The following is a 56,123-nucleotide window of genomic DNA, read 5'->3' as shown; positions in this document are numbered from 1 at the left end:
GTGGTCGTGGCCGCGGCTCTCAACGACTATCGGATCGAAATACCGATTTCGGATTTCGAGCGCTTTGATGTCATTGGCGCACTGTCGATGGATGGTGCCGCCCTCAGCCCACGGGACAAGGGGCCTGTCTGGATCGTTTATCCAAGAGACGACCATCCGGAATTGCAGGACATCCGCTATGACACCCGCTGGGTGTGGCAACTGACATCGCTGCATGTTCAATGATGCGAACCGCGGCATCCCGGCGCGGCTCAGGTTGGGCGCTATATGCGCCTTTTCTGCCGGTGATGATTGTGTTTCTGGGGTCGCTGGCCTTCGCCTTGGCAAAATCCTCGGCCCTTGAACGCGACATGCGGATTGCGGTCACTCAGAATATGCTTTGGGTGGTCAGCCAGACCCAGATGGAGATTCTCCGCAGGCACGGTATCTGGAGGACATCGGGCACCTGCAAGCCGTGGAGGAGATGGTGGCGGCATTGCTGGCACTGGACCCGCAGCTTCATGGGCATGATGACGGGCAGCATGAGGCTATGTTGGGGCTGACAGAGAGGCTGCATCCGCAGATCAACCGCATTGCAAATGACGTGATGATCACCGACTGGTACAGGGCCGCCGCCCGGCTGGATGCGTATCGCAACACACAGCAACTGGTCATTTTTGCCGTCGTGGCGGCCTTCGTGGCAGCGCTGGCCATTTCGTGGTTGTTGCTGCGCAAGCAGCGCCAACTGCATGTCGCCGACGTCCAGAACCTGAATTCCAACAAGCTGTTGGAGCAGGAAAGGAACATCGCCCTGATGTATCGCGATTTCGCCGCGATTGTCTCGCACCAGCTTCGCACCCCGCTCAGCCTGATCGACAGCGCACTCCACCGGCTTGCGCGCAAGGGCGATGCGGTCACGGCGCAGGATGTCACCGAGCGGCGCGAGGTTGTGACCGATGCCATTGGCCGCCTCACGCGCCTGAGCGATACCGTGCTTTTGCTGGCGCGGCTCGACAATGAACAGCTTCAGGCGGATTTTTCGGTTCTTGACATGACGGGCGTCGTGCAACTGATCGTGACCGAGGCCCAAGGCCGTCATCCGCACCGCGAGGTATATGCATCCTGCGCCGAGGGGCCTCTGAGGGCGCGCGGGGATCAGCACCTTGTGGGCCATGTCATTGAAAATCTGCTCTCGAACGCCCTCAAATTCAGTGAGGCCGATCGACCGGTCGAAGTGCGGGTGTTTCGGCAGGGCAATGAGATCGCCTGCGCGGTTGCGGATCAGGGCGATGGTATTGAGGCCAGCTTTCAGCCCCATCTGTTTGATCGCTACTTTCGCGGCAATACACGCAAGGATGGCGCGGGCCTTGGGCTGGCCCTGGCGCAGGCGCTTGCCCGGCTACAAAACGGGCGCATCAGCTTCGAGACATGGCCGGGTAAGGGATCGGTTTTCACCTTCTGGCTACCTGTGGCGTAATAAGGATGACGGATTGCAATGGCTGAACACCCCCTGATCCTGTGCTGTGAGGATGAGCCGCAGCTCTTGCGCGATATCTCGGATGAATTGCAGGCGGCGGGCTACCGCGTGCAAGAGGCGCGCAACGGGGCCGAGCTGCTTGCCTGCCTTGAAAACTGCGTGCCCGATCTGTTGCTGTGTGACATCATGATGCCCGATGTGGACGGCTACGGCGTGCTGGCGCGCTTGCGCCGCGATCACCCGCATCTGGCGCATGTGCCGCTGGTCTTCCTGTCCGCGCTGTCCATGACGGATGCCGTCATCCGGGGAAAGCGGGCCGGGGCAGATGACTACCTGACAAAGCCGATCAATTACGACCTGCTCTTGTCCACCATCGAGGCGCGTCTGCGTCAAAGCGCGGCGGCAAGGGCCGGCATCAGCCACGCGGCGGGGCTCGGCCAGCATCTGTTTGATACCCTGACTGTCGGCGTCCTGATCTTTACGCCCGAAGGCAGACTGCTCCGGGCCAATGAAATCGCAGACAGTATCCTTGCCAAGAGTGGCGCGAAGTCACGGGATATGCTGGCCGAACCGGTGCGCGCGATGGGGGCGCATGAGCGCTCCGGGCGCGAGGAGGGGCAATCGCTCTTGCTGGATGACAGCACGGCGTGCATCGCGCAGCTTCATGCCTGCCCGCCTGATCCCGTTTCCGGCACACCCGCCATGGTCATGGCCTTTCTGACAACGCAGGATGCACAAGTGCCCCTGTCTGCTGCGGCCCTGTCCGACATGTTCGATCTGACCCCGACCGAAGCCCGTGTCGCGCGCCATCTGGCATCGGGTTTGCGGCCGGATGAAATCGCGCTTGAACTGGGGGTGGCCGCAACCACCGTCGCGTTCCATTTGCGCAATGTCTTTGCCAAGACAGGGATGCACAGACAGGCGGATCTTGTGGCGCTTTTGCTGTCACTGCCCTTGCGCCAGCCGGTCTGATCCCCCCTGTTCAGACGGGGCGGGACGCTGGATTTGCTTTTAGTGTGCCGCGAGGCGTGCCTTGTCTGCCGCCCGTCACAATGTAACAGGAAATTGGAATGACTCGTCACATCTTGGCAAAAACGGCCGTTGTTTCGCTGGCTCTATCTGTTCTGCTTGGGCTTGGCCCAAGGGACACGCATGCGCAAACCCTTGCAAAAAAGGCAAATCCTGATCTCAGGATTGCTCAGAGCGATGGGGTCGCAGGCAAGAAAGCGATGAAGGGCAAAAAGGAAGTGCCCGGAGTTGGAAAGACCTTTTTCCCCGGCGATCACTTTTCGCGCGCGTTTCCGGGAGATCATTTTTCGCCCAAGCAGACACGCACCCTTGAGTCGCAGGGGATCAAGACGCTTGCAGACTTTATGATGGGCGATGCGGCTGTCATCGGGCGCCTTGTCGGGGAAAACCCGCGCGCTGTCAGGCAATGGCAGCAAGAGATCAAGGGCCGTCTGCGCTGATGCTGGCCTTTGCCCCTTTTCCTCTGACCTGAAACGAAGGACATGCACAATGTGGGATTTTTCCTTTCGCCTCGGCATCGGTCTGATGCTTCAAACGCTTCCATTCGTCCTGCTGCGCATGGCGGTCTATTTTGGCGCTGCACTGGCTTACGTTCTGGTGACCGGAACCGGCGCAGGCATCGGCTGGGGCGTCGGTGCGCTTGGTGACGATGGGTTTCGCGCCTCGGCTACCTTCTTCGGTGGGCTGGCGGGCTTTGGCATCGTTGTGATCGTGATGTATTGGCTGCGCGAATACATTCTCTACATGGTCAAGGCAGGCCATATCGCGGTCATGGTGGAGCTGATCGACAATCGCCCCATGCCGGACGGACGCAGCCAGATCGGCCATGCACAGGCAATGGTGCGCGAACGCTTTGGCGAAGTCAGCGTGCTGTTCGCCATCGACCAGCTGGTCAAGGGCGTATTGCGCGCGATTACCGGGCTGATCCGCGGGGTGTTTACAGTGTTGCCCATTCCCGGGGTGCGCCAGCTTGTCACCATCCTGCGCGCTTTTCTGCGTGTGGCGGTGGGGTTCATTGACGAGGTGATCCTTGCCCATGGTATTCGAACGCGTGCGGCAGACCCATGGGCCTCGGCGCGCTCGGCGCTGGTGCTCTATGCGCAGAACTACCGTCCCATGCTGAAGAATGCGGCTTGGATCACGTTGTTCGTCTATGGGCTCGGGGCGATCGTGTTCTTCGTCATGCTGGCCCCCGCCGCACTTATCAGCAATCTCTATCCCGGCGGGATGTCAGCCATGGGCATCGTGATCGCCTTTATTCTGGCGTGGTCGGTCAAACAGGCCCTGTTGGAGCCTTTGGCCGTGGCCTGCCTGTTGCAGGCCTACTTCCGCACCATGGAAGGACAGGTTCCAAACCCTGAATGGGACGCCAAGCTGGAAGGCATGTCGGCCAAGTTTCAAAAGCTGAAATCGCGCGCTGCGCCGGAACGTGCGGACCCTGCGGAACCCGCGGAGGCGACCGGATGATCTGGCGTGTCCTTGCCTTGCTTGTCTGTTTTTGGGGGGCACCGGCCGTTGCCACGCCGTTCACCCATGACCAGATCATCGGGTTTTCCGAGGACGGTCGGTATTTTGCCTTCAAGACCTACGGTTTGCAGCGGGGATCGGGACTGCCCCATGCCACTGTCTTTGTGGTCGATCTGGCGCAGAATGCCTGGGTTTCAGGCTCGCCCTTTCGTGCTGGCCGGGACGAAACGGCAATGGCAGAGGTCGAGGCAGCCCCATTTGCCGCGTTGGAGCGCGTGCGGCGTGATGCAATGGATACCGCGCGTCCCATGTTGCAGGATTTGCGCATCCGCCGCCCGGCGACCGTGCTTTATGCGGCCGGGGTCGGGCAGGCGCATCTGGCGCGCGAGGTCACACGCGTTGCCATTCCGAACCCAGACAACCCAACGGCACAGCCCAACGCCGAGTTGTCCCTGAGGCTTTCGGACGTTCCGGTGCCTGCGACGGTCGATTATTGCCCGCAGCCCGATGCGCTGCGCGGCTACCGGCTGGAACTGCTGGGGCCCGATGGCGCGGCGCAGGTTCTGCATGAGGACCAGCGCATTCCGGCCTCGCGCGGATGTGCCGAAACCTACCGGATAGACGCTGTCGTCTCTGCCGGATATCCGCAGCCCGAGACGGCGATTGTCGCGCTGATTTCCGTCTGGCAGCAGGGGTTCGAGGGGTTGGAGCGGCATGTGATCGCGGCCTCAATTCCGCCGCGCGCGAACATGCAGGCCACCCAGGAACCTTAGATGTCACAGACAGACCTGAGGCAGGGGAGCGGCCCGGTCCTGATACCAGCTGATACCTACCGGCCCGCCGCTGCGTTCAGGGACGCTTTTGCCCGTCCCCAAACACCAGATATTTGAAGCTGGTGAGCTGCTCGGCGCCGACCGGGCCGCGTGCGTGCATCTTGCCCGTGGCGATACCGATTTCGGCGCCCATGCCAAACTCGCCGCCATCCGAAAACTGCGTTGAGGCATTGTGCATCACGACCGCGGAATCCACTGCTGTCATGAAGGGTGTCACCACATCCATATCCTCGGCCACGATGGCGTCCGTATGCCCGGACGAATGCGCCTGAACAAAGCTGATCGCCTCTTGCAGGCCCGAGACGACCTTAACCGACAGGATGTTGCTGAGGTATTCGGTGCCCCAATCGTCGTCCGTCGCGGGCGTCATGCCGGGCACAATCTCGCGCGCCTCGGCATCGCCGCGCAACTCGCAATCCCCCAGCGCCTCGGCGAGGCGGGGCAGAAAATCGCCCGCGATCTCGCGGTCGACCACGGCGCATTCCGTCGCGCCGCAGATCCCGGTCCGGCGCATCTTGGCGTTCTGCACGAGGCCGACGGCCTTTTCGAGGTCGGCGCTGGCATGCACATAGGTATGGTTGTTGCCATCAAGATGCAGAAGCGTCGGCACGCGCGCCTCCTTTTGCACCAGCGAAACAAGGCCCCGCCCGCCGCGCGGGATGACCAGATCGACCAGATCGGTGCTGTGCAAGAGCAGCTTGACCGCCTCGCGGTCGCGTGTGTCGACCAGTTGCACCGCGTCATCGGGCAGGCCAGCGGCGCGCAGCCCCTCGGCGAGGCACGACACGATGACGCGCGAGGAATGCAGGCTCTCGGAGCCGCCGCGCAAGATCACCGCGTTGCCGGATTTGACGCAGAGCGCGCCCGCGTCCGACCCGACATTCGGCCGCGACTCGTAGATCATCGCGATCACGCCGATCGGCACGCTGACCCGGTTGATCTTGAGCCCGTTGGGCCGATCAAAGGTGGCCAGCACCCGGCCCAGAGGATCGTCCTGCGCCGCGATGGCGTCGATCGCATCGGCCATCCCGGCCACGCGCTCTTCGGTGAGGGTCAGGCGGTCGATGAACGCGGCGTCCTTGCCGGCATCCTTCACGCTGTCGCAATCCTTGGCATTCGCTTCGAGAATTTCAGGCGCGCGGGCGCGCACGGCCTTGGCCGCCTCGGTCAGCGCATTGTTGCGCTGCTCGGCGGTGGTGCCTGCCAGATCCTGCGCCGCCGCCTTGGCCCGCTGGCCAAGATCCGCAACCAGTGCTGCAATGTCTGCCTTGGCCTTTGGCGTATCGGTGCTCATGTCGTTCATTCTCTTGTCTCCTCTCGTCGGCCTAAGGGGCCGTTTTCATGCTGGGCTGCGCGTGGTGACGCCGCGCGCCCGTTACCTGATGAGGTGGGATTGCGCGGCGTCCATCGCAAGGCAGCCACCGGACTGCGTGCATTGGTTTGGACAGGGCATACCGTAAACGGATGCCGCTGACAGCAAGTTTCATGTCGTTTTTGGGATAATTATTGGCCAGATCATCACAGAACATGTTTTGCGCGCGCTCTGAGCCGCGGTTCAGGCTGCGCCGTGGACGGCCGGGGCGGGCGTCCGGGCCGGGCTGGCCAGAAAGCGCCGCAGCGGTGCGCTGCTGTCGGGGTCGCGCTTTGCCTCCAGCTCGAGAAAGGCGATGGCGACCACCTCATGCTCGGTCATCCGCTTGAGAATGGGCAGGTCCTGCGGCGGTGCCATCCGTTCGAGCCGCTCGAAATCAGCGATGTATCCGGGAAAGATCCTGCGCATGTCGGCGATCATTCCGTCCCAATCCTGCGGGCCGGTGGCGACCGTCGCTGTCCCTTCGGCGTGAAGGATCTCCACGCCACGCGGGGTGAGGCCATGGCGTTCCAGCAGCGGCGCGACGATATCGGCGGTGTGCGCCTCGACCTCGGCCAGAAGAGCCATCTTGGCCTTGTGATCGGGGTCGTCGCACAGATCCGCCAGCGCTTTGAAATAGGCGATGCCGCCGATTTCCTCCTCATAGTAGGCGAGCAACGTCTTCAGGTATCCCGGCTCGGCCTTCTCCGATCGCTCGGACGGAATGGGGCGGGGCGCGCTATCGGCCACATCCATGCGGTCGAACCTGAGGGGCAGATCGGCGTCCTGCGTGGTGTCCAGCTCGGCTGCAAAGCGGTGCCCGGCATGGACGGCGGCGGCGACGATGGACGGCGCCTCGCAATCCCCGATCCGGCTCAGACTGAAGGGCAGGCGCGCGGCATCGCCGTCCACCGTGGCGAGGATCTGGTGATAGAGGTCGTCATTCGGGCGGCGCTGCGTGGCCAGCACGGCTGCCGCGGCCTGGAGGCGGCGCGCCCTGCCTGTGTAGGCGCATTCCAGCAAAGCCTGCGCACCGTCGAAGGCAGTCAGCGTATGCGCGGTGACGATCTCGATCCCTTTTTCCATCATTTGCGTGCGGATGCGCCAACGCTCGGAGGTATTTCCGGCCCAAGCGGAAACGCTGTCCTCGGCAGTGACATAGGTGACGTGGGTGCCGGCATCCGCCAGCGCCTCGGCGATGAGGCCGCCCATGTAGTAATTGTCGCCGTCAAAGACCACGCATGGCCCGTCGGGCAGGGTGCCATCCATGATGTCGTCGGGCGTCAGAACCGCAGCGCCAGCGGTTGCGACGGGCACATAGGACTTGCCGTCGAAACGGTCACGCCGCCATGTCGCGCCAGTCGCGATGGCGACATGATCGGCCTCCACGGCAAGGACATCCTCCGCGCTCAGCCGGCTCTCGCGAAAGACTTCGACATTGGGCAGTTTGGCCAACTGGCCCTCGCGGTAGTCGCGCACGCGGATGTATTCGCCCATGCCCGGCAGAGCCGCCTCGCGGGGCACGCGCCCGCCCAGGACGCGCGTTGCCTCGGCCAGCATCACATCATAACCGCGCATCCCGGTGGCGCGCGCCGCCTCAAGGCCCGCAGGCCCTGCGCCGACGATCAGCACGCGGGCGTCCGCCCCTTTGGCCTCCATCCGCTCGGGGTGCCAGCCGCGCCGCCATTCCTCGCCCATGGTGGGGTTTTGCGTGCAACGGATCGGCACGCCAAGGCTGTCGCCCGAGTAGCAGATGTTGCAGCCGATGCACTCGCGGATGTCTTCGGGGCGGCCCTCGGCGATCTTGTTGGGGATGAAGGGATCGGCAATCGAAGGCCGCGCCGCGCCGATGAAGTCGGTGATGCCGCGCTTGATCTGGCTGGCCATCGTGTCGGGCGAGGTAAAGCGTCCGACAGTGACGACAGGCACGTTCGTTACGGATTTGACCCATGACATATAGGGCTCCAGCGCGCCCTCGCAGGCAAAGCGCGACATGCCCATTTCCAGCGAATAATCGGCGATGTTGATGTCCCAAAGGTCGGGCATATGCGCCAGCCGCTCGAACATCTCGCGCCGGTCGCCGTATTCGGGCACGCCGTCCGCGCCGATGGTCTCATCTGCCTTGAACCGCACAGCGACGGCGCAGCGATCGCCCACGGCCTCCTTGGTCTCTTCGATCAGCTCGCGGGTCAGGCGCAGGCGGTTGTCGAGGCTGCCGCCGTATTCGTCGCTGCGGGTGTTCATCACCGGGTCAAGGAAGTTGGCCAAGAGGTAGCCATGCGTGGCGTAGACATAGACCACGTCAAACCCTGCGTCGCGCGCCCTCAGTGCGGCCTTGCGGTGCCAGCGGCGCAGGTTGCGAATGTCGGTCTTGTCCATGGCGCGCGTCTGGAACGGGTGGCCTGCCAGATTGGGCAGGCTGGCCACATCCATCGCGGGCAAGCGCGAGAAGAGGTTCGGTGAGCGCGCCCCACCATACCACAGCTCGGCCCCTGCCAGCGCGCCATGTTCATGCACCGCATCCGTCATCAGGCGATTGGCGCGAATATCGCTGTCATCCCAGAGCGTTGCATGCACCCCCGGCGCATCGTCCGATGTGGGATGGATCGAGTTATACTCGGTGCAGACCACGCCCCAGCCGCCCTCGGCCTTGATCCCGCGCATCGCGGCAAGCGTGCGCGGGCGCAGATATCCCATGCCGGTGCAATGAGGCACCTGGAAAAAGCGGTTGGGCGCAGTGACCGGCCCGATCCTGACCGGCTCGAAGAGGATGTCGTATCTGGGATCACGGGTCATGGCGGCACCTTGGGGGGATTCAATCGGTGGCGAGTTGTGGCAGTTCGCGGCGGAACGGGGCGGCATCACTGGGGGGCGCGCCCAGCTCGCGCGCATACCGGTGCCCGCCATAGACCGCAGCGGCAATGGTGCCGGGGCCAAGACAGTCGCCGATGCGCGCAAGGCTGGGGGCCTCATCGCGCCCGGCCAACAGGGCCGAAACCTCATGATAGAGCGCATCATTGACGTCCCGCATTGTGACGGGAAGAAACGTCTCGCAGGCGATCTCATGGGTGCGGTCCGTGTAGATGCACGACAGCGCGACCTTGCTGCGCCCGACGCGGGCGACGTTGTGCAAGGGGGTGATCTGCACGCCCATCTCGATCAGGCGCTTCTGGATGCGAGTCTGCTCCAGCGTGTTATGCGTCCAGGTCGAGACATCGCCCGCAGGCGTGACCAGCGTCACCTCGTGGCCCTGATCGCGGAGCAGCTCAGCCAGAATGCCGCCCATGTAATAGTGATCGTCGTCAAAGATGACGACCGGGCCGGTGGCCGCCGCGCCGCGCATCACCGCGTCGACGGTCAGGATGTTGGCGCCCTCATCACGCGGGATCGCCGCGTCATTGGCCCGGCCCACGCCGCTGCCAGACCATGTAGCGCCGGTTGCGATCACCACGTGATCGGCGCCGAATTCCAGCACCTCTTCGGCGCTGAGGCGGCTGTCGAGATAGGTTTCCACATTGGCCATCTGGCTGATCTGGTATTCCCGGTAGTCCGCGACACGCTTCCACGCAGAAAGTCCGGGCAGCGCTGATTCCAGCGTCACGCGCCCGCCAAGCGCGGTCCCGGCCTCGGCCAGTGTCACGTCATAGCCGCGCTGCCCCAGTGCGCGCGCGGCCTCCATCCCAGAGGGACCGGCGCCGACGATCAGCACGTTTTCCGCTGCGTGACGTTCGGCAATCCGTTCGGGATGCCAGCCCTTGCGCCACTCCTCGCCCATGGTGGGGTTCTGCGTGCAGCGAAGCGGCACGCCCATGAAATCGCTGCTGACGCAGATATTGCAGCCGATGCATTCGCGAATGTCCTCGATCCGGCCTTCCTCGATTTTTTTCGGCAAGAAGGGATCGGCAATCGAGGGGCGGGCGGCCCCGATCATGTCGAGCATGCCCGAGCGGATCAGCTTGACCATATTGTCGGGTGATGTGTAGCGCCCTACGCCGACGACGGGCTTTTGGGTGACCTTCTTCACAAAGGCGATATGGCTGTCCTGAAACCCCTCATCGGCAAACCGCGAGGTCATGCTGTCATTGTCCCAATCGCTGAGATTGACGTCCCAGAGGTCGGGGATATCGGCCAGCATCTCGACCACATCGCGCCCTTCGCCGGTGGAAGTGAGGCCGGCGGCGCCCATCATCTCCTCCACGCCAAAGCGGATGGCGACGGCGCAGGTATCGCCCACGGCCTCCTTGGTCTCGCTCAGCACCTCGCGAAGCAGGCGGGTGCGGTTCTCGAGGCTGCCGCCGTATTCGTCGGTCCGGTCATTGGCCCGGCGCGACAGAAACTTGGACAACGCGCTGAGGTTATGCGCGGCATAGACGTAGATGATGTCAAAGCCCGCGCGCTTTGCCCGTTTTGCGGCCTCGACATACCAGCGGCGCATGTTGCGGATGTCGGTCTTGTCCATCGCGCGGACCTGCACCGGGTCCATGTATTCGACAGGGCGCGCCGAGGGGCCCATCGGGATCTCTCGGCTATACCGGTTGGGCGAGGAGATGCCGTCATAGCACGGCTCGATCCCCGCGAGCCCGCCATGCTCGTGAATCTTGTCGGTCATGCGTTGCAGCACGGGCAGATCGGCATCGTCCCAGAGCCGCCCCTCGATTGCGGGGCTCAGCTCGGACGAGTGGTGGATCTCGACCTGCTCGGTGCAGACCACACCCCATCCGCCCTCGGCCTTGACCCCGCGCATTTCGGCCATCGACGAAGGGTATTGATGCCCCATGCCGTTGCAATGCGGCACTTGGTAGAAGCGATTGGGCGCGGTGACCGGCCCGATCCTGACCGGCTCGAAGAGGATGTCATAGCGCGGATCGCGGGCGCCGGGGCGGATGATGGAATCTTGTCTGGTCATTGTCGGGCCTTTCCGAGGTTCTGTTTGCGTGCGCTGCATGAGGTGCATCCCTGCGCGCCGCCAAGTGTTTCGATTGCGGCGCGCGCAACGCTTTCGCCGCTCAGGTGGGCGCCCGACATCAGAGCAATGTAGGGGCCAGCCACCGCCTCGCCGGCAAAGAACACCCTCTCGCCCAAGGGCTGCGCCAGCACCTTGCGCGCGGCGGCGCGGCCCGGCCTTGCGGCCGAATAGGCGCCCAGTGTCAGCGGGTTTTGCGCCCAGCCGCTCATATGTCCCTTGACGAAATGCTTGTCGACACCGCTGCCCATCATGCGGGTGAATGCGCCCAAGGCGAAATTCACTGCCGCAGCTTCGCCCGCGCGTGCCAGATCCCAGCCGAATTGCCCGCCGACAAAGCCGACGGTGATGTCGTGTCCGGTGGGAAACGCCAGAAAGAAGCAGGCCTCGGCAGGCAGGTCGCCGGGCACCGCATAGGTGAGAAAATCATTCTCGGACAGTCCAAAGCGCGCGCCGTCGAATTGCAGCGCGATGCGCGTCAAAAGGCCCATGGGCACGTCGGAAATCGCCTGTTGCTTGGCGCTGGGCAGGGCCGGGGTGAATCGGATCGCCCCCGAGGCAAGCACCCCCGTCGAGACGGTGACGATGGCCGCGCGGGCGTTGATGGTGCCGCGCGTTGTCTCGACGCGCACGCCATCGCCGCTCCAGTCGATGCCGGTGGCGGCGGTGCCAAGGCTGACCGGCAGGGCACGGCCCAGATACGCCACCAGTGTGCCCAGTCCCTCATGCACAAGATAATTGACGTCAAACGCGGGATAGGCGTTGAAGTCGGCGGTCGAGAGCGCGCCCATGTCGACGCCGAAATCCATTGGTCCGGTCCAGGTTTGCGCTGTGGCATCCATCGGACCGCCGAGCGGGGCAAGGCTGGACGCGGCCACGTCGCTGCCTGTGTCCAGCGCGGCATAGAGCCGGGCAAAGGCGCGGCCGTAAGCAGTGCGCTCGGCATGGTCCGCGCGCCTGCCTTCGGCGTAAAGCACGTCGCGCGCCGCGCCGTGATCGACCAGTTTCACCCCCAGATCGCGCGCAGCCTGCAAATGCGGCAGGTCGCCGGGCCCCTGAAGCCATGCGCAGCCGTGATCGTAGGGCACCCCGAACGTGTCGCTTTCGGTATAGGCGCGCCCGCCGATGCGGTCTGCGGCCTCGATCACCTGCACTGTCATCCCGCTGGCGATGACGCGGCGCGCGGCCGCGATGCCGGCGGCCCCTGCGCCGATCACGACGATGTCGGGGTTGGATGTCTGCGCGACCAGACCGCGCGGCCACGCCAGTGCCGCCGCCATACCGGCGATCCCGGCCAGCGCGTTGCGGCGGGTGGGCGCGGCGGCCCTCATGTCGCGCCTTCTGCCTGCGTCCCTGCGCCTGTCTGTGCCCCGGATAGCTGGAAATGCATCGGGAAATGCCGCGCGAGGACATCCATGACGCGGCACTTGGCAACGGCGGGCGTCATCCAGTCGGGATAGAGGATCATGCTCAGCCACAGACCGTCGCACAGACACTCTACCGTGGCGGCCAGCGTCTTGGGGCAGATGTCCTTGTAGCCGCCTTCGTGAATGATCTGCGCGCAGAGCGTCTCGATCGCGTCGATACGCTCTTCGTCGAAATCCGTGACCATGTCGCGATAGATCTGGCGATAGCGCGCTTCGCCAAAGAACGCGAACCAAGCCCTCATCTTGGTGGGTGAGGACGTGCTGGCATCGAAACTGGCGGCGACGACGCTGCTCAATCGCTTGGCCGGGGAAAGGGTGCTGTCCTTGTGGCTATGGGCCCAAGCGTCACGGATCTCTTCGGCGAGGCTGCGCAGCGTTGCGGTCAGCAGATTGTCCTTGGATTGAAAATGCAGGCTGACAATCCCCATGGAAAGGCCCGCACGCCGGGTCACCTCCGCCATGGTCGTCCCCGAGACGCCTTTTTGGGCCAGCGCGTCCAGCGTCGCTTCGATCAGCTGCTGGCGGCGCACTTCGGGTGGGGCGTACCGTTGGCTTCTGGGGGCGGTCTGCGTCGGCAATTGCATCTCCTATGCGTCGTTGAGAGGGATGAGGGCCCCATCCGCCCAAGTCAACCAGACCGGGCGCTGCCCGGTGCCGGGCGCGCCGACTTCGATGGTGCTGTTCTGCGACGAGACCGACAGGGGCTGATCCAGGCCGGGCACTCGGATGCGATGGTGGCTGCGCTCGCCCAGATATGTCGTCATCTCAAGGGTGCCCTCGACGCCGGGCGCGCGGCCCTCGGGCCGGGCGGTATGCACGCGCAGCTTTTCGGGACGAATGGCGACGCAGGTGCGGTCGCCCGCGCTGAGCGTGGTGCCCTTGGCCGAAATCTCGATCTTGCCCAGCCCGTCGATCTCGACCGCCGCAGTTCCGGCCTCCCGCGACAGTACACGCGCATTCATGAAGTTCATGTTGCCGATGAAGCTGGCGATCTGGCGGTTGCGCGGCCGTTCATACAGGCCGCTGGGCGTATCGACCTGAAGCACGTCGCCCCCCGACATGACGGCGATGCGGTCAGACAGGGTCAGTGCCTCTTCCTGATCGTGGGTAACAAACACAAAGGTGATGCCCAGTGTTTGTTGCAGGCGCCTGAGTTCCAGTTGCATCTGCTCGCGCAACTGTTTGTCCAGCGCGCCCAAGGGCTCGTCCAGCAAGAGCACCTTGGGCCTCATGATCAATGCGCGCGCCAGTGCGATACGCTGGCGTTGGCCGCCCGACAGCTGGTTGGCGCGGCGCTCGCCATAGCCCTCCAGCATGACCAGCGACAGCATCTCGTCGATCATCTCGTTGCGCCTCGCGCGGGGCAGGCGCTGCTTGCGCAGCCCATAGCCGATGTTGTCGGCGACGTTCAGATGCGGAAAGATCGCGTAGCTCTGGAACACCATGTTCACCGGGCGGCGAAAGGGCGGCACCCCCGACATGGGCGCGCCGTCGATCAGGATCTCGCCGTCCGTGACATCCTCGAGGCCCGCAAGCATCCTGAGCAGGGTGGTCTTGCCGCAGCCCGACGCCCCGAGCAACGAGAAGAATTCGCCATGCTTGATCTCCAGCGAGATATTCTCGATCGCGCGAAAGGCCCCGTAGGATTTGCCGACCTGCTGCACGCTGATGATGGGTTGGGAATTGGCCACTGGACTTGTGCCTCTTATTGGGACGCGCTGTCGTCATCCACCACGCCCATCCGGTTGATCCAGAGCGCGACAAAGACCAGCGCGAAGGACACCGTGAGGACAAGTGACGACAGGGCGAGGATCGTGGGAAACTCGCGGGGAAAGCGCAGCTGCGACCAGATGTACATCGGCAGGGTCGTATCCGTGCTGGACAGGAAAAACGCCATGATGAACTCATCGAAGGACACGGTGAAGGTCAGAAGCAGGCTGGCGATGATACCCGGCAGGACGACCGGAAAGGTCACGCGCCAGAAGGTCCACCAACCGTTTTCGCCAAGGTCCGCTGACGCCTCTTCCATCGAGCGGTCCATCCCCTCGAAGCGCGGCAAGAGCGTGGCGACCGAAAAGGGCAGGCACACGATGAGATGGCCCAGCGCAACCGTATAGAGTGACAGGGGCACGCCCATCCTGCTGAGCAGCACCAAAAGCGCAACGCCAAAGATGATGCCTGGAATGACCAGCGGCAGCATGACGAACCCGATGATGGCATTTTGCCCCAGCATCCTGTGGCGCGTGATGGCGCGCGCGGCCAGCACGCCAAGGATCGTCGCGATGACCGACACGCTGAGGCCGACCCGGACCGAGTTCCACATCGCCTTCCACACCGTGTCGCGGCTCATCAGGTCGACATACCAATCGGTGGTGAATCCGCTAAGCGGGAAGCGCACGTAGATCGAGGCGTTGAAGCTGAAGAGAGGGATGAACAGGACCGGCGTGTAGAGCACCACCAGAAAGATGCACGCATAGATCTGCAAGGTGCGGTTCGGCCGCGAGATATAGCTGCCCTTGCTCATGTCGCGGCCTGCTGTGCGCGGCGTGCGACAAACAGAAACACCAGGCCAATGGCTGCGATCCACAGCATGAGGATGATCGACAGCGCCGCCCCCATGGGCCAGTTGTTGACTGCCCCGAATTGCAACTGGATGAGGTTGCCGATCATCGCGCCGTCCGGGCCGCCCAGCAGGGCAGGGGTAATGTAGTCGCCCGTTGTAGGGATAAAGATCAGGAATGATGCGGCGATGACGCCGGGCATCGACAGGGGCAGGGTAATGCGCAGGAATCGCATGGCTGGCCCGTCGCCGAGGTCAGCCGCCGCCTCGAGCAGCGCGCGGTCAATTTTCTCCAGCGAGACATACATCGGCAATATGGCAAAGGCCGCCCAGGCATGAGCCAGCGTGATGATCACCGCCGTCTGGCTATAGAGCAGGAATTCCATCGGGGCATCGATCAGGCCCGTGCCCATGAGGGACGCATTGATGACGCCCTCATAGCCCAGGATCACCTTCCACGCGAAAACGCGCAGCAGGTAACTGGTCCAGAACGGAAGGGTCATGAGGACGATCCACAGCATTTTCCTTTGGTGCACGTGGAAGGCGACATAATAGGCCATGGGATAGCACAGCAGGAGGGTCGCGACCGTCGCAATGCCCGAGATCCAGAACGAGCGTGCGAGGAATGCGCCATAGATCGGCTCGTCCCAAGCGCGCGTGTAATTGGCCGTTGTCAGAGTGGTGTCGAAATCAAATCCCTGCCGCGTCCAGAAGCTCATTGCCAGAAGGATGAGAAACGGAATGACCACGCCGACGATGAGCACCAGAAGCGTCGGAGACAAGAGGCCATAGCTTTGTGCCGATTTGCTGCGCCGCAGGCGGGCCAGAATACCGGGCCTTGCGGCCGGTCGGGCGCGGTTTGCAGCGGATGGGGCGGCAGCATCGCTCATGATGGGCGCGGCCCGGATGCGGCCGAGGCCCCGCAGGCTGCGGGCGGAGGCGGAATTGGCGCTGCAGACTCCGCCCGCATCCGATCAGAACCCCGCCTTGATCATCTCGAAGGTTTCGTTCATCCGCGTTTCCCATTCTTGGGTCTGGGGCACCTGGAAATGTCCCGCTGAAAGGATATCGCTGGGTTTTTTGCTCAGGCCCAGCGATGTCAGCGTTTCGTCGTCGAAGGCGTCGAACGATCGGGCATTGGAATGCCCATAGCCATAGTCGTTGATCATGAACTCGCCCGACTCAACGCTGAGAAGGGCGTCGATGATCTCGTAGGCTTTCTCGGGGTTGGGTGCGTCCTTGAGGATCATCAGGCCGCAGACCCATGTGAGTGCGCCTTCCTTTGGCTGGGCAAAGCGCACGGGAACATCCTCGGACGCCAGCGTCACGGCAGAGCTGTTCCACGTCATCGCTGCCGCGATCTCGCCCGCGGCAAGCGCCTGTTCCAGCGTGGTGGTGTCGTCGGTATAGACGCGGATCAGTGGGCGCTGCTCGCGCATGGCTGCCGCGATCTTCTCGAAGGCTTCGTCTGTTGCGATGTCGGCGAAATCCACCCCGGCCTTGATCGCGCCGCACCACCATGCATCTCCGCCCGAGGCGAGTGATCCGAGCTGTCCCGCATAGCGCTCATCCCAGAGCATGGACCAGCTTTCCTCGCCCTCAACCTCGAACAGATCGGTGCGATAGGTGATGGAGGTGCTGCCCCAGTCGAAGGGCGCCAGCCATGGCTGGCCGTCGCCTGCATCGTTGCCCTCCAGTGCGACCAATTCGGGCATGATGTCGCCCCAGTTGGACAGGCGCGACGTGTCGAGCGGCGCGAACATCCCCGAATCGACCCAGCGCGTCAGCCCCGCATTGCACGGATGCGCAACGTCAGGGTTAAAGCCGCCCCGTATCTTGGTCAGCGCCTCCTCGGTGCCGCCGAAAATCGAGAAATTGGGCAGCGCTCCGTTGGCAGCCTCGTAGGGAGTGTAAAGCTCGGGGATGTCATAGCCGCCCCAAGTGAAAATGGTGCCCTGCTCGTCCGATTGAGCCATTGCGCGCCGGCCGGTCAGCGGCGTGGCCAGCATTCCGACGCCTGCGCCCAGAAGCGCCCGATTAAACGCCCTGCGCGACAGTTTCCCGCGTCGGACCGCATTGAGGTGATCAACAACATCCATAGAAAGCACTTCCCTTACCCGTGTGAGGCGCATGGCGCAGACATAGGCCCGCAGATGCGCAGGAACCGATCTCCGTCGTCGCAAGGCGTGCAGAACACGAAAATCGACTGAACGGTCGTTCATTCAGATTGTGCGCAGCGGCGTTGCACGTCAAGCTTCATTGCAATCACCATCGGTTTGCGCGCGGGTGTTCAGATGCACCTAAATCGGCCAAGATGCAGAAAGACTTACCTAAACCCGAGGCCGGAGCGCCTTTTTCGAGTGCCTGAAGAAGCAAGGAAAATCCCGCGATGTCAGAGAAAACCAACGTAAAACGAATCATTCCAGACGGCGCTGGGGCCGCCAAGCTGGAGGCGTGGCCAGAGATGGATCCTGCGGCTCTGGTCTCGGGCACGCCGGTTCAATCCGGCTGTTTTCATGATGAGGTGGAGGCCGAGGATTACTCGGTCGGCATTTGGGAATGCACCGCCTTCGTCGATCAACCCGGCCCCTATCCAGTGGATGAATTCATGCTGCTGCTGGAGGGGAGTGTCGAAATGGCGATGCCGGACGGCACCGCCTTCGCCGTCGGGCCCGGCGAGGCATTCATCATTCCGAAGGGCCTTGAGTGCCAATGGAAGATGCCTGGCACCGTGCGCAAAATCTTCATGATTCTGGACGGATCAACGCCCACCTCGGGCGCGGCAGCCGCCAGCAACGACAGCCTGCACCGGATCACCGTCCCCGCGCTTGCCGCAAGGCCCGTGCCGGAGGGCGCTGTGGTGGAGCGGACGACATGTTTCGTGAACCACGATGGCCGAATGCGCGTGCATATCGACAACTATCCCGCGCCGTTGATCGAACCCGTGCCGTGCGCGGGGCGTCATCTGGTTCATGTGCTGGAAGGCGCGGTGAAGCTGGGGGATGCACCTGATATGGCGTTCGGCAAGGGCGACAGCTTCTATCTCATGCCCGGCTCTGCCGCGGCGTGGCGGATCGAGGCGGGCACACGCCTGCTGACGGCAACCTGCGATCTCGATCAGCACTGAGAGCGGGGAGGGGAGGCGACCATGGCCGCTGACACATGCCAAACGCCCCAGATCCAGACCAACCCGGATGTCGTCATCATCGTCGCCGCAGGGCTTGGAACGGCGCGCAAGCTGATGAAATCGGGCCTTTCGGTGCAAGTTGTCGAGGCGGCGCGGCGCCGGGACACTGCCCGATGCGCCGCAGTTGCCATTCCCTGTGGGCGGCACCAAGATGGGCGCAAACTGTGATGCGGGAGGCAGATGATGGATAAGGTTGCGCTGATATCGGGTGGCAGTCGCGGTATAGGGGCCGAGGTGGCGGGCCTTCTGGCGGATGCGGGCTGGCGCCTGTCGCTGGGCCTGCGCCGCCCCGAAGAGGCGGATGCGCGCTGGCGCGATCACCATGTCGCCCCCTTCGATGCATTCGAGGCGAACGAGGCGGCATGGGCCGAGGCTGCGCTGGCGCATTACGGGCGCATCGATGCCGTCATCTGCTGTGCGGGCATCATCGAGGTGCAGGACGTCATCTCGGTCAGTGACGACGCGCTGGATGCCATGCTCGAGGTCAATGTCAAATCCCCCCGCCGTCTTGTGCGCGCCTCATGGGACGCGCTGGGGATGTCCGGCACGGGCCGGGTCGTCATGCTTGCGTCGCTTTCGGGCAAGCGCGTCGCCTCGGCGGCCAGCGGCGCCTATTCCATGACGAAGTTTTCTGCCGTGGCCCTGACCCACGGCATCCGGCAGGCGGGCTGGGACAAGGGTGTCCGTGCCACCGCGATTTGCCCCAGCTACGTCAATACCGACATGGCCGAGGCGATCACCGATTTCCCGGCGGGCGAGATGACCCAGCCGGGCGATGTTGCCCGCATGGTCAAACTGGCGCTGGATCTGCCCAATACGGCGTCGGTGGCCGAGATGGCCGTGACCTGCCAGAGAGAGGCCAGCTACTGAAGCGTCACGGCTTTGGCCTAGGCCAGCGCCTTGCAGAACGCCTCGATGCGGTCCATCGCCTGTGTCAGTTCGGCCTCCGAGGCGGCATAGCTGACGCGGAAATATGGGCTTTGGCCGAAGGCCGCGCCATGCACGCAGGCGACGCCGCCCTCCTCCAGCAGGGCCATGACAAAGTCCTCATCGGTGTCTATGCGGCGGCCGCCCGGCGTGGTCTTGCCCAGATAGGCCGCGCAGGAGGGAAAGACGTAGAACGCGCCCGGCGGTGTGGGGCAGTCCATACCCTCAATCGCATTGAGGCGTGCGACGACCAGATCGCGGCGGCGCTCAAACGCCTTCCGCTGGCTGTGGATCGCATCCTGCGGCCCGGTCAGTGCCGCATGCGCCGCCCATTGGCAGGGCCGCGCGGCGCCGCTGGTCAGCTGGCCTTGAACCAGCGCCATGGCATCGATCAAGGGCTGCGGCCCGGCGGCATAGCCGATGCGCCAGCCCGTCATCGCATAGGCCTTGCTCACGCCGTTCATCGTCAGCGTGCGGTCCTTCATTGCAGGGGCGGCGGCGGCCATCGTGGCAAATGGCGTGACGCCATACACCAGATGTTCATACATATCATCCGACAATACCCAGACGTGTGGATGACGTTCCAGAACTTCGGCCAAGGCGCGCAGATCCTGCGCGCCATAAACGGCCCCCGAGGGGTTGGAGGGCGAATTGAGGATCAGCCAGCGGGTCTTGGACGTAATTGCCGCCTCGAACGCGGCGGGCGTCATGAGAAAGCCATCCTCGGCGCGGGTGGGCACCACCACGGGCACCGCGCCCGTCATTTCGACCTGCTGGGTGTAGCTGACCCAATAGGGCGCGGGCACAACTACCTCGTCGCCGGGGTCGAGCGTGGCCAGCATCGCGTTGGCGATCACCTGCTTGCCCCCGGTGCAGACGATGGTCTGCGAGGGCGCGTAATCCAACGCGTTTTCCCGTGCGAATTTCTGCGCGATGGCCTCGCGCAGCTGGGGGATACCGGGAATGGGAGTATATTTCGTCTCGCCCCGCGCCACTGCCTCGGCGGCGGCGGTCTTGACGTGCTCCGGCGTGTCGAAATCCGGCTCGCCGATCGAGAGCGAGATGATATCGTGGCCCTCGGCCCGCAGATCGCGCGCCTTTTGCGTGATGGCGATGGTCGCGGCGGGCTGAATGCGCGAGAGCGCGGTTGATTTGCGAAACTGGGTCATGGTGCGGGCCTCTTGCAATGCGCGTGCGACCATCGGGCAGTGGCGCCCAAGACGCAAGGTGATGACGCCGGGTGATGATGCGGGGCAGTTCAGGCGCCGAAGACGGACCAGCCTGTGAAATTTGCAAGCCGGTGCGCGGCAAGCGTGCCGACCTTGGAATTGCCGTAGTAGTTCAGCCCCGGTGACCAGACCGCAATCGACGCCTTACCGGGCGCGATCAAAAGGATACCGCCCCCGACCCCGCTCTTGCCCGGCAGGCCAACGCGAAAGGCGAAATCGCCCGAGCCGTCGTAATGCCCGCAGGTCATCATCAGCGCGTTGATCCTGCGCGCGCGGTTGGGCGAGATGAGGCGCGGCGCCCCTTCCAGCCCTGCCAGCATCCGGCCCGACTGCGCCAATTGGTCCGTGGTCATGGCGATGGCGCATTGGTGCATATAGGTGCCCAGCGTCATGTCCGGTTCGTTCGTCAGGTTGCCAAAGGAATAAAGGTAGTGCGCCAGCGCCGCGTTGCGGTGGCCCGTCGCCTCCTCGGAGGCGGCCACATGCTGGTCGATGTAGATATCGTCATCCTCGGCGGCCAAGCGGATAAATTGCAAGAGTTCGGCCAGCGCCTCGCGCGGCTTGCGCTTGTCCAGAAGGGCATCGGTGGTCACGATGGCGCCCGCGTTGATGAAGGGATTTCGCGGCCGGCCCTTTTCCTGCTCCAACAGCGCGATGGAGTTGAAGGCCGTGCCCGAAGGCTCGCGCCCGACACGGCCCCAGAGCGTATCACCGATCCGGCCAAGCGCGGCGGCGAGCGTGAAAACCTTGCTCACGCTCTGGATCGAAAAGGTTGTGTCATGTGCCCCGGCCGAGATCGTGCGCCCGTCGGCCATCGCAACCGAGATGGCGAACTGGGCGGGATCGACAGCGGCCAGCTCGGGAATGTAATCGGCCGGCGCGCCCCAATCGGCGTCGGCGTGCATGTCGTCTGCGAGTGTCCAGAGAAAATCCTGAAGGCCCTCGGGGAAGGTGTCGCTCATGGTGCCACCTCGGACGCGCTGGTGGGTCCGGCACGGCGCGCATGGATCGGGTCTGCGGTCATCCGGCTCTCCTTCCGGCGCGCGCCTTCAGGTGTTGAAGAGGAAGTGCAGCACGTCGCCATCCTTGACGATATACGATTTGCCTTCGGCGCGCATCTTGCCCGCTTCCTTGGCGGGCTGCTCGCCGCCCAGCGTGACGAAATCATCATAGGCGATGGTCTCGGCGCGGATGAAGCCGCGCTCGAAATCGCCGTGGATGACGCCGGCTGCCTTGGGGGCCGAGGTGCCCGTGCGGATCGTCCAGGCGCGGGCCTCCTTTGGACCCACCGTGAAATAGGTCTCAAGGTGCAAGAGCTCATAGCCCGCCTTGATGAGGCGGCTCAGCCCTGCCTCGTCGAGGCCCATCTCGGTCAGGAACATCTCGGCCTCATCCGCGTCGAGCTGGCTGATTTCTTCCTCGATCTGGGCGCTGATGACCACGGCGGAGTTGCCTTGGGCCGCGGCCATCTCGGCCACCTTGGCCGACATCGCATTGCCTTCGGCTGCATCAGCCTCGCCGACGTTGCAGACGTAGAGCACCGGCTTGGTCGTCAAGAGTTGCAGCAGCTTCCACGCGCGCTTGTCCTCGTCATCGACCTCGACCGTGCGCGCGGGCTTGCCATCCTCCAGCGCGGCGAGGGCGGATTTCAGCAGGCGTTCCTGCTGGACCGCCTCCTTGTCGCCGCCGCGCACCTTGCGGGTGATGTTTTGCATCCGCTTTACGATGCTGTCGATATCGGCCAGCATCAGCTCGGTCTCGATGGTCTCGGCGTCGGCCACCGGATCGATCCGATTCTCGACATGGGTGACGTCGCCATCCTCAAAGCAGCGCAGCACATGCGCGATGGCGTCAACCTCGCGGATATTGGCGAGGAACTGGTTACCAAGGCCCTCGCCTTTGCTCGCGCCTTTCACGAGGCCCGCGATATCGACAAAGGTCATGCGCGTGGGAATGATCTGCTTGCTGCCCGCAATGCGCGCCAGCGTGTCGAGGCGCGCGTCCGGCACGGCTACATCGCCGACATTCGGCTCGATCGTGCAAAAGGGGAAATTCGCGGCCTGCGCGGCAGCGGTGCGCGTCAGCGCATTGAAGAGCGTCGACTTGCCCACGTTGGGCAGTCCGACGATACCCATTTTGAAACCCATGACGCCGCTCCTGATCCAAAAGTCACGGCATCTAGGGCAGAGGGGTATGCGGCGTCAAGCAGACCATTGATTTCCCCGCCCGCTTGGGCCAAACCCGACGGCATCAATCAGAGGGACCGCCATGAGCCGTATCGACGCAAAATTCGCCGAGTTGAAAGCCGCCGGGAAAAAGGCATTCGTGGCCTATGTCATGGCGGGCGACCCCGATTTCGACACCTCGCTGGAGGTGGTCAAGGGTCTGCCGGGTGCGGGCGTCGACATCATCGAGCTGGGCCTGCCCTTCACCGACCCGATGGCCGATGGCGAGACGATCCAGCTGGCCGGGCAGCGCGCGCTCAAGGGTGGCATGACGCTGAAGCGGACGCTTCAGATGGCGCGCGAGTTTCGCAAGGGCGACGACACGACGCCCATCGTGATGATGGGTTACTACAATCCGATCTACAATCACGGGGTGGACCAGTTCCTGATCGACGCGCGCGAGGCGGGTATCGACGGGCTGATCGTGGTCGACCTGCCCCCCGAAGAGGACGAGGAGCTGTGCATCCCCGCGCAGGCGGCGGGCCTCAACTTCATCCGTCTCGCGACGCCCACCACGGATGACAAGCGTTTGCCCAAGGTGCTGCAAAATACATCGGGGTTCGTCTATTACGTGTCGATCACCGGCATCACCGGCGCGGCGGCGGCCGAGGCGGGCGATGTCGCGCCCGAGGTCGCGCGCATCAAGAAGCAGACGGACCTGCCGATCATCGTCGGCTTTGGCATCCGCACGCCCGAGACATCCCGCGCCATCGCGGGCGTCGCCGATGGGGCGGTCGTCGGATCGGCCATCGTCAGCCGCATGGCGGCGGGCGACAGCCCGGCGGATGTGCTGGCCTTCGTCAAGGGGCTGGCCGACGGCGCCCATTCCGCCTGACCGAGGGCCGGGACGGTGCCAAGCGCCTCGCTGACCACGCCCCTCGGCGCGCTTTGCGTCACCGAAGAGCATGGGGCGATCACGTCGCTTGCCTGGCACGATGCGTTCTTGCCGGACGACACACCCCTCTTGCGCCGCGCGCTTGAGCAGCTGAGCGCGTATTTCGCAGGCGATCTGACCGCGTTCGACCTGCCCACCCGCGTTGGCGGTTCGGACTTTCAGCGACAGGTCTGCGCCGCCATCGCCGCAATCCCGCACGGGCAGACACGCACCTATGGCGAGCTGTCAAAGGCTTTGAAAGCCCCCGCGCAGGCCATTGGGACAGGGTGCGGCGGCAACCCGATCCCGATCATCATTCCCTGCCACCGCGTGCTGGGCACCAGCGGCCTCGGCGGATTTTCCGGCAAGGGCGGGGTCGAGACGAAGGTCTGGCTGCTCCGGCACGAGGGAGCGGGTGGGTTGTTGATTTAGAGGGGGAGCGCTGCGAAGCCCTCGGGTTTGTAGCGAACCATCGCATTCGGCCCGGGGTCGTCGAGCTCATAGAGCTCGGATCGCTTGGACAGGTAGCCGCGCCAATTGCCTTCGGTGGTCGCGCTGATCTTGGTTCCATGCGCCTGCGCATCTGACCTTGGCTAATGCGCCATTGGGGCAGGAGTTTGGCGAAAGGTTGGGAAGTCAAGAGACCGGGATTGTCAGCCCTTCTTCTCCGGCACGATCTGCTGCACGATGCCTGCGCCCAAGAGGTAGATCGAGCTGATGACCAGACCCCAGTGCGCCCAGCTTTCGGGGTGGAAATCGACCCAGGCGGCCCAGCCGGCAAAGAACGTCCAGATGAAGATCATCGGCAGCGATATGCTGCGCCAGCGCTTGGTGCGCACGGGGTGCACGAACTTCAGCGGCAGGAACATGGCCACAGCCAGCACCGTCACGAGGCCCAGCGTGAACCAGAAGGGCGGCGAGGTGGCGAAGAGGACCAGCACCAGCATGTTCCAGCAGCCCGGAAAGCCCTTGAACGATTTGTCCTTGGTCTTCATCCCGCGGTCGCAGAAATACATCGCACTGGCAAAGGTGATGACGATGATCGCGGCCCAGCCCGTCCAGCCTGGCAGCAGCCCCGATTGAAAGAGGGCGAAGGCCGGGATGAAGGCGTAGGTGATGAAGTCGATGATCATGTCCAGCAGCATACCGTCAAAGCGGGGCGCGTATTTGTCGACCTCGTATTTGCGGGCGAGCGGCCCGTCCGCGCCGTCGACGGCAAAGGCGACGACCAGCCAGACGAACATCATGCCCCACTGCTCGTTCGCCGCCGACAGCATGGCCAGCATCGCAAAGACAATGCCTGTGGCGGTGAAAAGGTGGACGGAGAGGGCTTTGATTTCGCGTGTCATGGCGTCCCTATAGGCGCAAAGAGGATGGCGGGCAATCCGGCTTTGTTCATGCCTTGGAGCGTGCCTTGGGGTGCGCGCGGGAATAGACCTCCATCAGGCGGGCGGTATCGATGCCCGTGTAGGCCTGTGTGGTGGAGAGGGACGCATGACCCAAAAGCTCCTGAATGCTGCGCAGATCGCCGCCCGCATTCAACAGGTGCGTGGCAAAGCTGTGGCGCATCGCGTGGGGTGTGGCCGTCGCGGGCAGGCCCAGCTGTGCGCGCACCTGCGCCATTACGCCCTGAATCGCGCGGGGGGACAGCGCGCCGCCCCGTGCGCCCATGAAAAGAGGGCCATCCGCCGTAATGGTGTGCGGGCAGGCGCGGGTATACTCGGCAACTGCGGTCTGCGCGGCGGGCAGGACAGGCACCAACCGCTCCTTGCCGCCCTTGCCGGTGATGCGCAGGCTGCCGGGCAGCGGGGCGTCGGCGCCGGTCAGCGACAGCGCCTCGGAAATGCGCAGGCCGCAGCCGTAAAGAAGCGTGATAACCGCGCGGTCGCGCGCCGCGATCCAGGGCGTCAGCGATTGGAACTCCGCCGTCTCGATCACGCTCTTTGCGGCGTCGACACTCAGCGGGCGGGGTAGTTTGCGCTGGAACTTGGGGCTGCGGGTGGCCAGCACGGCCGTCGGCTCGAAGCCCTCGCGCTCGGCCAGCCAGCGGTAGAAGGATTTGACCGCCGACAATTTGCGCGCCAGCGACCTTGCCCCCACATCATGGCCCCGCGCGTGGGCCATCCACGCGCGCATGTCGGCGGTGGTGATGACGCTGAGCGCACCGAGGCCTTGGGGCGCGCCCTTGTGCTGGGTGATGAAGGTGAGGAATTCGGTGACATCGCCAGTATAGGCGGTGACCGTGTTGTTCGCCGCGCCGCGCAGCGCGCGCTGGTGGTCCAGCCACAGCGCGAGCGCGTCCCGCGCAGCGGGCGAGATCATGACAGCCAGCGCCGCATCGCGCGCTCGAAAACGCCCGCAAAGAAGGCCAGAAGGTCTGTGCCCTGCTGCGGCGTGAATTGATGCGGATCCTCGGCGCCCAGCACCAGCATGCCGGGCAGGCGACCCGACCCGAAATCGAGGCGCAGGCACGCCTCGGACCGGATGTGCGCCGCCGCTGCGCCATGTAGGGCGCCCTCACCGCCAGAGAGCTGGCGCAAGGTGACGGGGCGCTCGCCGCTGCGCCCGTTTTCAATATAGCGGGCAACGAATCCCGGCTCGGCCACTGACAGGACGTCGCCCAGCCTTTGCACCGCAGGATCGTTTTCGTCCTGCACCGACTCGAGAATCAGACGCACGGAGGACACACGCAGGATGTCGGCCACCTCGCCCCCCAGATCACGCAGGAAAACCTCGAACTCGGTCGGGTCCAGCATCCGCAGAATGGCGCGATGCACCTGGTTCGTGCCGGCAAGATTGTCGTAGGCGGCGGCGATCACGCTGCGATGCGTGTCCTCAAGCCGGTCCAGACGTGCCTCCAGCCGGTCCATCGCAATGCCGCGCAGATCGACAATATTCCCGCCCATCGCGCGCTCGTTCGCGGCGATGAGGGCGTGCATAAGGTCTTGATCCTCAAGGATTACGTCGGGCTGACTGATGATCCGCTCACGCAGGTGGTCGTCCATCTTGGGTTTACTGCTCATGCTCACGCTCGTTTTTTTGGTTTTGATCGTTTTAGCATGAGGTTGCGCGGAAATCTTCATCTGATTTGTGGCAAGGGGTCAGAAAGTTGGCCGTGTGGCGGGCCAAGGCATGATGGCGGCAGACTTCTGCGCAGGGTCGCATGCGGTGCCCCGGCCTTCTGGCCCCAGACCGAGGCCAAGGGCGGTCCGGCGCATTTGGCGCTTACGCCTTCAGGTAGGCCCAGTAGCAAAACATGATGATCAGAACGATGACGATCTGAGCCACCATCGCCTTGATGAGGAATTTGGACCGCTTCAGATCATCTTTGACGTCGATTTTCTTCATGGGATGTCCTTTGGTCTACTGTCACTCATTGGCAGAGCTTGAATGTCATGAGGTGCCCTTGACATAATCACGCACCAGCGATTTGTCCAACCCGGCCCAGAGGCGAGCCCCTTGAACGCAAAACGCCCGGCGCAGAGATCCGCCGGGCGTTCGCGCACAATGAATTCTCTGCTCAGACGATCTTTTGACCCGTCTTCGCCCAGTCCTTCATGAATTGGTCGAGGCCCGCATCGGTTAGCGGGTGATCGGCCATCTTCTTGATCACGGCGGGTGGTGCGGTCATCACATCCGCGCCAATCATGGCCGCCTGATAGGCGTGGTTCACGGTACGGATCGAGGCGGCAAGGATCTGCGTCTCGTAGCCGTAGTTGTCATAGATCTGACGGATGTCCGAAATCAGCTCCATCCCATCAAGGTTGATGTCGTCCAGCCGTCCGATGAAGGGGCTGATGAATGTCGCACCCGCCTTGGCGGCCAGCAGCGCCTGATTGGACGAGAAACACAGCGTGACGTTGACCATGTTGCCCTCGTCCGACAGCACCTTGCACGCCTTGAGGCCCGCCCATGTCAGCGGCACCTTGACGGCGATGTTGCCCGCGATCTGTGCCAGCTTGCGGCCTTCGGCGATCATCTCGTCGGCCTCAAGGGCGACGACCTCGGCGCTGACGGGCCCATCGACCATGCCCGCGATTTCCTTGGTCACTTCCAGGATGTCGCGGCCTGATTTCAGGATGAGCGAGGGGTTTGTGGTGACCCCGTCGACCATCCCGAGGTCATTCAACTCGGCGATTTGATCGACTTCGGCGGTATCGACGAAAAATTTCATGATGGCGGCCCTAACTGGTGGATTGGAGTTTGCTGGCCCATCGTTTATCCCATGGGCGACCCCCGTGAAACCCTGAAAGGTCCGGATAGGAATATGCGCGCGTGACCGCCGGCCCCCAGTTCTTTGACGCAGGCGCATTGGTCGGCGTGCTGACGGCGCAGCCGCTGGACCGCACGCTGGATTACCGCGCGCCCGAGGGGGGCTGTCATGTGGGCGCTTTCGTCGAAGTGCCGCTGGGCCCGCGCAAGGTGCTGGGCGCGGTCATGGGGCCGGGCGAGGGCGGCTATGATCTGGCCAAGGTGCGCAGCATCATCCGCGTGCTGGACGTAGCGCCCATGGCCGATGAGATGCAGGCATTCCTGCAAAAGGCAGCCGATTACACCCTGACGCCGATGTCCGCGATGCTGCGCCTTGCCACGCGCGCGCCGGGGCTGTGCGATCCGCCATCGATGCGCAAGGTCTACCGACTGGGCTACAGCGAGCCGAGCCGCGTGACGGATGCGCGCCAGCGCGTCCTGGACGTGCTGGAGGGGCAGGGCGATCAGGCGTTCACCCTCAAGGAGCTTTCGGATGAGGCGGGCGTGACGTCTTCTGTCGTCAAGGGGCTGGTCAAGCAGGGCGCGGTGGACGAGGTCGAGACCCCCCGAGACACGCCCTATCGCCGCCTTGATCCGGCCTTTGCGTCCAAGGCGCTGACCGAGGATCAAAGCGCCTGCGCCGCCAGCCTCGACACCGCCATTCGCAGCGGTGCCTATGGCACGACCCTGCTGCGCGGTGTGACCGGATCGGGCAAGACCGAGGTATACTTGGAGGCGGTGGCCAGCACGCTGCGGCTGGGTCGTCAGGCGCTGGTCCTTCTGCCCGAAATCGCGCTGACCGCCGAATTCCTGACCCGCGTGCAGGAGCGTTTCGGCGCCAAGCCTGCCGAGTGGCATTCGGGGGTTACCATGACCGAACGGCGGCGCTGCTGGAAAATGGTCGGCGAGGGCGGCGCGCAATTGGTCGTCGGCGCGCGGTCTGCGCTCTTCCTGCCCTTCCGCGATCTGGGCCTCATCGTTGTCGATGAGGAACATGACACCTCCTACAAGCAGGAGGACGGGGTGCTTTATAACGCGCGTGACATGGCCGTGCTGCGGGCCTCATTGTGCGGCGCGCAAGTCGTGCTGGCCTCGGCCACCCCCAGCCTCGAGACATGGGTGAATGCCGAGGCGGGCAAATACACGCGGCTCGACCTCAAGGCGCGCTTTGGCGTGGCCGTGATGCCCGAGCTACGCGCGATCGACATGCGCAGCGAGGATCTGCCCGGCAATCGCTGGATTTCGCCCACGATGCAGTCCGCCATCAAGCAGCGCATCGAGCGGGGCGAGCAATCGCTTCTTTTCATCAACCGGCGCGGGTATGCTCCCGTCACCATCTGCCGGGCGTGCGGGCATCAGGTGGGCTGCGATCATTGCGACGCGCGCATGGTCGAGCACCGGTTTCAGAAGCGCCTGATGTGCCACCAATGCGGCGAGACCAAGCCGATGCCCGAAAAATGCCCCGCCTGCGAGGTCGAGGGCAAGATGGCGCCCGTCGGCCCCGGTGTCGAGCGTCTCGGCGAGGAGGCGGCGGCGCTCTTCCCCGAGGCGCGGGTGGCCACGCTCAGCTCGGATATGTTCGCCAGCTCGCGCGCGCTCAAGGAGCAGATCCGCGCCATTGCGGCGGGCGAGGCAGATATCATCATCGGCACGCAGCTGGTGGCAAAGGGGCATAACTTCCCACTGCTGACGCTGGTCGGCGTCATCGATGCGGATCTGGGCCTGCAAGGGTCGGATCTGCGCGCCGCTGAGCGGACGTTTCAACTGATGCGGCAAGTGGCGGGCCGTGCGGGGCGCGCCGACAAGCCGGGCACGGCGATGCTTCAGACGTTCCAGCCCGAGCATCCGGTCATCCGCGCGATCCTGTCGGGCGACGAGGAGGGGTTCTGGCGCGCCGAGGCCGAAGAGCGCCGCCACGCAGGCATGCCGCCCTTCGGGCGCATGGCGGGCATCATCCTCAGCTCGCCCAACATGCAAGAGGCGTTCGACGTGGGTACGCATCTTGCGCGCACCGACGCACCTTTGCGCAACATTGGCGCGCAGGTCTACGGCCCTGCGCCCGCGCCCATCGCACGGGTGAGGGGCCGCCACCGCGTGCGCCTTCTGGTCAAGGCGCCCAAAGGTGCCGCGCTTCAGCCTGCTTTGGCCGAATGGACGGGCGCGCTGCGCCTGCCCAATTCGCTGCGCCTCAGCGTCGATATCGACCCGCAGAGTTTCTACTGAGGCATGGTGATGGACCCATCATGCATATGAATATCTGGGCGGGCAGGCCTGCAAATGTTCTTGGTAGCCTGTGGATGATCGCGGCCATGGCGTTCTTTGCCGTCGAGGATGCGGCGATCAAGGCCGCCTCGCTCAGCTTGCCCGTGGGCCAGATCCTCATCCTCTTTGGCCTCGGCGGCGCTTCGGTCTTTGCCGCCGTTCTGGTCCTGCGGGGCAAGCCGCTCTTTCAACGCGAGGTGGTGTCGCGGCCCATGCGGATTCGCGTCTGCTTCGAGGTGATGGGGCGGCTCTTTTACGTGCTGGCGCTGGCGCTGACGCCGCTTTCCTCGGCCACGGTGATCTTGCAGGCGACGCCTTTGGTGGTCGTCGCGGGCGCGGCGCTTGTCTTTGGTGAGCGTGTGGGCTGGCGCCGCTGGACCGCGATCGGCATCGGCATGGCCGGTGTCGTGGTCATCATCCAGCCGGGAACCGACAGCTTTTCGGTGCTGTCGATCCTTGCGCTCATCGGCATGGTCGGCTTTGCCGGGCGTGATCTGGCCAGCCGCGCGGCCCCTGCGGCGATCAGCACGGCGATCCTCGGCCTCTACGGCTTTTTCGCGATGGCGCTGGCGGGCCTCATCTACGCGGTCTGGAGCGGTGATGCCTTTGTGCGCCCCGGCGCCGGGGCGGCGCTGGCGTTGCTGGGCACTATCGCGGCGGGCACCATCGCCTACGCCTGCCTGATGAAGGCCATGCGCATCGGCGATGTATCCGCCGTCACGCCCTTTCGCTACTCAAGGCTGCTATTCGGGATACTTCTGGGTGTGACGCTTTTCGGTGAGGAGATCACCCTGCCAATGCTGATCGGCTCGGGCCTGATTGTGGCCTCTGGCATCTTTATCCTGTGGCGCAGTGGAAGGGTGCCAGTGGCCTGAGGGGGCGACATTCCTCTCGCCAAGCCCCCATCACGGGCGTAAAGCAGATCCCATGACACGCCTCGTTCGCCTTGCCGATGCCCGCACCCTGCCATTCTGGCGCAGGCCCATCACGCTGCTGTTCCTCATGGCCGCAGCGATGCCCATCGCCTTTGCCACATGGTCGGCCCTGCTGAATAACTTCGTGATCGAAGTGGCGGGGTTCGACGGGCAGGATATCGGCTGGCTGCATACGGTGCGCGAGATACCGGGCTTTCTGGCCATCGGGGTCATCGCCATCATCATCTTCATGCGCGAGCAGGTGCTGGGCCTCGTGTCGCTGATCCTTCTTGGCGTCGCGACCGCCATCACGGCGCAATTTCCCAGCATGGGCGGCATCCTGACCGTCACGATGCTCAGCTCGATCGGGTTTCACTATTACGAGACGGTGAACCAATCACTGCAACTGCAATGGATCGACCGCGCCCGCGCGCCTCAGATGCTGGGCTGGCTGCTGGCCGCCGGGTCGGGCGCGACGCTGATCTGCTATGGCCTGATCGTCGCCCTGTGGGAGCCTTTGGGCCTGACCTACAACATCGTCTATATCCTGTCGGGCGGGCTGACGGCGGCCATCGCGCTCTTTGCCCTATTCGCCTATCCGCAGTTCGAGGCGCCCAATCCGCAGATCAAGAAGATGATCCTCAGGCGGCGCTACTGGCTGTATTACCTGCTGCAATTCATGTCGGGCGCGCGGCGGCAGATATTTGTCGTCTTTGCAGGCTTCATGATGGTCGAAAAGTTCGGCTTTGCGGTGCATGAGGTCACGGCGCTTTTCCTGATCAACCTCTTGGCCAACATGATCTTCGCCCCGCTGATGGGCGGCGCGGTCGCGCGCTATGGCGAGCGGCGCACGCTGATCTTTGAATATGCCGGGCTGATGATCGTGTTCCTTGCCTATGGCGGGATCTACATGTTCGGCTGGGGCGTGGTGCTGGCCGCCGTGCTCTATGTGGTCGACCATCTGCTCTTTGCGCTGGCGCTCGCGCTCAAGACATATTTCCAGAAGATCGCTGACCCCGGCGATATTGCCCCCACGGCCGCTGTCGCCTTTACGATCAATCATATCGCGGCGGTGTTCCTGCCCGCGCTTCTCGGGTTCTTGTGGCTGATCTCGCCCGGCGCGGTTTTCATCGTGGCCGCTGGCATGGCGGGTGTATCGCTGTTACTTGCAATGCTGATCCCCCGGCATCCCGAGCCGGGGCACGAGACAATCCTGACCCGCGTCATTGCTGCGCCGGCGGAATAACCCCTCTGAGAGGTCGCACCGATGCCCACCTATACTGCCCTCACCACCCTTCAGGGTCAGGCCAGCGCCGAGGCCCTGGCCGACGCGCTGGACGATCTCACGCCCGAGCCGATGGGCGTCGGCACATTCGAGATCGAGGACGGCAGCGGCACGTGGGAGGTTGGCGGCTACTTCGAGGACGAGCCCGATACCATCGGCCTTGCCCTCTTGGCCCAGGTGCATGGCGCGCGCCCCTTCGCGATTTCGCAAGTGCCTGAAACCGACTGGGTCGCCCACGTCAAACGCGAGCTGACGCCGGTGTCGGCGGGGCGGTTCTTCGTCTATGGCAGCCATGATGCCGACAAGGTGCCTGCGGATGCCGAGCCGCTCCTGATCGAGGCGGCCATGGCGTTTGGCACCGGCCATCATGGCACGACCCAAGGGTGCCTGCGCGCGCTCGACCGGCTGGCAACTGCGGGCGCGCCGCATGCCTCTGTCGCCGATATCGGCTGCGGAACAGCGGTGCTGGCGATGGGGGCCGCGCGCGTGTGGCCGGGTGTCATGCTGGCCAGCGATATAGATCCGGTCGCGGTGGACGTGGCAAAGGTGAACGTGGCGGCCAATGATCTGGAGGGCCGCGTGCAATGCATCGTTGCCACCGGCCTCGATCATCCAGACCTTGTGGCCGCCGCGCCCTTTGATCTGATCTTTGCCAATATCCTGAAAGGGCCCCTGATCGACCTCGCGCCGGGCATGACCGCTGCGCTCCGCGCGGGCGGCCATGCGATTCTCTCCGGTCTATTGAACGAGCAGGCAGATGAGGTCATCGATGTTTATACACGCGCCGGAAACAGTCTGGTCAATGCAGAGGTTATTGGTGACTGGACCACGCTGACTTTGCAGAAATCTGTTTGAAAAATTGCCTGAAAACAGTGGGCTTGGGGTGCTTGCCTCATAATTGACACATTTCAGACCTAGTTTTTCCATGTGATCTGGCGGGGGCCGGAAAACTTGGATGCTGCCTATGTCTACGTCATCGCAATTCAATTCGCAGGATGGGTTCAATGCCCGTCTGAAGAAAGTGCGCCGTTCTCATGACCGGCTGGCGCGTGGATACAAAGCCAAGGTCGGACGCGATGGCCTGATCGTGTTTCAGCCCAAACGCCGCCGTGCAGGGCTGCCCGTGCACGGCATCCTTCTGACGGTGGTCGCCTTCTTTTCGTTCAAGGCGCTGGTGCTGTTGCATCTGGGCGATGTCGCCTACTCCGAGCGCGCCGATGCGCTGGCGGCGGGCACCGTGGCCGAGCAGGTCGGCGCATGGGTCATGCAGATCGATCCCGTGACGCATACCATCGCAACCCAGATCGCCCCTTTGCTCTGATCGCCGCAGGTCGAGCGGCAGCCTCTTTGCCGCGCCCTGCATGTTTTGGCGTTCAGATGGTAACGAGTATTATTTTATTCCTATAACAGCAAAGCCCTCCTGCCCGGTCACGGCTGGGGGGTTTTGGCGTCGCGGCCCTTGCCTGCGCGGGATAGATAAGGGGCTGAAACGCAAAACGCGCGCCCTTGGCAGAAAGGCGCGCGTTTCAGAATGTGGCAAGCGTGGTCGAGCGGCCCTTACCCATCAACGGATGCTGAAGTTGGCGATGTCGGCGCGGGTCAGGCCGATGTCTTCCAGTTCGCGGTCCGACAGAACCGACAGAGCCTTGCGTGTGGCGCGTACATCGTTCCATGCGTGGAAAGCTGCGACAAAGCGGGCAAAGCCAAAGCCAATCGGTGCGGCTTGAAGTTGGGTGTTGCGGGTCGTGTTGAGAGCGGTCATTTTAACTATCCTGAATTTGCATGACGTCCTCGTCATGACGGTTGGTTGGCAGAGAGTATTCTCTGGTGCTGCACTGCAGATAGATGCGGCCCCCTGATCTGGCAACACTGCCCTTTTGCATAGTCATCATGCGCCCGGTGCATAGGTCCGCAGGGGCGTCTTAGGGCTTTTAATTAACGCTTTTGTGACCGCAGAGTGATCGTCTTGTGATGCTGGTTGCGGAATTGCTGCAATGCAGCAATTTGGGCGCGGCGGCACTGGCGATGAAACGGACGCGCCAAACCGCTTGGACCGCGTTCCCCTTTCGTGCTAAGCAATTCCCAAGCCGCGCAAAAGCGGAGACGAGGCGCCGCCAGACAGGCGGCAGGGCAGGGGCGATACATCATGCGTGTTCTTGGGATCGATCCGGGATTGCGAAATCTTGGCTGGGGCGTGATCGACGTCGATGGCAGTCGCCTTAGCCATGTGGCCAACGGCACATTGCACTCGATCGGGGATGAGATGCCGCAGCGGCTTCTGTCGCTCTTCCAACAGCTGGGCGCGATCCTGATCCAATACGCCCCGCACACGGCGGCGGTCGAGCAGACCTTCGTGAACAAGGACGGCGCAGGCACGCTGAAGCTGGGCCAAGCGCGCGGCATCGCGGTGCTGGCGCCAGCGCAATATGGGATCCATGTGGGCGAATACGCCCCCAACAAGGTGAAAAAGACAGTGGTCGGCGTCGGCCACGCCACCAAGGAGCAGATCGCGCATATGGTAAAGATGCAGTTGCCCGGCGCGGTTCTGACCGGGCCCGACGCCGCCGACGCGCTGGCGATCGCCATCTGCCATGCGCATCACTTCGCCAGTCGCGCGCGCATCGAAAGGTCGCTGGCATGATCGGGCGTATCGCCGGCCGCATCGACTATCGCGCCACCGATCACGTCCTGATTGACGTGCGCGGCGTTGGCTACCTCGTCTTTTGTTCGGAGCGCACGATGCAGGGGCTGCCCCGCGCCGGCGAACATGCGGCGCTTTATACGGATCTGCTGGTGCGCGAGGATATCCTGCAACTCTTCGGCTTTCCGACACTGGTCGAAAAGGAATGGCATCGCCTGCTGATGAGCGTTCAGGGCGTGGGCGCCAAGGCGAGCCTCGCCATCCTCGGCGCGCTTGGCCCCGACGGTATCGGGCGCGCCATCGCGCTGGGCGACTGGAATTCGGTCAAGGCGGCGCGAGGGATTGGCCCCAAGACGGCGCAGCGTGTCGTGAATGAGCTGAAGGACAAGGCGCCCGAAATCATGGCGATGGGCGCAGGGCCCGCGCCGACGCCGCCCACCATCGACGGCGATAGCGCGGTGATCGAGACGGCGCCGCCCGCCGCACCGCCCGTGGCTGCCGCCGGTCCCGGCCCGCAGGCCGAGGCGCTGTCGGCGCTCACCAACCTCGGCTATGCCCCCGGCGAGGCCGCAGGCGCCGTGGCGCAGGCGGCGGGGGATGCCGAAGGGGCTGGCACCGCTGATCTCATTCGCGGCGCGCTGAAACTCCTGGCACCGAAGGGCTGATAGGGATGAGCGACGCCCCCGATCCGACCCTGCGCCCTGAGAAACTGGCCGAGGACGAAGGGCGCAGCCTGCGCCCTCAGCACTTGGGCGAATTCATCGGCCAGGCCGAGGCACGCGCCAACCTGCGCGTTTTCATCGCATCGGCCCGCCAGCGCGGCGAGGCAATGGATCATACGCTCTTTCATGGCCCGCCCGGCCTGGGCAAGACGACGCTGGCGCAGATCATGGCGCGGGAGCTCGGCGTCGGATTTCGCATGACCTCGGGGCCGGTGCTGGCCAAGGCGGGCGATCTGGCGGCGATCCTCACCAATCTCGAGGCGCGCGACGTCCTTTTCATCGACGAAATCCACCGCCTCAATCCGGCGGTCGAGGAGGTGCTCTATCCCGCGCTCGAGGATTTCGAGTTGGACCTCGTCATTGGCGAAGGGCCCGCCGCGCGCACCGTGCGGATAGAACTGCAGCCCTTCACCCTCGTTGGGGCGACCACGCGGCTGGGTCTGCTGACAACGCCGCTGCGCGACCGCTTCGGCATTCCGACCCGGCTGCAATTTTATACCGTGGACGAGTTGCACGAGATCGTCGCCCGCAACGCCAAACTGCTGAACATACCCTGCGCCGTCGAAGGGGCGCACGAGATCGCGCGACGCGCTCGCGGCACACCCCGTATCGCGGGCCGCCTTTTGCGCCGCGTGGTGGATTTTGCGCTGATCGACGGCGACGGCACGATCACGCGGGAGCTGGCCGACAGCGCGCTGACGCGCCTTGGCGTCGATCACCTTGGCCTCGACAGTGCCGACCGGCGCTACCTCACGCTGATCGCCGAAGCCTACCAAGGCGGCCCCGTCGGTATCGAGACGCTCAGCGCCGCCCTGTCGGAATCGCGTGACGCGCTGGAGGAGGTGATTGAACCCTACCTGCTGCAACGCGGTCTGATCCAGCGCACGCCGCGTGGGCGCATGCTGACCCAAGGGGCATGGAGCCATATGGGGCTTGCCCCACCGAAACCTGCCGGGCAGGGCGACCTGTTTTGAGTGCACCACGTGGTGCAGCGAAGAATGAGTATTTGAAGAACAATGAAAGAGTGAGGGGAGCTTGCGCGCCTTCCGTGCTTTTCTTGGCAAGAATACCCAAATCCTTGAGTGGCTTGGGGGCACATGCCCTTCCTCCGGGCGCGAACCTGCGTTAGGCATGTGCCGCTCACCATTCTGGAGGCGGCAATGACACCCGAAGAGATCGAAACATATTTCACCCGCTCGGATGGCAGCTACCTGTGCGCCCGCTGGGGGCGGCCCATCGCGCCCGTCGTGTTCGGGGTCGACGATGCCACGCTGGCGGTGGTCAAGGGCGCGATCGAGGCGGTGGCGCAGCTGGCTGGGCACGAGATGGTCGAGACCGATCCCGAACTCGGCGCAAACTTGATGATTTTCTTCTTTCGGGAGTGGGACGAGCTGCTGGAGCTGCCCGATCTGGGCCGCATGATCCCGGATCTGGACCCTCTGGTTACCCGCTTGAAGGAGGCCGATGCGAACCAGTATCGCATCTTTCGTTTCGAGTCGGACGGAGCGATCAAGGCCGCCTTCGTGTTCCTGCGCATGGACGAGCACCTGAGCGCTGTTCCTGCTGAGACGCTGGCGCTGAGCCAGGCGGTGCAGACGATCCTGCTGTGGTCCGATACGGCTTTTCAGGACCGCTCTGCGCTCGCTCTCCTGCCGGGGCAGGAGGGTGCGGTGCTGCGACCTGACATCGGTCAGTTGATCCGCGCGGCGTATGATCCCATCTTGCCGCGCGCCGCTCAGGATGCGGCCCATGCGCTGAGGCTGGGCGCACGTCTGGCCGCGCGCGACAGCTGAGCGCCGCGCCGGGATCGCGGCGCGGCATATGGCCAAACATGGGACGTTGCTCCGACAGACCAGAGTGCCTATCGTCGGTCTGTGCGCAGCCATGTTCCACAGCCACATGCCAAGGAGACACGCCATGCCCCCGATGCGAATGGATCCCGGAGCCCGGATGAGCCAGGCGGTCGTGCATGGGGGTATCGTTTGGCTGTCGGGCCAGATCGGCGCGCCTCAGGATGATCTGGCGGGGCAGACGCGGGACTGCCTGGCCAAGGTCGAGGCGCTGCTGGACAAGACGGGGTCGGCCAAATCGCATATCATCAAGATGGAGATCTGGCTGGCCGACCTGAGTGATTTTGACGAGATGAACAGGATCTACGAGGCATGGCTCGATCCTGAAAACCCGCCTGCGCGTGCGACATGCGAGGCGCGTGTGCGCGCAGACGGCACGTTGATCGAGATCGTGGCGACGGCTGCGCTGCTCTGAAGTCCAGTTACAAACAGGGTTGACGGTTTGTGATCTCTGCGGGCAATCTGACAGGCGAGGATGGAGCGCGGCCGGGGGCCGCGATTGGCCCGTCCTCCAACAGGGAGATCAAGATGAAAAACATATCAAACATCATCAAGGGCGTTGGCGTCGCCGGGGCCGTGACGCTTGCCCCGCTCGCGGCCAGCGCAGAGACCACTTTTATCGCCAACTCGTTCTATGGAACCGAGACGCCCTTCACCAAATGGGGCTATGTGGACTGGGCCGAGAACGTCAAGGAAATGTCCGGCGGCGAACTGCTGCCCGAAGTCTATACAGGCTCCGTCCTTCTGGCGCCGCGCGCCAACTTGCAGGGCATCCGCGACAACGTCGTGCAGGTGGCGCATCACGCCGCTGTCTATACCCCGTCCGAGCTGCCCGTTGCCAACGCGGTGCAGGAGCTTGGCTTCAACTATTCAGATCCGCTGGTGGCAATCTTTGCGGTTGCCGACTTCAGCATGAATAACCAGACGCAGCTCGACGAGTGGAAAGACAAGGGGGTTGTCTATCTGGGCGCCTATGCGACGCCCCCCTACCTGCTCTTTTGCCGCGAGCCGATTCGCAATCTTGAGGAGTTGAAGGGCAAGCGCATCCGCACCGCCGGATCGACCGTGTCGCTCTGGGTCGAGGCGGCAGGCGGGATTCCCGTCAATGTGCCCTCCTCCGAGATGTATACCGGCCTTGAGCGCGGCACGCTTGATTGCGCGTCTAACGCGGGCAACGACCTGATGGACCGCTCACTCTGGGAAGTGGCTGAGCATACGACACTGCTGCCCACCGGCATGTATTGGTCGGGACCGCAATGGGGCGTCAACCCGGACTTCTGGGCTTCGCTCACCACCGAACAGCGCAAGGTGATGATGGACGCCTCGGCGACCGGCATGGCGCGGATGAACGTGAACTATATCCAGCGCGCCGAGGATGCGTTGACCGAAGCGCAGGAGAAGGGCCATACCGTCCACGAGCCCGAGGATGACCTGATGCAGTCGATCCTGGATTACCGGGAAAAGGCACTCTCAGACGTCTATCAGACCGCCGAAGAGAAATACGGTCTGACCAACGCCGAGGAAGTCATCGACGACTTCCGCGCGACATGGGACAAATGGGAAGACCTGCTGGCCGATGTCGACCGCAGCGACCCAGATGCACTGGCTGAAATCGCTATGGAGGAGATCTATGCCGATCTCGATCCGGCGACTTATGGCCTCGAATGAAGGATATGAACGGCGCCGCCTCGGGCGGCGCCGGACGTTCCTCGGCTGAGCCTGCCGTCCCGCCGCGTCGCCGCACGCAGGCCGAGCGGTCGCGCACGACACAGCAACGGCTGCTGACCGTGACGACCGAGTTGGTGTTGGCCAAGGGTTTGCGCGACACCTCGACCGTCGATGTGGCGCAGGCGGCTGGCGTCTCGCGCGGTGCGCTCTTGCACCATTATCCCAGCCGCGAGGTGTTGATGCAGGAGGCCCTGCGCCATCTGCTGAACGGTGAGATTAACGAGATCAAGGTGATTGCCGCTGCGATCCGCGCCGGCGACATGGATGTTGACGGATTTCTGAGCGAGATGTGGCGCCGCTTTTCCGGCCCGCTCTTCATGATCACGATGGAATTTCTGACCGCTGCGCGCACGGATCCGGCCATACGAGAGGCGCTGATCCCTGTCGCGCTGGACTACAATCGCCAGCTTGATGAAATCTGGGAAACGTTGATGCCTGAGATGGACGGCATAGAGGGCACGAGGCGCATCGCGCTGAACGCGACGCTTTGCCTCTTGCGCGGCATGGGCGCGCAGTCGATCTGGCGCGACGATCCGCAGCTGTTCGCGGATATGCTGGCGTTCTGGAAAACATCGCTGGGCAACATGCTGCCCGGCCTGTCCAACGAGGAGGCGCACCCATGACGAATGGCGTATCAGACCCGGAGGACCCGCAAGGCGGCGCGCCCGAGGAGACGGGCCTGCTGTATAGCGCGATCCGCTACGTCAACCTCGCGCTACTGGCGCTGGGCTGTCTCTTTCTTCTGTTGATGATGGTGCACATCACCGTCGACGTCTTTGTGCGCTACGTCTTCAACGGGTCGATGGTGGGCACGCTTGAGACGGTTTCGTTCTACTATGTCGTCCTCGCTGTGTTTCTTCCGCTGGGATACGTCGAGTTGCAGAACGAGCATATCCGCGTCGATCTCTTTGCGCAGTTGATGCCGAACTGGGCGCAACTGGTGCTCTATATTCTGGCCTGTGTCGCGGGTCTGGTCTTCTTTGGAATGCTCGCGTGGCAAAGCGGGATCGATGCGATCCGGTCGACCAGCCGGTCCGAGACGATCATGTCGAATTTCCTGTTCTATATCTGGCCCAGCCGTTGGGCGCTGCCTGTCGGTTTTGTGGGCATGTGCCTTGCTATCCTGTCGAATCTGCTGCGCGCGATCCAGCGCCGCCAAGCCCTTTGAAGGACGCGAATCCATGAGCAATCTCGATATCGGCATCATCGGCACGCTGGCGGCCTTGGCCATGATCGCGCTGCGGGTGCCTATTGGCCTGACGCTGGGCCTTGTTTCGATCGTTGGCATCACTGCGATGATCTCGATGAATGTCGCATGGGGCATGATCAGCGCCACGCCCTTCGATTTCGTCGGCCAGTGGGAGCTGACGGCGGCGCCGATGTTCCTGCTGATGGGGTATATCTGCACCACCACCGATATGACCAAGAGTCTGTTCGTCTCGCTCAAGATCGTGCTGGTACGCCTGCCCGGCGGGCTGGCGGTGGCAAGCGTCGCGGCCTGCGCCTTCTTTGCCGCGGCCTCGGGGTCGAGCGTGGCGACGGCGGCCGCAATGTCGCGCATTGCGGTGCCCGAGATGGTCAAGGCCAAGTACGACAAGGGTCTGGCGACGGGCACCATCGCGGCCTCAGGCACCTTGGGGTCATTGATCCCGCCCTCGGTCCTGCTGATCCTTTATGGCGTTTATGCGCAGGTGTCGGTCGGCCAGCTCTTTCTTGCCGGGTTCATCCCCGGCCTCGTTTCGGCGCTGATCTACATGGCGATGATCGTCACGCGGGTCAAACTGAAGCCGTCGCTGGCCGGCGTGGTGCAGGACGAGATCAGCCGCGAGGACAAGATCGCGGCGGTCAAGGACATCTGGCCCCTGCCACTGCTGATCTTTTCGGTGCTGGGCGGTATCTTTGCGGGGGTCTTTTCTCCGACCGAGGCGGGCGCCATCGGCGCCGCAGTTGCCGCGCTCATCTCGTTTTTGCGAGGCTCGTTCACGTGGGTTGCGATCCGCGATGCGGTGATCCAGACGGCGATCAGCACGACGGGCATCTTCATCATCCTGATCGGCTCGGTCTTCTTCACGCGGTTCCTGGCGCTGTCGGGCCTGCCGCAGGCCTTTGCCGACGTGATCCTCAGCGTCAGCGACAATGTCTGGTGGATCCTCTTTGCCGTCGCGCTTCTCTACATCATCCTTGGAATGCTGATCGATTCCATCGGCCTCTTGCTCTTGACGCTGCCCCTGGTGCTGCCGCTGGTGCAGGGGGCTGGCTTGGATCTGGTATGGTTCGGCATCATCGTGATCAAGCTTCTGGAGGTCGGCCTCGTCACCCCGCCCATCGGCCTGAATGTCTATGTGATCAAGGGGGCGCTGGGCAACCTCGTGACCTTGCCGCAGGTGTTCAAGGGCGTTGCGTGGTTCATCGCGATGGATATCGTGACGCTGTTCCTGATCATCATGATCCCGGCGATGTCACTCTGGCTGCCCTCGCTGGCGTTCCGATAAGAGAATAAAGGAGACACCATTGACCGATTTCACCAATGCCGACTACGAAACCCGGAGTTATGGAACCATCGAGGTCGGACGCGGCCGGCGGCCCGGCATCGTGGTGATCGACTATCAAAAGGCCTTCACCGAAGACAAATACGCGCTCGGCGGCGCGCCGATGGTGATGCGGGGCCTCGAGAATACCGCGCGCCTTCTGAAGGTTGCGCGCGCCCACAACATTCCCGTTGCCAACTGCTACACCGCCTACAAGGACGAGGGGGACATGCCCCACTGGAAGGTCGACGTGGTGCGCCGGGAGTTCATCCACGGCCATCCCAGCACCGAGCTGGATCCGCGCATCTATGAGGAGGGCTATGACGTCAAGATCTGCAAGACAGGCCCCTCGATCTTCTTTCAGACGCCTGTCGTGCCGTTCTTTACCAAGCACAGCGTCGACACGGTGATCGTCACCGGCTGCATCACCAGCGGCTGCATCCGCGCCTCGTCGATCGACAGTTTCCAATGGGGCTACCGCACCATCGTGCCCGAGGATTGCGTGGGCGACCATGACGAGCAGCCGCATAAGGACAACTTGCGTGATCTGGGCCGCCGCTATGCCGACATTTCGACCTGCGACGAGATGATCGCCTATATCGAGGAGGTGGGGCGGCTGAATTCTTGAGGGGTATCCGGACGGACATCCCTTGCCCCCTTGGCCCGGCTCAGTCCGTCAGGTGGAGCGCCGGTCGCGCAATCTGTTTTTAGAAAGTCGCAAAACTCCATCTCGACCATTTTTCTTGAAGGCCACCTGAGGTTGCACCGCCACTTTAGAAGGCGGGTTTGAACTTTGATTCGAGCTTCCCTGACTTGAATTTACGTGCGCGTCACTTCGGACTTCGCATCGCGCGGGTCGCAATCAATCGCAAAATTACAAGTGGTGTGCTGAGATCATGCCGGTGTTAGCCCTCTTGGGGACAGGGGCCGGAACACGATTTGGGTCCAAGGTTTCGTGTTGGTGTTCAAACCGCATCGCGAGACAATAACCTAAGCTAGGAGAACAACAATGAATATTCCAGAAGCTACGAAACCTGTACTCTGGGGTGCAGTCGGCGGTGCAATCGCGGCGATGGTCATCGGTTTTTCCTGGGGCGGATGGATGACCGGCGGCGCGGCGGTCGAGATGACAGAGGCTGGCGCGGAGTCGGCGGTCGTTCAGGCATTTACCCCGCTCTGTGTAGCCAAGGCCGAACAACAGCCTGAACAGATTGCGTTGCTGAAAGAGGAATCAAGCTATCAGCGCGACGACTTCGTGATCGAGGCTGGCTGGGTCAGCAACGTGAGCGAGAAGTATCAGTCCGAGGTGGCCGATTCCTGCGCGGACTTGATTGTTGAAGGTATGGAGTAGGATCAGATTTAGATCGCCAGCTCCGGACCCGAAATGAACATTCCTTGACATCGATAGAAATGCGGCAGATCGATCTGCCGCATTTTCTTTGCTTGTTACCCAGGGCAATGATGCCCCCTGTTCACTGAGCTAAAGCGTGTCGCGAAAAACCTGAGTCGCAGAGTTTCGCGAAACGCAGAGCCACATATAGGGGTTTCACGCATCCGACCCTCTGTGGCGGCATTCCTTCTGCTTTGCGGATCATCAGGCAGCATCTGCGCGTTTTTGAGTGCCAGCAAAACCCGCCCAGAGGACGAAACGCTACTAACCTTGCCCGCGAGCGGCGGGCCGAAGCCCGCCCGTCTCCCTCACAGGCCCGCTGCCTTTTTCTTGGCCACGCCGCCTTGTAGGATCAGCGGCATATGTGCGCCCTGTTCGGTCAGCAGGTTCAGATCCTCCAGCGGGTTGCCATCCACGACGATCAGATCGGCATGCGCGCCCGGTGCGATTACGCCCAGCTCGCCCTCCATGCGCAGCACGCGCGCGGCATCGACGGTGGCCGAGCGGATGACGGCGTCGGCGGGGATGTACCGCCCGCGCAGGGGGAATTCGCCCGATTGGTGCGGCTGCATCCCGCCCAGCAGATCCGAGCCGTAGCCGACCGTTACGCCCGCCTCGTGCATCTTGACGAGACGCTCCAGCCCGGCCTCGCGCACATCGGCGATCTTGGCGACACTTTCCTCGGGCAGGCCGTAGTCGGCGCCGGTCTTGGCGAGGCGATCATAGGTGATGTTGGTCGGCACGACGCATTGGCCCTCGCGGGCGACGCGCTTGATCGTGTCATCCCCGATCAGGTTGCCATGCTCGATGCATTCGATGCCGCAATCGAGCGCGCGGACAATGGCGGTATCGTCATAAAGGTGGCCCGACACATAAGTGCCAAATCCCTTGGCGATCTCGACGATGGCTTTCAACTCATCCACCGAGAACACCAGATACCCGACGGGATCCGAGGGCGAGGATACCCCCCCGTCGGCCATGACCTTGATGAACTGCGCGCCGCCCTTCAACTCTTCGCGCGCGGCGGCGCGCACCGCGTCCACCCCGTCGCAGACCCGGCCAAGAGCGCCCAGTTTTTCGGCGTAATAGCTGACATCGCGGCTGTGATGGGGGCCGCGATAGTCGGTGTGCCCGCCGGTCTGCGACAGCGCCTTGCCACAGATGACGAGGCGGGGCGCATCCATCAGGCTATCCGTTTGGGCCTTTTGCAGGCCCTGGTCCGCGCCGCCGAGGTCGCGCACGGTGGTAAAGCCGCGCATCAGCATCGCCTTCATCAATTCGGCAGACTTCAGCGCGACCCATGAATTGGGCAGCTCGGCGTTGAGGCCGAGGTTGGCGGTGGTTGCGATGACATGCACGTGGCAGTCGATCAGGCCCGGCATGACGATCTGTCCCTTGAGGTCCAGCGTTTCCTGCGCGTCGAATTTTATGTCCGTACCCACCTCGACAAAGCGGCCATCCTCGATCGCGATATCCACCGGATCATTGGGCCGGTCCGCGGTTCCGTCCACGATGCGGGCATTTTTAAGCAGCAATGATGTCATGACGATAAATCCTCTCAGGCGGGTTGGCATGTTGGCAGGTCGCGAAGCGCACTGAGGGTGCGGTGACACTTGCCGACACACCTGCCTGTAAGTTTGGATAACAGCACACAAGCGGTCAGGGGTAAAGCCTGCCCCGCACCGCGGGCCATTGGACGCCTGACACAAAGATGCTTTACCGTGCGTCGACACGCCCACGCATTCAACAAGAAAGGCCCCGGGATCATGGTCCAGGACATCGAACAGTCACCCGGCCGCCCGCCGCACCGTTTCGACGTTCGCGTCTACTACGAGGACACGGACATGGGCGGCATCGTCTATCATGCCAATTACCTCAAGTTCACCGAGCGCGCGCGCAGCGATTGGGTGGCGGGCATGGGTATCGATCAGCGGCGCATGAAGGAGGACGAGGGCCTCGTCTTTGCGGTGCGGCGCATCGAATGCGACTACCTGATGGCCGCGCGCTTTGACGACCGTCTGACCGTCCTGACCGACGTGCAGTCCGTCAGCGGCGCACGGATGGTGTTGCGCCAGCAGGTGATGCGCGGGGGCGAGGCAATCTTTGCGGCGCTGGTCACCATCGTCTGCCTCACTGATACGGGCCACCCGGCGCGCCTCCCGGCGAATATCCGCCTGATTTTGCACTGACGACCCGATTTCGTGCAGGTCGCGGCGATGTCATTGGCTTTTGGCTGGATGATCGGCTAGTTTCGCGTCAAATATCGCGGCCCTCATGAGGCTGCGCAAAAAAAGAGCAGGCAGTATGGAAGCAGAAACACTCGCAGTTGCGCACCAGATTGATTTTTCGATTTGGGGCATGTTCGCGCAGGCCACATTCATCGTGAAGCTGGTGATGCTGATGCTGATCTTTGCGTCCTTCTGGGCGTGGGCGATCATCATCCAGAAGATCATCCTCTTTCGCAAGGCACGTGCCGAGGCCGAGGCCTTTGATCGTCAGTTCTGGTCGGGCGAGCCTCTGGACGAGCTGTTCGAGCAGATCGGCACGGATCCCGGCGGCCAGTCGGAGCGCATCTTTGCCTCTGGCATGATGGAATGGCGCCGCAGCCACCGCACCGACGGGGGCATGATCGCCGGTGCCACCGCGCGGATCGACCGCAGCATGGACGTGGCCATCGCCAAGGAGTCCGAGGCGCTGCAATCCAATCTGACAGTGCTGGCGACCGTTGGTTCGATCGCGCCGTTCGTTGGCCTTTTCGGCACCGTATGGGGCATCATGCAGGCGTTCGTCGGCATTGCCGCATCGCAGAACACCAGCCTCGCGGTCGTGGCCCCCGGCATCGCTGAGGCGCTTCTGGCGACCGCGCTGGGCCTCCTGGCGGCAATTCCGGCCGTGATTTTTTATAACAAGCTGAGCGCGGACAGCGATCGCATCGTCGCGGGCTACGAGGCCTTTGCCGATGAGTTCGCCACCATCCTCAGCCGCCAGTTGGACAGCTAGGCCATGGGTGCGGGCGTCGTCCAGAATTCAGGCGGAGGGGGCGGCAACCGCCGCAGGCGCGGGCGCAGCCGGGTGCGGCCCATGTCCGAGATCAACGTGACGCCGTTCGTGGATGTCATGCTGGTGCTGCTCATCATCTTCATGGTCGCGGCCCCGCTGATGACCGTGGGGGTGCCTGTCGAGTTGCCGAAAACCGCGGCCAATTCGCTGCCGGGCGAGCAGGAAGAGCCGCTGACCATCACCATTACCGCCGAGGGCGTCGTATCGATCCAGACCTCGGAGGTGGCCCGCGACGAGCTGATCGGGCGCCTGCGCGCCATCGCCGCCGAGCGCGAAAGCAACCGCGTTTTTCTGCGCGCGGACGGCGCGGTGCCCTATTCGGACGTGGTTCAGATCATGGGCGCGCTTAATCGCGGCGGCTTTGATAATATCGGTCTGGTAACGGATGTAGGTGGTCCGGCGCTGGACGCGCCGGAAAACTGAGGCGGCGGCCCGCGTGGATACAGGTCAGATCATATCGGGTGCAGGCCATATCGGCCTGATTGGCTGGATCCTGTTCGGCGGCATGCTGCCCGACCGGGATCTGGATTTTGACGTGACGCAGGTGACTGCCGTCAGCTCCGAAGAGTATGCGGATATCATCTCGCGCAGCACCGCACCAGAAGAGACCACCGAGATCGCGCCGCCTGCCGCGCCCGAAGTGCCGCAGGACGACCCCGATCTCAGCAGTGCAGTCGATACGTCCCCCGAGGCCCCGCAGCCAGCGCCCGCGCCAGAGGCAGAGCCCGATCCCACGCCGTCGCCGCCCCCCGCCGCACCGCAGGCCGAGGTGTCCGATGAGGCCCCCGAGATCGAGCAACCATCGCAGGATATGGCCGCCCTCGTGCCCGAAACATCCGCCCGCCCTCAACAGCGTCCGGCCGAGCGCGTGGCCCCGCAGCAGGTTGACCCGCCTGATCCCGACACCACCGTCGATGATGTGGTGCGCGAGGAGGCCGTGCCTGACGAGGCCGCCGAGACCCCCCGCGAGGAATCCGAGGCAACAGCGCCCGAGGCCGCGGCGACCGAGATCGTCACCGAGGCCGAAGAGGCCGAGACCGCAGCGCCGCTGGACTCCGTGCGCCCGCGCACCCGGCCCCAGGATCTGCGCGCCGAGCCCGAGCCTGAGGCGCAGCCCGAGCCCGAGCCCGAGACGCAAACAGCCACCGCCGACCCTGATCCGGCCCCGACGCCGGACCCCGAGCCCGAGCCCGAGCCTGAGCCATCGACCGACAGCTCCAGCGTAGAGGATGCGCTTGCCGCCGCATTGGGCGGCGCTGCCGAGACACCTGACCAGACGCCTGCGCCCTCGGTCAACGCGGGCCCGCCGCTGACGGCCGGCGAAAAGGAGGGGCTGCGCGTGGCCGTGCAAAACTGCTGGAACACCGGCTCGCTCAGCAGTGATGCGCTGAACACCACGGTGACCGTCAGCTTCGAGATGTCCGAGGATGCCAAACCCATCGACGGTAGCCTGCGCATGCTCGACAGCTCGGGTGGCACCGCAGGTTCGGCCCAGCAGGCGTATGAGGCGGCGCGCCGTGCGATCCTGCGCTGCGGCGCGCGCGGCTTTGGCCTTCCGGCCGAGAAATACGCGTCCTGGCGCAACGTGGAATTGGTATTTAACCCGGAAAACATGAGGATCAAATGATGGCACGGTTACTGGCTCTTCTGGCACTTCTCACGGCGACCATCGGCACGCTGCCAGCCACCGCGCAAGATGGTCCGCTTCGCCTGGAAATCACCGAGGGCGTGATCGAGCCCTTGCCCTTCGCGGTTCCCACCTTCGTCGCCGACGGTGGCGCCGGGCAGGTCGCGCAGGACATCTCGGGCCTCATCGCAGCCGATCTGAGTGGCACGGGCCTTTTTCGCGAGGTTCCTGCCAGCGCGCATATCAGCCGCATCACCAGCTTTTCCAGCCCGGTGCAATTTGCCGACTGGAAGGCCGTCAACGCGCAAGCCCTCGTCACGGGCGCGGTCGATGTGGACGCCTCGGGCCGCCTGACCGTGCAATTTCGGGTCTGGGACGTGTTTTCGGGCGAGGAGCTAGGCAGCGGCCAGCAGTTCGTCGGCACCGAAGGCGGCTGGCGTCGCATCGCGCACAAGATCGCCGATCAGGTCTATAGCCGCATCACCGGCGAGGGCGGATACTTCGACAGCCGTGTCGTCTATGTCGCCGAGACCGGCCCCAAGGATCAGCGCGCCAAGCGGCTTGCCATTATGGATTACGACGGCGCGAACGTGACCTACCTCACCGACTCGTCATCGCTGGTGCTGGCGCCGCGCTTTTCTCCCTCGGGGGATCGCATCCTGTACACCAGCTACGAGAGCGGATTTCCCAAGATCTACGTGCTGGACGTGGCAAGCGTCGACCGCCGCCAACTGCCCACGCAGGACGCTACGATGAGCTTTGCGCCCCGCTTTGCCCCCGATGGGCAAACGGTTGTCTATTCACTGGAGGCTGGCGGCAACACCGATATCTACACGATGAACATCGGCTCGGGCGCCAGCACGCGGCTGACCAGTGCCCCGTCGATCGAGACCGCGCCCAGCTTCAGCCCCGATGGAAGCCAGATCGTGTTCGAAAGCGACCGTTCGGGTCGCAATCACCTTTATATCATGGATGTGAGCGGCGGCGAGGCGCGGCGTATCTCAAGCGGTGAGGGCAATTACGGCACGCCCGTCTGGTCGCCGCGGGGTGATCTGATCGCCTTTACCAAGCAGACAACGGGCCGGTTTCACATCGGCGTCATGCGCACCGACGGCAGCGAAGAACGCCTGCTGACCGCCTCCTTCCTCGACGAGGGGCCGACATGGGCGCCCAATGGCCGCGTCATCATGTTCACCCGCGAGACACAAGGTGAGTCCGGACAGGCGGCGCTCTACTCGGTCGATATTACCGGGCGCAACCTGCGCCGCGTGCCGACGGCGGGGGGGGCGAGCGATCCGTCGTGGTCGCCGCTGCAATAAAGGCGCCGGGGCCCTGAAAAACAGCGCGCGGCGTTTCCCTTGGGTCGCGCGCTATGCTACAAAAGCTGCAAATGCCGCGCATTGTTCGCGCACCCATAAACCGACGAGGCACGACCATGACTTTTCTCAAGACGATGATCCTTCTTGGCGCTGGCCTGACGCTGGCCGCCTGCACCGATCCGGGCCGGTTCGGTGACGACAATACCGTCGATCTGAACGGCGGGATGGGTGCGAATGCCGGTATGGGGGCAGGCTCGGCCAGCGATCCGGCCTCGCCCGCGTACTTCCAGCAGACCGTGGGTGACCGCGTGCTCTTTGTGGTCGACACCTACAACCTGACCCCAGAGGCGCAGAGCACGCTGGATGGTCAGGCAGAGTGGCTGCTGACCAATCGCGATTACAACGCCGTGATTGAAGGTCACGCGGACGAACAGGGCACACGCGAATACAACCTCGCGCTGGGCGCGCGCCGGGCAAACTCGGTGCTTGAATATCTGCTGAGCCAAGGCGTGCCCGCCAGCCGTCTCAAGACGGTCAGCTATGGCAAGGAGCGCCCGATCGAGATTTGCAGCAACGAGGCCTGCTATTCCCAGAATCGCCGCGCCGTCACGGTCATTTCGGTTGGCGCGACCAGCTAAGTCCCTGCAACGCCCATCTTAACGGAGCTTCCCCATGCGCCGCATCGCTGTTTTGATCCTCTGTGCCGCCTTTGCCTTGCCTGCCCATGCGCAGGACAGGGACGCGACCCTGGCCGACATCCGGCAGGAGCTGACAGTCCTCTACGTTGAGGTGCAGAAACTGCGCCGCGAGCTGAGCACGACCGGCGCGGCGGGGCAGCTGAATACGTCGGGGTCGGTACTTGACCGGGTCGGCGCCATCGAGAGCGAGCTACAGCGCCTGACCGCGCGCACCGAAGAGATGCAGTTGCGCATCGACCGCGTGGTCAGCGATGGCACCAACCGCATCGGCGATCTGGAATTTCGCCTTGTCGAGCTTGAGGGCGGCGACACTTCGGCGCTGGGCGAGACGACGACGCTGGGCGGCGGCGATATGCCCAGCACGGACGGCGGCGCGATGATCGAGCCGGCCGAACAGGGCAGCGCGGAGACTTCCGGCGCCGCGCTGGCCGTGGGCGAGCAGGATGATTTCGATGCCGCCGAGGCCGCGATGGACGAAGGCGATACGGAGGAGGCCGCTGAGAAGTTTGCGAGCTTCCTTGAGACCTATCCCGGCAGCCCGCTTGCGCCCCGCGCGTATCTGGCGCGCGGCAAGGCACTGGAGCAGGCGGGCAATACGAGTGACGCCGCAAAGGCATATCTTGATGGCTTTTCCGCTAGCAAGGAAGGCCCCGAGGCGCCGGAATCGCTTTTCCGACTGGGCCGTGCACTGGGGCAGTTGGGTCAGCGCGATGCCGCTTGCCAGACCTTGCGCGAGGTCGAGACGCGGTTTTCCGGATCGGCGCCCGCGAGCGATGCGCGCAGCGAAATTCAGGCGCTCGACTGCCAGTGACCCCGCCCCAGCCGCCGGGTTGCGGGGGGGCGGACCTCAAGGCTTTGATCCACGACCATTTCGGCCCCGAAACCCGCCCGCTCGGCATTGCCGTATCGGGCGGCAGCGATTCCATGGCGCTGCTGCATCTGATGCAGGGGTGGGGCGGCGCGCCGCTGCGCTGCGTCACGGTCGATCACCGCCTGCGGGCCGAGGCGGCATCGGAGGCGGCGCAGGTGGCCGCGACCTGTGCGGACCTCGGCGTGCCCCATGATACGCTGGTCTGGGAGGACTGGGACGGGCAGGGCAATCTGCCCGCTGCCGCGCGCGCCGCGCGCTATCGGCTTATGGCCGATTGGGCCGCGCAGCGCGGCCTTGCCGGGATCGTGCTGGGCCATACGGCGGATGACGTGGCTGAGACACTGTTGATGCGCCTCGCGCGCCGCGCGGGCGTCGACGGGCTGGCCGCGATGCAGGCCCGCCGCGCACTTCATGGCACGGTGCTGCACCGCCCCTTGCTGAAAGCGCGCCGCGCGGATTTGCGCGCCTACCTCGCGGCACACGGCGCGGCGTGGATCGACGATCCCAGCAATGAAGATCCGCGCTATCGCCGGACCGCGGCGCGCCGTGCCTTGGCGACGCTGGCGCCGGTGGGTGTCGATGCGGCCGCTTTGGCAGAGGTGGCCGCGCATCTGGGCGAGGCGCGCGCTACCTTACAGCATTACGCGGCGCAGGAGGCGGCCCGCATCGCCACTGTCCATCAGGGCGATCTGCTGCTGGAGGCCGCCGGGTTCGCCGCCCTGCGTCCTGATATGGCGCGCCGCATCCTCGCGGCCGGGCTGCTTTGGGTTTCAGGATCTGAGCCGGGTGCAGGACCTGCCGCGCGCGGGCCGGACATCACGCGCCTGATGGACGCCATCGCCGCCGGCCGTGGGGGCACGCTGGCCGGTTGCCGCATCACGCAAGGGGGCGCGCGGAAATCCGCACACCTGCGACTGGCCCGCGAGCACGCGGCGCTGAGCGGGGTCACCGCGCTCCTGGGTGCGCCGTGGGATGGCCGCTGGCGCCTCAAGGGCCCCGCCGTGCCGGGCGCGCATGTCGCGGCGCTGGGCCCGGACGGGCGCGCGCAATGCCCTGATTGGCGCGCATCGGGCCTGCCTGCGCATTCCATCGACGCCTCGCCCGCCCTCTGGCAGGGTGGGCATTTGATCAGCGCACCACTCGGTGGATACGCGGCGGGATACAGCGCAGAACCCTGCCGCGACCTGCGTGATTTGACCGCATGCCTATTATCGCATTGAAGAAGAGGGCATGATCTCTATTTAAGACACACAGCCTGCATGATATGTGACAGGCAATCGAATGTTAGGAGAGTTCCCTTGGGCAACGCACGCAATATCGCCTTTTGGCTGGTTCTGTTCCTGTTGGTATTGGCGCTGTTCAATCTCTTCAGCGGCTCTGGCGGCTCAATGCAGAGCCAATCGGTGAAATACTCCGAGTTTGTCGCTGCCGTCCAGGATGACAGCGTCACCAACGTGACTCTCGACGGCGAGAGCGTTCAGTTCCGCAAGTCTGACGGGCGCGACTATGTGGCGGTCATGCCGGCTGATGCGGAAATCACCCAGACCCTGATTGAAAAGGGCATCCCGGTGACGGCCAAGTCGCAGGAGGAGTCGGGCTTTCAGACATTCCTTTTGTCGCTCTTGCCGTTCCTTCTGCTGATCGGCGTTTGGATCTATTTCATGAACCGGATGCAGGGCGGTGGCAAAGGTGGTGCAATGGGCTTTGGCAAGTCCAAGGCCAAGATGCTGACCGAGAAGTCGGGGCGTGTCACGTTCGACGACGTGGCGGGCATCGACGAGGCCAAGGAAGAGTTGGAAGAGATCGTCGAATTCCTGCGCAACCCCCAGAAGTTCAGCCGTCTTGGCGGGCAGATCCCCAAGGGTGCTCTGCTTGTCGGCCCTCCGGGCACGGGTAAGACGCTGCTGGCGCGCGCAATCGCTGGCGAGGCGGGCGTGCCCTTCTTTACCATCTCGGGCTCCGACTTTGTCGAGATGTTCGTGGGCGTCGGCGCGAGCCGTGTCCGCGACATGTTCGAGCAGGCCAAGAAGAACGCCCCTTGCATCGTCTTCATCGATGAGATCGACGCCGTGGGCCGTCACCGCGGCGCCGGTTACGGCGGCGGCAATGACGAGCGTGAGCAGACGCTGAACCAGCTTCTGGTGGAAATGGACGGCTTCGAGGCCAACGAGGGTGTCATCATCGTCGCGGCGACGAACCGCAAGGACGTGCTGGACCCGGCGCTGTTGCGCCCCGGCCGCTTTGACCGTCAGGTCACCGTGCCGAACCCCGATATCAAGGGCCGCGAGAAGATCCTCGGTGTTCACGCGCGCAAGACGCCGCTTGGCCCCGATGTGGATCTGCGCATTATCGCGCGCGGCACGCCCGGCTTTTCGGGTGCGGACCTGGCTAACCTTGTGAACGAGGCGGCGCTGATGGCCGCGCGGATCGGGCGCCGCTTTGTCGCGATGGAAGATTTCGAAATGGCCAAGGACAAGGTCATGATGGGCGCCGAGCGTCGCAGCATGGTCCTAACCCAGGACCAGAAGGAAAAGACGGCCTACCACGAGGCGGGCCACGCCATCGTCGGTCTTGCCCTGCCGAAATGTGACCCGGTCTACAAAGCCACGATCATTCCGCGCGGCGGTGCCCTTGGCATGGTGGTTTCGCTGCCCGAGATCGATCGCCTGAACTGGCACCGCTCTGAATGTGAGCAGAAGCTGGCGATGACCATGGCGGGCAAGGCTGCCGAGATCATCAAATATGGCGAGGATGAGGTTTCGAACGGGCCTGCGGGCGATATCCAGCAAGCCAGCGGCCTGGCCCGCGCGATGGTGCTGCGGTGGGGGATGTCCGACAAGGTCGGCAATATCGACTACCAGCAGGCGCATGAAGGCTACATGGGGAACGGCGCTGGCAGCTTCTCGATCTCGGCTCACACCAAGGAGCTGATCGAGGAAGAAGTGAAGCGCATGATCGACGAGGCCTATGCCACGGCCCACCGCATCTTGATGGAAAAGAAGGATGAGTGGGAGCGTCTGGCCGAGGGTCTTCTGGAATACGAGACGCTGACGGGCGAGGAAATCCAGCGCGTTGCCCGCGGCGAGCCGCCGCAATCGAATGACGACGACGAAGGCTCCGATACCGGCAGTGCGCCGTCCGTGACGGCCATTCCCAAGACCAAGCCAAAGGCACCACGCGGTGGCGATGGCGGGATGGAGCCCGAGCCCACAGCGTGACGACGACGACCACAAGCCCCCAGCCCACAGCAGACTGGAATCCGCGCGCCTACGCGCGGTTCCAGGATTTGCGCCTCCGCCCCGCCATGGACCTGCTGAATGCGGTGGGCCAGATGGGGGCGGGGGACATCGTCGATCTGGGCTGCGGGGCAGGCCACATGGGCGCCGCACTGGCCGAGCGGGCGATGGGCCGTGATGTCATCGGGGTCGATGCCTCGCCCGCGATGCTGGAGAAGGCGCGCCAGTCGCGCGGATATTCCAGCCTCGGGCAGGCGGACATCCGCGAATGGCATCCCCGCCGCGCCCCCGGCCTCATTTTTTCGAACGCCGTGCTGCATTGGATCGAGGATCACACATCGCTGATGCCCCGTCTTGCCGCGATGCTGGGCAAGGGCGGCACGCTGGCGGTGCAACTGCCGCACCAGAATAACGCGCCCTCGCACCGGATGTGGCTGACGCTGGCCGAGGATCTTTTTCCGGGCCGGATCGAGGCAGGCGCCGGACCGGGTATTCTGCCCCCGGTGGAATATGATGCGCTGCTCGCCCCCAAGGGGAAGTTTCGGATGTGGGAAACCGAGTATTACCAGCGCCTCACGGCCGAAGCCGGCAGTCACCCGGTCCGCCGCTATACCGAGAGTACCTATGCACGGCCGGTGCTTGACGCGTTGGACGCGGACGAGCGCGCGGCCCTTATCGCGCGCTATGAAGACGCCATGCGCAGCGCCTATCCTGTGCGCGGTGATGGTACGGTCCTCTTCCCGTTCCGGCGGCTTTTCTTTACCTTGACGGTCTGATCTGCGGGCCTGATGGGCCCGATCAAGGATTGGCATTTGACAGGCGGGCGGCTTGCGCGATTATACGCGCATCATGTTCATCCGGAGCCTGCCGATGCCTGCCCTCAAGCTGACCTGCCATACGGCCCGCATCACATGGCTCGGGACCGTGCCGGAAGCGCGAGAGAACATCCGCTCGCTTCCGCGCGACAGCGTTGCGCTGAGCTTTGCCGGGATGGAGGGCGAGATGCATTCGGGCCTCACACGCCCCTCCTGCGTGCGCGTCAAGGAGCAGTTCCCCCAAGGCACCCAGATCGCCAACACCCGCCAGCTCAGCATCGTCTCGGCAGAGGAGTTGGCCGAGATCGCCCGACGGATGGAGATGGACAAGATCGATCCCGCATGGCTCGGCGCGTCGATGGTGATTGAGGGGATCCCGGATTTCAGTCACGTGCCCCCATCTGCCCGCTTGCAAGGGCCGGATGGGGCTTCGCTGATCATCGACATGCTGAACCTGCCCTGCCTCTATCCCGCGCGCGAGATCGACAAGGATTATCCCGGCCGTGGCCCCAAGTTCAAGGCAGCGGCCAAGGGGCGCCGGGGCGTGACGGCCTGGGTCGAGCGTGAGGGACGCATGGCGATCGGTGAAACACTGCGGCTGTTCGTGCCAAGCCAACGCGCGTGGACGCCCGCCGGCTGAGACCGCGAACACCTTTGCAATGAACAGATTACGCCCAAACCGCGGGTATTTTAGGGGAGCAGGTTATGCCCCAGAACACTGTGACTAGCCATTTGGCCAGCCCGTACACCGGGCCATAAGGTCAGCTATGCAAGGATGGTGCCAGCATCCAAAAGGGTAATTGAAATACAACATAATTCCATAGGTTACAGAAGATGAGGGATCTTCTGTTCCAACAAGGTCAATCTATGGCGGCATCCATCAGATCCATCGGTTCTTTGCTGGCGTGATGGACGTGTCGAAATCGTTGCGGTCGGACTTCAGGTTGATTTCCCCACATCGTCATTAAAGATCAATGCTCCTTCTTGGAGCCGCAGAGTGTACTCACGAGAGTATGCCCGCACTATCCCCGCGCGTTTTGAGCCTTGCCCATTGGTTCATATAACTAACTGATATTGCTACGCGATTACCTCTGTGTGGCAGAAATTTTTTGCATGGAGTATGCACGATGACTATCCAACCCAAGCACCCCCGTCCCGTAGGACATTTGACCAACAACCTTTTGTCCGCTGATGCGGTGACGTCAGAGACGAACGGTGAGGGAGAGAAGCTGCGTCAGGATCGGGCGGAGTTTGTTCGGGGTTGGATCGCAAAACATCAACGCAAGATTGTGGTCCCTTCTCGTTCCGTGTGGGTAGTCGGGCGCACCGGTGCTTGAGCCGCTCCCATATTTCGTGCCTTCGGTAGGCGCGTCCGACGCGGAGACCTCAGCCATCGCA

58 protein-coding genes (1 of these 58 running past the window's edge) are annotated in these 56,123 nt (G+C 63.7%); 38 read left to right on the top strand and 20 right to left on the bottom strand.

Features of this window, described 5'->3' with window-relative positions:
* The 6 genes from V8352_RS06020 to V8352_RS05995 all read left to right on the top strand — a co-directional run.
* Positions 1–225: the end of a molybdopterin-dependent oxidoreductase gene (locus V8352_RS06020; protein ID WP_336423366.1), read on the top strand. The gene continues 249 nt to the left of window position 1, outside the view; 225 of the gene's 474 nt are visible here — the last part of the coding sequence; its start codon lies off the left edge, out of view; its stop codon occupies positions 223–225.
* 238 nt (positions 226–463) lie between these two features.
* Positions 464–1,456, top strand: coding sequence for a sensor histidine kinase (locus tag V8352_RS06015; RefSeq protein WP_336423456.1), 993 nt, complete (start codon positions 464–466; stop codon positions 1,454–1,456).
* A gap of 18 nt (positions 1,457–1,474) precedes the next feature.
* Positions 1,475–2,428, top strand: coding sequence for a response regulator (locus tag V8352_RS06010; protein WP_336423365.1), 954 nt, complete (start codon positions 1,475–1,477; stop codon positions 2,426–2,428).
* Positions 2,429–2,685: 257 nt separating this feature from the next.
* On the top strand, positions 2,686–2,925 hold the full coding sequence (locus tag V8352_RS06005; protein ID WP_336423364.1) for a hypothetical protein: 240 nt from the start codon (positions 2,686–2,688) through the stop codon (positions 2,923–2,925).
* Positions 2,926–2,974: 49 nt separating this feature from the next.
* Entirely contained in the window at positions 2,975–3,952 is a 978-nt protein-coding gene (locus tag V8352_RS06000; RefSeq protein ID WP_336423363.1) for a hypothetical protein, read from the top strand.
* Complete coding sequence (locus V8352_RS05995; RefSeq protein ID WP_336423362.1) at positions 3,949–4,725, top strand: DUF2259 domain-containing protein; 777 nt, start codon at positions 3,949–3,951, stop codon at positions 4,723–4,725. The genes V8352_RS06000 and V8352_RS05995 overlap by 4 nt, the downstream gene beginning before the upstream one ends.
* A 76-nt stretch (positions 4,726–4,801) precedes the next feature.
* Here V8352_RS05995 and V8352_RS05990 read toward each other — a convergent pair whose 3' ends face one another.
* From V8352_RS05990 to V8352_RS05950, 9 genes are all read right to left on the bottom strand, one after another.
* Positions 4,802–6,088: a glutamate-5-semialdehyde dehydrogenase gene (locus V8352_RS05990; RefSeq protein ID WP_336423361.1), complete on the bottom strand. Its 1,287-nt coding sequence runs from the start codon at positions 6,086–6,088 to the stop codon at positions 4,802–4,804.
* Positions 6,089–6,340: 252 nt separating this feature from the next.
* Positions 6,341–8,932, bottom strand: a complete 2,592-nt coding sequence (locus V8352_RS05985) for an oxidoreductase (protein ID WP_336423360.1) — start codon at positions 8,930–8,932, stop codon at positions 6,341–6,343.
* Positions 8,933–8,951: 19 nt separating this feature from the next.
* On the bottom strand, positions 8,952–11,042 hold the full coding sequence (locus tag V8352_RS05980) for an oxidoreductase (protein WP_336423359.1): 2,091 nt from the start codon (positions 11,040–11,042) through the stop codon (positions 8,952–8,954).
* Complete coding sequence (locus tag V8352_RS05975) at positions 11,039–12,430, bottom strand: flavin monoamine oxidase family protein (RefSeq protein WP_336423358.1); 1,392 nt, start codon at positions 12,428–12,430, stop codon at positions 11,039–11,041. Before V8352_RS05975 ends, V8352_RS05980 begins: the two co-directional genes overlap by 4 nt.
* Entirely contained in the window at positions 12,427–13,104 is a 678-nt protein-coding gene (locus V8352_RS05970; RefSeq protein ID WP_336423357.1) for a TetR/AcrR family transcriptional regulator, read from the bottom strand. Before V8352_RS05970 ends, V8352_RS05975 begins: the two co-directional genes overlap by 4 nt.
* A gap of 9 nt (positions 13,105–13,113) precedes the next feature.
* Positions 13,114–14,217, bottom strand: a complete 1,104-nt coding sequence (locus tag V8352_RS05965) for an ABC transporter ATP-binding protein (RefSeq protein ID WP_336423356.1) — start codon at positions 14,215–14,217, stop codon at positions 13,114–13,116.
* 14 nt (positions 14,218–14,231) lie between these two features.
* Positions 14,232–15,050 carry an ABC transporter permease gene (locus V8352_RS05960; RefSeq protein ID WP_336423355.1) on the bottom strand — a complete coding sequence of 273 codons (819 nt, stop codon included), beginning with the start codon at positions 15,048–15,050 and terminating at the stop codon, positions 14,232–14,234.
* Positions 15,047–15,976, bottom strand: coding sequence for an ABC transporter permease (locus V8352_RS05955; protein WP_336423354.1), 930 nt, complete (start codon positions 15,974–15,976; stop codon positions 15,047–15,049). Before V8352_RS05955 ends, V8352_RS05960 begins: the two co-directional genes overlap by 4 nt.
* Before the next feature lie 84 nt (positions 15,977–16,060).
* Positions 16,061–17,308 (bottom strand): ABC transporter substrate-binding protein, encoded by a 1,248-nt coding sequence (locus tag V8352_RS05950; RefSeq protein ID WP_336423353.1) that lies wholly within the window; start codon positions 17,306–17,308, stop codon positions 16,061–16,063.
* A 167-nt stretch (positions 17,309–17,475) separates the two neighbouring features.
* Between V8352_RS05950 and V8352_RS05945 the strand changes: the two genes are divergently transcribed.
* Genes V8352_RS05945 through V8352_RS05935 form a run of 3 tightly spaced genes read left to right on the top strand, consistent with a single transcriptional unit; the run spans position 17,476 to position 19,143 of the window.
* Positions 17,476–18,213: a cupin domain-containing protein gene (locus V8352_RS05945; protein ID WP_336423352.1), complete on the top strand. Its 738-nt coding sequence runs from the start codon at positions 17,476–17,478 to the stop codon at positions 18,211–18,213.
* A gap of 21 nt (positions 18,214–18,234) precedes the next feature.
* Positions 18,235–18,441, top strand: a complete 207-nt coding sequence (locus tag V8352_RS05940; RefSeq protein ID WP_336423351.1) for a hypothetical protein — start codon at positions 18,235–18,237, stop codon at positions 18,439–18,441.
* A gap of 12 nt (positions 18,442–18,453) precedes the next feature.
* The gene (locus V8352_RS05935; RefSeq protein WP_336423350.1) at positions 18,454–19,143 is read left to right on the top strand and encodes an SDR family NAD(P)-dependent oxidoreductase; all 690 of its coding nucleotides are present in this window, start codon (positions 18,454–18,456) and stop codon (positions 19,141–19,143) included.
* A gap of 17 nt (positions 19,144–19,160) precedes the next feature.
* Here V8352_RS05935 and V8352_RS05930 read toward each other — a convergent pair whose 3' ends face one another.
* The 3 genes from V8352_RS05930 to ychF form a co-directional block, all read right to left on the bottom strand.
* Positions 19,161–20,369: a pyridoxal phosphate-dependent aminotransferase gene (locus V8352_RS05930; RefSeq protein WP_336423349.1), complete on the bottom strand. Its 1,209-nt coding sequence runs from the start codon at positions 20,367–20,369 to the stop codon at positions 19,161–19,163.
* An 89-nt stretch (positions 20,370–20,458) separates the two neighbouring features.
* Positions 20,459–21,391, bottom strand: a complete 933-nt coding sequence (locus V8352_RS05925; protein ID WP_336423348.1) for a glutaminase — start codon at positions 21,389–21,391, stop codon at positions 20,459–20,461.
* A gap of 87 nt (positions 21,392–21,478) precedes the next feature.
* A complete protein-coding gene (gene ychF / locus V8352_RS05920) occupies positions 21,479–22,576 on the bottom strand; it encodes a redox-regulated ATPase YchF (protein WP_336423347.1) in 1,098 nt (365 codons plus the stop codon).
* 121 nt (positions 22,577–22,697) lie between these two features.
* Here ychF and trpA point away from each other — a divergent pair, with 121 nt between their 5' ends.
* Together trpA and V8352_RS05910 are read left to right on the top strand one after the other, a co-directional pair.
* Positions 22,698–23,489 (top strand): tryptophan synthase subunit alpha, encoded by a 792-nt coding sequence (trpA, locus tag V8352_RS05915; protein WP_336423346.1) that lies wholly within the window; start codon positions 22,698–22,700, stop codon positions 23,487–23,489.
* A gap of 15 nt (positions 23,490–23,504) precedes the next feature.
* A complete protein-coding gene (locus V8352_RS05910; protein WP_336423345.1) occupies positions 23,505–23,960 on the top strand; it encodes a methylated-DNA--[protein]-cysteine S-methyltransferase in 456 nt (151 codons plus the stop codon).
* A 221-nt stretch (positions 23,961–24,181) separates the two neighbouring features.
* On the opposite strand, the gene V8352_RS05905 is transcribed toward V8352_RS05910, so the two are convergent.
* From V8352_RS05905 to fsa, 5 genes are all read right to left on the bottom strand, one after another.
* A complete protein-coding gene (locus tag V8352_RS05905; protein WP_336423344.1) occupies positions 24,182–24,877 on the bottom strand; it encodes a CDP-alcohol phosphatidyltransferase family protein in 696 nt (231 codons plus the stop codon).
* 46 nt (positions 24,878–24,923) lie between these two features.
* On the bottom strand, positions 24,924–25,850 hold the full coding sequence (locus tag V8352_RS05900) for a tyrosine recombinase XerC (RefSeq protein ID WP_336423343.1): 927 nt from the start codon (positions 25,848–25,850) through the stop codon (positions 24,924–24,926).
* Entirely contained in the window at positions 25,847–26,551 is a 705-nt protein-coding gene (locus tag V8352_RS05895) for a DUF484 family protein (protein WP_336423342.1), read from the bottom strand. The genes V8352_RS05900 and V8352_RS05895 overlap by 4 nt, the downstream gene beginning before the upstream one ends.
* 202 nt (positions 26,552–26,753) lie before the next feature.
* On the bottom strand, positions 26,754–26,876 hold the full coding sequence (locus V8352_RS05890) for a hypothetical protein (protein WP_336423341.1): 123 nt from the start codon (positions 26,874–26,876) through the stop codon (positions 26,754–26,756).
* Between the two features lie 172 nt (positions 26,877–27,048).
* Positions 27,049–27,702: a fructose-6-phosphate aldolase gene (fsa, locus tag V8352_RS05885; protein WP_336423340.1), complete on the bottom strand. Its 654-nt coding sequence runs from the start codon at positions 27,700–27,702 to the stop codon at positions 27,049–27,051.
* Between the two features lie 101 nt (positions 27,703–27,803).
* Here fsa and V8352_RS05880 point away from each other — a divergent pair, with 101 nt between their 5' ends.
* The 5 genes from V8352_RS05880 (at position 27,804) to V8352_RS05860 (ending at position 33,561) form a co-directional block, all read left to right on the top strand.
* Complete coding sequence (locus V8352_RS05880) at positions 27,804–30,002, top strand: primosomal protein N' (RefSeq protein ID WP_336423339.1); 2,199 nt, start codon at positions 27,804–27,806, stop codon at positions 30,000–30,002.
* A gap of 20 nt (positions 30,003–30,022) precedes the next feature.
* Positions 30,023–30,916 (top strand): DMT family transporter, encoded by an 894-nt coding sequence (locus V8352_RS05875; RefSeq protein WP_336423338.1) that lies wholly within the window; start codon positions 30,023–30,025, stop codon positions 30,914–30,916.
* A 52-nt stretch (positions 30,917–30,968) separates the two neighbouring features.
* Positions 30,969–32,201: an MFS transporter gene (locus tag V8352_RS05870; RefSeq protein WP_336423337.1), complete on the top strand. Its 1,233-nt coding sequence runs from the start codon at positions 30,969–30,971 to the stop codon at positions 32,199–32,201.
* 21 nt (positions 32,202–32,222) lie between these two features.
* Positions 32,223–33,095: a 50S ribosomal protein L11 methyltransferase gene (locus tag V8352_RS05865; protein ID WP_336423336.1), complete on the top strand. Its 873-nt coding sequence runs from the start codon at positions 32,223–32,225 to the stop codon at positions 33,093–33,095.
* A gap of 166 nt (positions 33,096–33,261) precedes the next feature.
* A complete protein-coding gene (locus tag V8352_RS05860) occupies positions 33,262–33,561 on the top strand; it encodes a hypothetical protein (RefSeq protein ID WP_336423335.1) in 300 nt (99 codons plus the stop codon).
* A gap of 243 nt (positions 33,562–33,804) precedes the next feature.
* Here V8352_RS05860 and V8352_RS05855 read toward each other — a convergent pair whose 3' ends face one another.
* Positions 33,805–34,002: a DUF1127 domain-containing protein gene (locus V8352_RS05855; protein ID WP_336423334.1), complete on the bottom strand. Its 198-nt coding sequence runs from the start codon at positions 34,000–34,002 to the stop codon at positions 33,805–33,807.
* A 384-nt stretch (positions 34,003–34,386) separates the two neighbouring features.
* On the opposite strand from V8352_RS05855, the gene ruvC reads away from it, so the two are divergent.
* The 11 genes from ruvC to V8352_RS05800 all read left to right on the top strand — a co-directional run bounded on the left by ruvC (position 34,387) and on the right by V8352_RS05800 (position 43,060).
* A complete protein-coding gene (gene ruvC, locus V8352_RS05850) occupies positions 34,387–34,881 on the top strand; it encodes a crossover junction endodeoxyribonuclease RuvC (protein ID WP_336423333.1) in 495 nt (164 codons plus the stop codon).
* A complete protein-coding gene (gene ruvA / locus V8352_RS05845; protein ID WP_336423332.1) occupies positions 34,878–35,546 on the top strand; it encodes a Holliday junction branch migration protein RuvA in 669 nt (222 codons plus the stop codon). Before ruvC ends, ruvA begins: the two co-directional genes overlap by 4 nt.
* 5 nt (positions 35,547–35,551) lie before the next feature.
* Positions 35,552–36,577 (top strand): Holliday junction branch migration DNA helicase RuvB, encoded by a 1,026-nt coding sequence (gene ruvB / locus V8352_RS05840; RefSeq protein ID WP_336423331.1) that lies wholly within the window; start codon positions 35,552–35,554, stop codon positions 36,575–36,577.
* Positions 36,578–36,763: 186 nt separating this feature from the next.
* Entirely contained in the window at positions 36,764–37,396 is a 633-nt protein-coding gene (locus V8352_RS05835) for a hypothetical protein (protein WP_336423330.1), read from the top strand.
* 124 nt (positions 37,397–37,520) lie between these two features.
* Complete coding sequence (locus V8352_RS05830) at positions 37,521–37,868, top strand: RidA family protein (protein WP_336423329.1); 348 nt, start codon at positions 37,521–37,523, stop codon at positions 37,866–37,868.
* Positions 37,869–37,981: 113 nt separating this feature from the next.
* Complete coding sequence (locus V8352_RS05825; protein ID WP_336423328.1) at positions 37,982–39,121, top strand: C4-dicarboxylate TRAP transporter substrate-binding protein; 1,140 nt, start codon at positions 37,982–37,984, stop codon at positions 39,119–39,121.
* The gene (locus V8352_RS05820) at positions 39,118–39,804 is read left to right on the top strand and encodes a TetR/AcrR family transcriptional regulator (RefSeq protein WP_336423327.1); all 687 of its coding nucleotides are present in this window, start codon (positions 39,118–39,120) and stop codon (positions 39,802–39,804) included. Before V8352_RS05825 ends, V8352_RS05820 begins: the two co-directional genes overlap by 4 nt.
* Complete coding sequence (locus V8352_RS05815; protein WP_336423326.1) at positions 39,801–40,349, top strand: TRAP transporter small permease; 549 nt, start codon at positions 39,801–39,803, stop codon at positions 40,347–40,349. Before V8352_RS05820 ends, V8352_RS05815 begins: the two co-directional genes overlap by 4 nt.
* A gap of 13 nt (positions 40,350–40,362) precedes the next feature.
* Positions 40,363–41,673, top strand: a complete 1,311-nt coding sequence (locus V8352_RS05810) for a TRAP transporter large permease (protein ID WP_336423325.1) — start codon at positions 40,363–40,365, stop codon at positions 41,671–41,673.
* Between the two features lie 19 nt (positions 41,674–41,692).
* Positions 41,693–42,337, top strand: coding sequence for an isochorismatase family protein (locus tag V8352_RS05805; protein ID WP_336423324.1), 645 nt, complete (start codon positions 41,693–41,695; stop codon positions 42,335–42,337).
* A 381-nt stretch (positions 42,338–42,718) separates the two neighbouring features.
* Positions 42,719–43,060, top strand: coding sequence for a hypothetical protein (locus V8352_RS05800; RefSeq protein WP_336423323.1), 342 nt, complete (start codon positions 42,719–42,721; stop codon positions 43,058–43,060).
* A 347-nt stretch (positions 43,061–43,407) separates the two neighbouring features.
* Here V8352_RS05800 and V8352_RS05795 read toward each other — a convergent pair whose 3' ends face one another.
* Entirely contained in the window at positions 43,408–44,643 is a 1,236-nt protein-coding gene (locus V8352_RS05795) for a metal-dependent hydrolase family protein (RefSeq protein ID WP_336423322.1), read from the bottom strand.
* Positions 44,644–44,865: 222 nt separating this feature from the next.
* On the opposite strand from V8352_RS05795, the gene ybgC reads away from it, so the two are divergent.
* From ybgC to V8352_RS05740, 11 genes are all read left to right on the top strand, one after another.
* The gene (ybgC, locus tag V8352_RS05790) at positions 44,866–45,288 is read left to right on the top strand and encodes a tol-pal system-associated acyl-CoA thioesterase (protein ID WP_336423321.1); all 423 of its coding nucleotides are present in this window, start codon (positions 44,866–44,868) and stop codon (positions 45,286–45,288) included.
* A 115-nt stretch (positions 45,289–45,403) separates the two neighbouring features.
* Complete coding sequence (tolQ, locus tag V8352_RS05785; protein WP_336423320.1) at positions 45,404–46,099, top strand: protein TolQ; 696 nt, start codon at positions 45,404–45,406, stop codon at positions 46,097–46,099.
* 3 nt (positions 46,100–46,102) lie between these two features.
* Positions 46,103–46,582: a protein TolR gene (gene tolR, locus V8352_RS05780; RefSeq protein WP_336423319.1), complete on the top strand. Its 480-nt coding sequence runs from the start codon at positions 46,103–46,105 to the stop codon at positions 46,580–46,582.
* Positions 46,583–46,595: 13 nt separating this feature from the next.
* Complete coding sequence (locus V8352_RS05775; RefSeq protein WP_336423318.1) at positions 46,596–47,786, top strand: energy transducer TonB; 1,191 nt, start codon at positions 46,596–46,598, stop codon at positions 47,784–47,786.
* On the top strand, positions 47,783–49,105 hold the full coding sequence (gene tolB / locus V8352_RS05770) for a Tol-Pal system beta propeller repeat protein TolB (protein WP_336423317.1): 1,323 nt from the start codon (positions 47,783–47,785) through the stop codon (positions 49,103–49,105). Before V8352_RS05775 ends, tolB begins: the two co-directional genes overlap by 4 nt.
* A gap of 116 nt (positions 49,106–49,221) precedes the next feature.
* Positions 49,222–49,743, top strand: a complete 522-nt coding sequence (pal, locus tag V8352_RS05765; protein ID WP_336423316.1) for a peptidoglycan-associated lipoprotein Pal — start codon at positions 49,222–49,224, stop codon at positions 49,741–49,743.
* A 34-nt stretch (positions 49,744–49,777) separates the two neighbouring features.
* Positions 49,778–50,614: a tol-pal system protein YbgF gene (gene ybgF / locus V8352_RS05760; RefSeq protein WP_336423315.1), complete on the top strand. Its 837-nt coding sequence runs from the start codon at positions 49,778–49,780 to the stop codon at positions 50,612–50,614.
* A complete protein-coding gene (tilS, locus tag V8352_RS05755) occupies positions 50,611–51,894 on the top strand; it encodes a tRNA lysidine(34) synthetase TilS (protein WP_336423314.1) in 1,284 nt (427 codons plus the stop codon). The genes ybgF and tilS overlap by 4 nt, the downstream gene beginning before the upstream one ends.
* Positions 51,895–51,972: 78 nt before the next feature.
* Positions 51,973–53,892, top strand: a complete 1,920-nt coding sequence (ftsH, locus tag V8352_RS05750; protein WP_336423313.1) for an ATP-dependent zinc metalloprotease FtsH — start codon at positions 51,973–51,975, stop codon at positions 53,890–53,892.
* 86 nt (positions 53,893–53,978) lie between these two features.
* Positions 53,979–54,686 (top strand): methyltransferase domain-containing protein, encoded by a 708-nt coding sequence (locus V8352_RS05745; RefSeq protein ID WP_336423455.1) that lies wholly within the window; start codon positions 53,979–53,981, stop codon positions 54,684–54,686.
* A 94-nt stretch (positions 54,687–54,780) separates the two neighbouring features.
* Positions 54,781–55,365: an MOSC domain-containing protein gene (locus V8352_RS05740; protein WP_336423454.1), complete on the top strand. Its 585-nt coding sequence runs from the start codon at positions 54,781–54,783 to the stop codon at positions 55,363–55,365.
* A 562-nt stretch (positions 55,366–55,927) separates the two neighbouring features.
* On the opposite strand, the gene V8352_RS05735 is transcribed toward V8352_RS05740, so the two are convergent.
* On the bottom strand, positions 55,928–56,123 hold a 196-nt coding region (locus V8352_RS05735), incomplete at its 5' end, for a hypothetical protein (RefSeq protein ID WP_336423312.1).

The sequence above is a fragment of the Roseovarius sp. D0-M9 genome (assembly GCF_037083805.1).
Lineage (GTDB): Bacteria > Pseudomonadota > Alphaproteobacteria > Rhodobacterales > Rhodobacteraceae > Roseovarius.
Note: the sequence above shows the minus strand (reverse complement) of the source record. Positions and strands in the feature narration are given on the sequence as shown.

Bases quoted from the DNA above. Each gene is read 5' to 3' on its own strand.
- V8352_RS06015 (WP_336423456.1), top strand. From the start codon at position 464: ATGGTGGCGGCATTGCTGGCACTGGACCCGCAGCTTCATGGGCATGAT.
- V8352_RS06010 (WP_336423365.1), top strand. From the start codon at position 1,475: ATGGCTGAACACCCCCTGATCCTGTGCTGTGAGGATGAGCCGCAGCTC.
- V8352_RS06005 (WP_336423364.1), top strand. From the start codon at position 2,686: ATGAAGGGCAAAAAGGAAGTGCCCGGAGTTGGAAAGACCTTTTTCCCC.
- V8352_RS06000 (WP_336423363.1), top strand. From the start codon at position 2,975: ATGTGGGATTTTTCCTTTCGCCTCGGCATCGGTCTGATGCTTCAAACG.
- V8352_RS05995 (WP_336423362.1), top strand. From the start codon at position 3,949: ATGATCTGGCGTGTCCTTGCCTTGCTTGTCTGTTTTTGGGGGGCACCG.
- V8352_RS05990 (WP_336423361.1), bottom strand. From the start codon at position 6,088: ATGAACGACATGAGCACCGATACGCCAAAGGCCAAGGCAGACATTGCA.
- V8352_RS05985 (WP_336423360.1), bottom strand. From the start codon at position 8,932: ATGACCCGTGATCCCAGATACGACATCCTCTTCGAGCCGGTCAGGATC.
- V8352_RS05980 (WP_336423359.1), bottom strand. From the start codon at position 11,042: ATGACCAGACAAGATTCCATCATCCGCCCCGGCGCCCGCGATCCGCGC.
- V8352_RS05975 (WP_336423358.1), bottom strand. From the start codon at position 12,430: ATGAGGGCCGCCGCGCCCACCCGCCGCAACGCGCTGGCCGGGATCGCC.
- V8352_RS05960 (WP_336423355.1), bottom strand. From the start codon at position 15,050: ATGAGCAAGGGCAGCTATATCTCGCGGCCGAACCGCACCTTGCAGATC.
- V8352_RS05955 (WP_336423354.1), bottom strand. From the start codon at position 15,976: ATGAGCGATGCTGCCGCCCCATCCGCTGCAAACCGCGCCCGACCGGCC.
- V8352_RS05950 (WP_336423353.1), bottom strand. From the start codon at position 17,308: ATGAACGACCGTTCAGTCGATTTTCGTGTTCTGCACGCCTTGCGACGA.
- V8352_RS05945 (WP_336423352.1), top strand. From the start codon at position 17,476: ATGTCAGAGAAAACCAACGTAAAACGAATCATTCCAGACGGCGCTGGG.
- V8352_RS05940 (WP_336423351.1), top strand. From the start codon at position 18,235: ATGGCCGCTGACACATGCCAAACGCCCCAGATCCAGACCAACCCGGAT.
- V8352_RS05935 (WP_336423350.1), top strand. From the start codon at position 18,454: ATGATGGATAAGGTTGCGCTGATATCGGGTGGCAGTCGCGGTATAGGG.
- V8352_RS05930 (WP_336423349.1), bottom strand. From the start codon at position 20,369: ATGACCCAGTTTCGCAAATCAACCGCGCTCTCGCGCATTCAGCCCGCC.
- V8352_RS05925 (WP_336423348.1), bottom strand. From the start codon at position 21,391: ATGAGCGACACCTTCCCCGAGGGCCTTCAGGATTTTCTCTGGACACTC.
- ychF (WP_336423347.1), bottom strand. From the start codon at position 22,576: ATGGGTTTCAAAATGGGTATCGTCGGACTGCCCAACGTGGGCAAGTCG.
- trpA (WP_336423346.1), top strand. From the start codon at position 22,698: ATGAGCCGTATCGACGCAAAATTCGCCGAGTTGAAAGCCGCCGGGAAA.
- V8352_RS05905 (WP_336423344.1), bottom strand. From the start codon at position 24,877: ATGACACGCGAAATCAAAGCCCTCTCCGTCCACCTTTTCACCGCCACA.
- V8352_RS05900 (WP_336423343.1), bottom strand. From the start codon at position 25,850: ATGATCTCGCCCGCTGCGCGGGACGCGCTCGCGCTGTGGCTGGACCAC.
- V8352_RS05895 (WP_336423342.1), bottom strand. From the start codon at position 26,551: ATGAGCAGTAAACCCAAGATGGACGACCACCTGCGTGAGCGGATCATC.
- V8352_RS05890 (WP_336423341.1), bottom strand. From the start codon at position 26,876: ATGAAGAAAATCGACGTCAAAGATGATCTGAAGCGGTCCAAATTCCTC.
- fsa (WP_336423340.1), bottom strand. From the start codon at position 27,702: ATGAAATTTTTCGTCGATACCGCCGAAGTCGATCAAATCGCCGAGTTG.
- V8352_RS05875 (WP_336423338.1), top strand. From the start codon at position 30,023: ATGCATATGAATATCTGGGCGGGCAGGCCTGCAAATGTTCTTGGTAGC.
- V8352_RS05870 (WP_336423337.1), top strand. From the start codon at position 30,969: ATGACACGCCTCGTTCGCCTTGCCGATGCCCGCACCCTGCCATTCTGG.
- V8352_RS05865 (WP_336423336.1), top strand. From the start codon at position 32,223: ATGCCCACCTATACTGCCCTCACCACCCTTCAGGGTCAGGCCAGCGCC.
- V8352_RS05855 (WP_336423334.1), bottom strand. From the start codon at position 34,002: ATGACCGCTCTCAACACGACCCGCAACACCCAACTTCAAGCCGCACCG.
- ruvC (WP_336423333.1), top strand. From the start codon at position 34,387: ATGCGTGTTCTTGGGATCGATCCGGGATTGCGAAATCTTGGCTGGGGC.
- ruvA (WP_336423332.1), top strand. From the start codon at position 34,878: ATGATCGGGCGTATCGCCGGCCGCATCGACTATCGCGCCACCGATCAC.
- ruvB (WP_336423331.1), top strand. From the start codon at position 35,552: ATGAGCGACGCCCCCGATCCGACCCTGCGCCCTGAGAAACTGGCCGAG.
- V8352_RS05835 (WP_336423330.1), top strand. From the start codon at position 36,764: ATGACACCCGAAGAGATCGAAACATATTTCACCCGCTCGGATGGCAGC.
- V8352_RS05830 (WP_336423329.1), top strand. From the start codon at position 37,521: ATGCCCCCGATGCGAATGGATCCCGGAGCCCGGATGAGCCAGGCGGTC.
- V8352_RS05825 (WP_336423328.1), top strand. From the start codon at position 37,982: ATGAAAAACATATCAAACATCATCAAGGGCGTTGGCGTCGCCGGGGCC.
- V8352_RS05820 (WP_336423327.1), top strand. From the start codon at position 39,118: ATGAAGGATATGAACGGCGCCGCCTCGGGCGGCGCCGGACGTTCCTCG.
- V8352_RS05815 (WP_336423326.1), top strand. From the start codon at position 39,801: ATGACGAATGGCGTATCAGACCCGGAGGACCCGCAAGGCGGCGCGCCC.
- V8352_RS05810 (WP_336423325.1), top strand. From the start codon at position 40,363: ATGAGCAATCTCGATATCGGCATCATCGGCACGCTGGCGGCCTTGGCC.
- V8352_RS05800 (WP_336423323.1), top strand. From the start codon at position 42,719: ATGAATATTCCAGAAGCTACGAAACCTGTACTCTGGGGTGCAGTCGGC.
- V8352_RS05795 (WP_336423322.1), bottom strand. From the start codon at position 44,643: ATGACATCATTGCTGCTTAAAAATGCCCGCATCGTGGACGGAACCGCG.
- ybgC (WP_336423321.1), top strand. From the start codon at position 44,866: ATGGTCCAGGACATCGAACAGTCACCCGGCCGCCCGCCGCACCGTTTC.
- tolQ (WP_336423320.1), top strand. From the start codon at position 45,404: ATGGAAGCAGAAACACTCGCAGTTGCGCACCAGATTGATTTTTCGATT.
- tolR (WP_336423319.1), top strand. From the start codon at position 46,103: ATGGGTGCGGGCGTCGTCCAGAATTCAGGCGGAGGGGGCGGCAACCGC.
- tolB (WP_336423317.1), top strand. From the start codon at position 47,783: ATGATGGCACGGTTACTGGCTCTTCTGGCACTTCTCACGGCGACCATC.
- pal (WP_336423316.1), top strand. From the start codon at position 49,222: ATGACTTTTCTCAAGACGATGATCCTTCTTGGCGCTGGCCTGACGCTG.
- ybgF (WP_336423315.1), top strand. From the start codon at position 49,778: ATGCGCCGCATCGCTGTTTTGATCCTCTGTGCCGCCTTTGCCTTGCCT.
- V8352_RS05745 (WP_336423455.1), top strand. From the start codon at position 53,979: ATGGACCTGCTGAATGCGGTGGGCCAGATGGGGGCGGGGGACATCGTC.
- V8352_RS05740 (WP_336423454.1), top strand. From the start codon at position 54,781: ATGCCTGCCCTCAAGCTGACCTGCCATACGGCCCGCATCACATGGCTC.